The following is a 56,976-nucleotide window of genomic DNA, read 5'->3' as shown; positions in this document are numbered from 1 at the left end:
ACGATCTATCCCGTCAACTGTTAAGAAACAGCGAAGTCGCCAGCAAGTCTTACACCTCGAATATTGCAGAGGTTTCAGCCCATGGTTCAGACGCGGAGTTCTTCGAACTTGCCATGAAAAAAACCACGACGCAGATGGCCTACCTGGAACACAACCGGGTCAATCACCTGCTGCTAAAAAGTGCCTTTGAGAGTTTCCAATAGCCATGAGAGCGCTCGTCAGTGACTGGTTGAACAGCCGTGAAGAGCAACTCAACGTGTTTGAGGGCGACGACGAAATCATCTTGAAGCGCCAGGCCGGGACCTTGCTGCTGGGGGCTCAGCTGACTTCAACAGTCACCGACAACGCCGCCTTATACAGCTGGATGCGCCTGGGCGCCGCCAGCCTGAATCACTTCCAGGGCGCACTGGCTCAGAAACCTGACACCGGTGCGCTCTGGCTGATTCAAAACCTGCAGGGGGCATGGGACGAGGCAGGCCTTTGCGGCTGCCTGCAGACCCTGCTCAACCAGCGCGATACCTGGCGCTCCACCGCCGCGCGCCTTGTTCGGCCGGCGCTGGATCGAAAACCCATCCCGCTACGCTCGCAACCTTACCTATAAGAGAACACCGTATGTTCAACAAGCCCCACAAGCACACCCGCTTGCGCTTTGATTCGCCCGGCGCATCATCAAAACGCGCGGGATGGCGCTACCTGATCGCACTGCCTTGGTTGCTGGCTCCCGTGGCAAGTGCCTTCGCCGCCATCCCTGCCGAATGGAAAAATACCGCCTACGCCTATGAGGCCCAGCACAAACCGCTGCGCGAAGTGCTCGAAGACTTCGCCCAGACCTTTGGCACGCAACTGCAGGTCGAGGGGCTGCTGGAGGGCAACGTCAATGGAAAGATTCGCGCCAACACCCCGCAGTCATTGCTCGACCGGTTAGGCGTCGAACACCGTTTCCAGTGGTATCTGTACAACAACACGCTGTATATCAGCACCCTGGACCAGCAGGAATCTGCGCGCCTGGAAGTCTCCTCCGAGACCATCTCCGACCTCAAAAAGGCATTGACCGACATTGGCCTGCTCGACAGCCGCTTCGGCTGGGGCGAGCTGCCGGAAGATGGCGTCGTCCTGGTCTCCGGCCCCCGGCGTTATATCGAACAGATCAAGCACTTCAGCAGCCAGCGTCGCTCGTCGGATGAAAAACAGAGTGTGCTGAGCTATCCGCTGAAGTTCGCCAACGCTGCGGATCGCCAAGTGGATTATCGCGGTGAGAAGCTTGACGTTCCTGGTGTCGCGAGCATTTTGCGCGGCTTGCTGGAACCGCGCACCACCTCGACCCTCTCGGGACTTGGCCAGCGCTCCCCATCGCCGCCCTCTCCCCTCACGCCAAGCATTCCCCGGCTGAGCAATCCACTGCTGGGACAGATGCTCGGTGCGGACAACAACAGTCGGCAACCGCAGACCGGTGCCACGCTCACCCCGCGTGCACCAGCGCCCGCCAGCCGGATTCGCGTCGAAGCCGACGTGCGCAACAACACGGTGCTGATCTACGATTTGCCGGAGCGCCAGGCCATGTACCGCGAGTTGATCACGCAACTCGACGTCGCACGCAAGCTGGTGGAGATCGATGCAATCATCCTCGACATCGAGCGCACACAGTTGCGCGAATTCGGCGTGAACTGGGGGTTTCAAAACAGCCGTTTTCGTGGGGTCGGCACCAACCTGGCACCGGGCACGGCCTCGCAGTTGTCGATCGATAATCGCGACCGCTTCTACGCGGATATACGCGCACTGGAAGCCAAGGGACTGGCAACCATGGTCTCCAATCCTTCGGTGCTGACCCTGGAAAACCAACCGGCGGTCATCGACTTCAACCGCACCCAGTACCTGACGCCGGGCCGGGAGAACGCAACCATTCTGCCGGTCACCGTGGGCACCAGCTTCCAGGTAGTACCGCGGGTAATCACCAGTCGCGGTGGCCACCAGATCCACTTGGTGGTGGATATCGAAGACGGCAATTTCGACGAGTCAAATCCCGTTCCTGGCCAACTGGACGTGCGTCGGGGCAAAGTCAGCACGCAAGCCGTGATGGCCGAAAAACGTTCGCTGGTGGTGGGTGGTTTCCACGTCACCGAAAGCACTGACAGGCAGAACAAGGTACCGTTGCTGGGGGATATTCCACTGCTGGGCAAGGCACTGTTTTCCTCGACTGAACGGCAGAACAACCGGCGTGAACGCCTGTTCATCCTCACCCCGCGCGTCATCGGCGACCAGTCCGACCCGTCACGCTACCTGCCGCAGGCCGATCAGGCCGAGCTGCAAGCCGCCCTCACCCCCCTGGCCAGGCGCTACGCCCCCCACCAGCCGGTGATCAAACGCAGTGACATCATCAGCACCCTCGCCCACCTGGTCAGCGGCGAAGTGCCCAAGGCCTTCAAGCTGGCACCGATGCCCCTGGGGCTGGCCACCCTCTGCAGCACCCGCGATTTTCTGGCGCTGAACACCGACCGCAGCCAATGGTATGCCGGCCCTGAATACAACGTGGCGGTCGTGGTGCTGCGCAACCAGTTCAACCGCAATGTGCGTATTGATGAAAAAGAATGCAGTAACTCGCAGACCCTGGCCGTCAGCGTCTGGCCGCAAGCCTGGCTCAAACCGGGCGAAGAGGCCGAGGTGTTTATCGCCATGCGCCCCGTGGTGAAGGATGAACACCTCGGTGTGCCCCGCCCCTCCCTGATCCAATCGACTAAAAAGGCCACGCCATGAAATATCCATTAATGGGCGTCACCCTGATCTGCCTGGCACTGCTCGCCACCGGCTGCACCCCCACCTGCAAGGGCGACTCCTGCTCGCGCCCGCAATCGACCAGCAAAAACCTGGTGGTCTGGTGGCCATCCCACATGCGTGTCGAACCCGGCCCGGCCGGAGAGCGCGCGGACTATCAGACGGTGTCGCTGGAACGATGAGTGCATACGGGTTGCCCGACGATGACCGGCATCGCCAGGTATTCCTGGACAACCTGGTGAGCGGCAGTGCCGCTCACCTGCAACTCGCCCCCGGCATCAAGGTGTGCACACTGCACGCCGGCAACCGTCCGGGGCTGGCCTTGGAGGTTGCCCGCGAAGCATTGCAGGCCGGGCAATTGCAGCAGGTGCTGGAACGTCGGTTTGAGCAAGCAGCGGCATTCGAGGGTTGCTTTGCCTACCTCGACGCCCAAGGTAGCCTGGTGATCTGGCAGGCGTTACCCGCCCAGCGTGACACCGTCGAAAAAGCCCTCAGCCGGATGCTCTTACTGGCCAATATCGATACCCTGAACAGACGTTCGACGCGCTGATCAACGCAACTCAATCTCCGGCAGTTGCAAGGTCTCGCGCTTGGCTTCGTCATCGAGCTCACGCAAGGTCCGGTAGATCACCGCCACGGCCTGCAGGGTTTCACGGGGAATATTCTCTCCCAGCTTTTTCGTGTAGATCGTGCGCGCCAGCCATACACACTGGATCACCGGGATATCCGCCGCCTTGGCCCTGGCGATCAACCGACGGGCGTCGGCGTCCGTCCCTTTTTCGACCAGTAGCGGCAGCGGTGTCTTGCCAGGACGATAATACAAGGCGACGGCAAAGTGCGTAGGGTTGACCACCAGCATGTCGGACTCTTCCAGCTTGGGCAGCTTGACCTTGGGTTCCTCCTGGGCCAACTGCTGGGCCAGCGCACGGCGTTGGCCCTTCACATGGGGGTCGCCTTCCATGTCCTTATACTCTTTGACGACTTCGACCTGCGTCATGCGCAAGCGCTTGGCAAAAAAGTACCGCACCATCGTCACATCGATGAGTGCCAGCACCAGCAACAACCCAAGGCAGGTATGCAGCAAGTGGCGAAACAGGCTGATCAACGCGAGGATGTAGGTAGGCAGATCGCTGTTGGCCAGGTTGATCAGCGCATCCAGTGACGGCCAGATCACCACGTACAAGATCAGGCATAGCAACGCCGCCTTGGCGATGCTCATCAACAAATTCAAGATTTGCTGGGCGGAGAACATCTGCTTGAGCTGACTGATGGGGTTGAGGCGACTGAAATCTAGCTTCAGCGCTTCCGGGGCAAACAACAAGCCGAACTGCATCCAACTGCTGATCAGCTTCGATGCAATTGCGACGGCAGCCATCAGCAAGGAAAACGAGAAGAACATCACCAGGCTTTCAACCAGCACTTCCTCCAGCGAGTGTGCAAAGGGCTGAGTCATGCGTGACATGGGCAGCATCAGCAATTGCTGAAAACGCTGCATGCTGGTCTCGGCGGTGAACAAAGCAATCTCGCTCATGGCCGTCAACGCCAACAACTTGCCGACATCCTGGCTTTGCGCGACCTGGCCTTTCTTGCGTTGGTCGCGCAGCTTCTTGGCACTGGCCGGGTGTTTTTTCTCCCCCGAGTCACTCATGTTGACGGCCCCGAGAACATCAGGCCCAGTGTATGTTTGAGGTCACCCAGCAGGCTCATGCGCCCGACGATCAGGTCCTGCAACAACGCAAAATACAGCAGCAAAATGCCAATCCCGGCCAGGCTCTTGAGGGGCGGCGCCAGCGTGCTCACCTGCAACTGCTGGCTGTAGACCCCCAGCAACGCAATGCCGAACTCCAGCAACAGCAGTACGGCGATAAAGGGCGCGGCATACAGCATCATGTGGGTGAACGTGTCGGCCAGCAGGCCGGTGAACAGGCTGAACCCATTGGCCGCCGGCAACGGAAACCACACCGTCGCCGGCCAGATCAGGTAACTGTCCCAGATCACCTGTGTCATCGCCCCCAACCCCAGGCTGATCATCAGCAAGAAAACCGCCAGCTGCTTGAACAGGTGCCCGATCGGCGTCGCATCCGGCCCCAATGAAGGGTTGAGCTGGCCACCGGCCAAGGCGCCGCGCTGGTTATCCAGCAGCGCCCCCACCGACTCGAACATCCAGAACGGCATCGACAGCAGCACCCCTAGCAACAAACCCAAGGCGACTTCCTTGAGCACCAGCGCGCCGAGCATCAGCGCCGAGTAGTCCTGACCCTCCAGCGCGACGTGAATACCCGGTGCGGGCAACAGCGCCAGGACCATCACGATGGTGTGCCGGGGCATGCCACGCACATGCTGAAAACAGAACGCCGCCACCAACATGGCACAGGGGTATATCCGCGCCATGGCGATAACCAGGCTGGACAGGTAATCAAGGTACAACAGCACAGGCGTAGCCTCAGTTCAGGGCCGAACGGGCGATCATGTCGAACATGAGGTTGATCAATTGGATCAACTCCACACCGATCCAGCGCCCGGTCAGGATCAGCGTGATACCTACCGCCACCAGCTTGATGCCAAAGGGCAGCGTCTGGTCCTGCACCTGCATCAGCGCCTGCACCAGGGAGGTCAACACGCCCACCACGACCGCCACAATCAGTGGCGGTGCGGACAACACCACCACCAGCAGCATGCCCTGCTTGAACAGCACAATCGGTTCCATAGGCCACTCAAAGATAGGAAAGAAACAGGCTGTCGAGCAGCCGCGACCAACCGGATACCAGCACGAACAAGAGCAGTTTGAGCGGCAGGGAAATAGTCATCGGCGAGACCATTTGCATGCCCAGCGCCAACAGCAGGTTGGAGACGATCAGGTCGATCACGATAAAGGGGATGTAGATCAGGAAACCGATCTCGAAACCGGCCTGCAATTGCGACAGCACAAAGGCCGGAACCAGCAGGATCAGGTCATCGCGCTGAACCTCCTGGGCCATTTGCGCAGGCCATAGCCGGGCAGTGTTTTCCAGCAAATGCGTGAGCACATCCGCGTCCACATTGCGCAGCATGAATGCACGCAACGGCTTGATCGCCTCCGAGCCTGTCTGGAGAAGGGCGTGCACATTGCTTGTGTCCAGGGGCGCGGTTTTCAAACCCTCGGCGATCTCGTAACCCACCGGGGCCATGATAAATAGCGTGGCCGCCAGGGCGACGCCGTTGATGGCCATGCTCGGTGGCACCTGCTGCACACCGATGGCGTTGCGGGTGATCATCAGCACAATGACGATCTTCAGGAACGCGGTGCACACAATCAGCAGCATGGGCAACAACGAGAGCGCGCCGAGAAAGACCGCCAGAACAATCGGGTCAAGCCCCTGGATGTTCATCGACTGAAATTCACACGGGAGACCTGCAAGCCCAGGCGCCCATCGACCTCGACCAGTTGCCCCTGGCCAATGAGCCGGTCACCGTAGTAGAGCCCTGCCATACCCGGTGCATAGCCGCCGATACCCAGTACCGAACCGGGAGCGAGATTGCGCAGCTCGCCCAGGGTGAGGTTCAAGGTCCCACACCGGACATTGAGCAACATGCTCAATTCGTCAAACGGCTCGCTGCCGAATACATCCACCACGGGGGTATCGTCTTCCTGATCGGGGTAGTGGGGAACTGCAAAATCCTCGTCCACGGAGGTGTCCTCTAGAGAAGTAACGGTCAGGCACAACGGCCCGGTTTCATCGCCAATGCGCCCCAGCAATCGCTGCCTGCCCGCCGACACGTGGCCGGTGCCGTCGGCGCGAAAAAACGGCTGTTCAAGCACCAGCACATCGCCTGCGCGCAGGCCGCGTACCTGCCTCATCGGCAGCTGCACACTGCCCAGGGTCACGGGCAGCGCGAGCGGAAAGGTCACCGGCAGCGGCGCGGCGACGGCACGCCACGCTGCGGCTTCGCATAAGGCCAGGAAGCTGTTGGGCGTCAGCCACACGTAACCTGTGACTCGGGAAGCGCCCAGGGTGACGCTGAGCCGGCAGCCGAATCCGGCGGGACGTTCGGTTTTCAGCAAGCGCACATGACCCAACAACGCTCGCACCTGGGGGCTCAGGTGGTGCTGGAACAGTGCCCAGAACCACGAATCAGGATCATTTCCCGCCTTGGCCAATGTCACTGGGCACTCGCCCAGCAAACTCAGCAGTGGGCCTGCCTCAGTGAACGCCAGTACGCCCCGTGCCGTCTCGAAACACGTGGCCTCGCCTTGGCCGGCAAATTGTCCGGGGTCGAGGCGCAGCTCTCCGCGATTGGCTGCAACCTGAAACGGCAGGCATAGACCACGCCCCAGGCGACGGCGCGCGGCAACCGTATCGCCCTTGATCAAAGGCAACGTCAAAGACGGCATCATCATGCCGAACCAGAGTTGGACACATGCAGGCTGACCGCCAGCCCCAGCGCGCCCGTCAACCGCTCCTGGCACTCTTGCCGCACGCCACTGAGCCAGCGCGCGGTGCCGTCGAGTTCGGCGTCCAGCTCAATATTCCAAGCGCCCTGCTCACGGCGCACACTGGCGTTGATCCGGCCCAGGCGCGGCAGGTACAACGTCGCCTGGAGCGGCCATTGCGCAGCGCCCAGCACACGGGGCACCAGTTGCTCGGTGAGTGCCTGCAGCAGAGTGGCCGCGGACGCCGCCTTCAGACTGCCCAGGGAAGCACCGTAGCCTCCCCCACCCTCCTCATTGGCAAGCAGTTGGGCAAAGAGTCGCCCCTGCTCCCACAGCACCACACTCGCCGCTTCCGGCTCACGTTCAGCCCGTGGTGCGCGTGGCGCGCGTGGGCGTTCAGTGGGTTTGGTTGAAATCTTGGTCATGTCTGCTCCTCTACCAGCAATAGGGCCAACTCCTTTAGTTTTTCCACCTGGCGCAAGCACTCGGTGACATGTTTCTGCGCAGTGCCAACCTGGGTTTTCTTCTCATCCTGCTGGCCCCGCAATGCCTCTAGCTGGCCTTCTTCACGCTGGGTGCTGGCGCTCAGCGAGCGCTCCTTCACGCCCCAGGATTTCAGGGCCTTGAGGCTCAGCACCTGGCCCTGATGCTCGCTGAGCAACTGCGCACTCTGGCGCGCCTCTTCCTGGCGAGTTTGCTCAAGCGCATCGGCGGCCTGGCGGATATTCGCGAGCAGGGTTTGCTCGGCGCGCTTGGCCTCACGCAGGGCGCGCTCGGCACGGTCGGCCCGATGCCGGCGCAACCGCCGCAGGGTTTCGATTTCACTCAGCGCGGTATCAGAATGGGACATGGCGTGTCAGCTCCCGCAGTTGCGCCAGCGTCATCGCCATCGGCGTGGGCTCACGCAAGTCCTGACGCAAGAAACCATCGACCGCCTCACGACTGTCCACGGCCAGGTCGGTCAGGGCATCGCTGCCCGGCATGTACTCGCCGAGCTTGAGCATCAGTTCAATTTGCTGGTACGCCGACAGCAGGCGACGCAATGCCGTACCGGCGCGGATGTCGTCAGGCTCGGCGACGTTGCTCAAGATCCGCGACAGGCTGGCCAACACGTCCACGGCGGGATAGTGACCACGCTCGGCCAGCTTGCGCGACAGCACGATATGACCGTCGAGCAACGAGCGCACCTCATCGGCCACCGGATCGCTCATGGAGTCCTGCTCGATCAGCACCGTGTAGATCGCGGTGATTACACCCTCGCGCGTCAGCCCGGCACGCTCCACCAGCCGCGGCAACAGGCTGTACACCGACGGCGGCAGGCCGCCACGCCCCAGGGGTTCGCCGGCGGCCAAGCCGATTTCACGCTGGGCCCTGGCAAAACGCGTCAGGGAATCGATCAGCAGCAACACCCGCTTCCCCTTGCGCCGGAAACCTTCGGCCAGGGCCGTGGCGGTAAACGCGGCGCGGGCTCGCTCCATGCTGGAACGATCAGAGGTGGCGCACACCAGTACGGCCTTGGCACGCAGCTGTTCGTCCAGCTCATGATCAAGAAACTCGCGCAGCTCTCGGCCCCGCTCGCCGATCAGGCCGAACACAATCACATCGCACTCCACGTTACGGGCGATCTCGGCGAGCAAGGTGGTCTTGCCGCAACCGGCCCCCGCGAACAGGCCCACACGCTGGCCTTCACCCAATGTCAGCAAGCCGTCGATCGAACGCACCCCAGTGGCCAGCGCACGATTGATCCTCGGCCGCTCGGTGGGCAGCGGTGCCTCACATAGCACCGCACTGGCATCCTGCGTGTCGGCCTCGACAAACGCGCTAGCGCCCTCACCGGTGATTGGCCGTCCAAAACCGTCCAGCACCTGGCCCAGCAACGCATCACTGACTTGCACCCGATGCGGCACGCCAAGGCGCTCCACGCTGGCTCCCACCCGCACGCCTTCGAGGTTGCCCAGGGCACTGAGTACGGCATCTTGCTGATCGAAGCCGATGATCTCGGCGAGCATGAAGTCGCCCGGATTTTTCTCCACCTGGCACAGGTCACCAATACGCGCCAGGGGTAGCCGGCATTGCAGCAACATGCCGTTGACACGCTGGATGCGGCCGCGCATCGTCACCGGCGCGAAGCTCACCAGCACCTGTGACTGGCGCTGGTGCCAGGCGTCGAGACGCCGTTGCAGATCAGCACTCACCAGTGCACCTCGTACCGCTGCTGGCCATTGAAGACCACCTTGCTGTTATCGATCAGCACCAGGCGCAGGCCGTCCAACTCGTCGCCCACAAACAACCGGCCACCGTCTTCCAGAACCACATGACCATTCGGCCCGCCAATGATCTGCACAATCTTGAACGGCAATGCTCCATCACTGACGCGTACACGACTGATCACCGGCACGGCGCTTTCAAACAGTTCGCCAAATCGGCCGAGCATGCGCGCGACCAACTCCACATCGTCCTGGGGCACCTCCCCACTGAGGGTGACCTGGCCATTGATCACCTGCAGGCTGACTCGCTGGCCCAACTCGCGTTCGCTGAGCATCTTCAGTAACTGCTGGCGCACTTCAAACGGCGACGCCAATTCTTTTTTCTGGAACACCGCAGGTGCCGAGGTCTCCTGGGCTTCACGGTCGTCGGTAGCGGCGATGCCCACCGCCACAATGATCACGGCCGCTACCAACACCAGACTGAGCAGGCGTTTTTGCTGCGTCGGCGCAATAGACGACAGCTGCAATGCCGGTGGAACCTCCGCGGCCATCGGTGGCGGCACAGTGCCCACTGCAGGTGCCGCCTGAGGCCAGGGCTGATCAGCCAAGGTGACGCACAGCCGAATGGCGCCTATCGAAAACGGCACATTCAGGGTCAGGTTCACAATCTGTGCCAGCACCTGTCCGTCGGCGTCCTGCAACAACCCCGCCTCGGCCTGCACCGACCAAATAGAGTCATTCAACCGCAACCGGGCGTGCTGCTCGGCAACTCCGGGATCCTTCAACAACAGGTCGGCCCCCTCATGGGCGCCGATGCTCCACTGCTCGCCAAACAGCGGCAACGCAGCGCCCTGATGCAACCCATCAAGCACACGCAGCTCATACATCAACCGACCCTCCGCGGTACTGAACAGGATGAAGTCCTCATGCCACCGCCCCGCGCATCAGCTCATCCTGGCCAACGTCAAAGCGACCCAGCACTTTCACCTTGGAGGCACTCCCCAACTCCGCAAAAGACAGCACCGGGACATGGTTGAACTCCTCCAGCAGCAAGGTACGCAAGGGGCTGCGCAAGTCTTGCGCCACCAGCATCACGCTTTTGCTTTTGGCGCGGACCTTAAAGGCCTGGTTGAGCAGGCTGATCAGCGACGCACTGTTGTCGTTATCGAGGGCGAAGAACACACCGGTCTGGGTCTGGCGCAACGCATCGCGCAGGATATTTTCGGTCTGCGGCGACAGCAGCCAGGCATGCAGGCCATCGGCCTCGCTGTACTGGTGAAAGATCTGGGCCTTGAGGGCGATGCGCGCATAGTCGGCCAGCGCATCCGGCTCACGTTCATGCTGACCGTACTCGATCAACGACTCGACGATCAGCCGTACCGCCCGTAACGGCACGCCTTCGCTGGCCAGGCGCTGCAACACGGCTGAAAAACGCGAGAGCGGCATAATGCGCTGGAGTTCCTGCACCAACTCCGGCTGGTTGTGCTCCAGCCAACTGAGGATCGACTTGCTTTCCTGGATCCCCAGAAACTGCGGGCCGCTGAACATCATCGCCTTCTTCATACGCTCGATGATCAACTCCGTGGCACTGAAACGCTCCAACTGCTCGTCCGCCAGCAGCGGATCGTCGGGGGCCAGCCAAACCCACTCCTGCTCATCGCGCTCCGCCAGCCCTGGCAATGCGTGCTCAGGCTCGACCGTCAGCGCCGAGCGCTCAACAGCCAGATGGCTGACCACCGACGCCCTGACCATCGGCACTTCATGCACGCAGAAACGCATTTCGTCGTCGGCCAGCGAATCATCAAGCTCCACTTCAAACGGCGGCAATGTCAGGCCAATATTGGCAACCAGCGCGTTCCGGGCCTGGCGTATGCCGTGAATCAGGTCGGTCACCTGCGGAGTGCCGCGCAGTACCGGGGAGAATTGCAACAGGTAGGGCCGCGACGGGTCGAACCCACGCAAGTCTTCCCTGCCGTTTTCTTCCGGGCGAACGGCTTCGACAGCCTCGGTGGCAGGCTGGGCCAGTCGTTGACGCTTACGCACGAGGTAATAGCCGAGGCTGCCGGTGATCAGCGAGATCAGGATAAATACCCCGGTAGGCATACCGGGCACTATCGCAAACGCAAGCATGCCCACCGACGCGATCACCCAACTCTTGGGTTCGCTGGTCATTTGCCGGGCAATTTCCGCGCCCATGTTGCTGACACCCTTGCTACCGTCCGGGGCCACACGGGTGATGATCATGCCGGCCGTCAGGGAAATCAGCAGCGCCGGAATCTGGGCGATCAAGCCGTCGCCGATGGTCAGCACCGAATACAGCGCCATCGAGTCGGCAGCACTCAACCCGTGCTGGAACATCCCCGTGGAGAAGCCCCCCAGCAGGTTGACCACGACGATGATCAAGCCGGCAATGGCATCGCCCTTGACGAACTTCATGGCGCCGTCCATGGCGCCGAACAATTGGCTCTCGCGGGACAACTGCTCGCGCTTGTCCCGGGCTTGCACACCGTCAATCAGGCCGGCACGCAGGTCGCTGTCAATGGACATCTGCTTGCCCGGCATTGCATCCAGGCTGAAACGTGCCGCCACTTCAGCGACCCGTTCCGAGCCCTTGGTAATCACCAGGAAGTTGACCAGGGTCAGGATCAGGAAGATCACCATCCCCACCGCAAGATTACCGCCCACCACAAAGTTGCCGAAGGCCTCGACGATGTCACCCGCGTCCTGCTCCAGCAGGATAAGGCGCGTCGTGGCAATCGACAGCGCCAGTCGGAACATGGTGGTCAGCAGCAGGATCGACGGGAACGACGAAAACGCCAACGGTCCCGGCAGGTAGAGCGCCAGCACAATCAACAGGCACGAAATACAGATATTGAGTGCGATCAGGATGTCCACCAGCCAGGTGGGCAGCGGCACGATAAAGATGAACACGATGGCCATGACCACCACGGCGCCCAGTACTTCGGCACGTTGTGCCACCTTGAGCAGCACGGCATTGATGGTCTTCAGTACGCTCACGTCTACGCCCCCCCATCCACGAAACGTGAGGGCCCGCGTTCAATCCTGGCCAGTTCATCCATCACCGCGACAAAGCAGATCAAGGTCTCCTGGCGTACGCGGCTGTCTGGCCAAAGCGCCAGGGGCAACTGTTGGACGACGGGGTAAAGGGCGTTGAGCGACACCAGCTGCTGGAGGGACGGCCCCCCCCCAAGATCATCCCCCAGCCGCAGGATTTCCCCCGCCGCGACACCAGAGCCGGCGTAACCCAGCAAGCGCTGCAACAGCTCCACGGCGTCATGCTCGATGCTCAGGCGCTGGATCAACGTCTGGCAACCACTCAACACCCCGGTCAACTGCCCGCAACTCTGCAGGCCCATCAGCAGTGTGCGCAGCATGGCGGTGGGAACGGACGACACATGGGCCGCGATATCATCCGCCAAGGCACCGCGCATCACTTTGAGTCCGGCCGCAAAGCGCTCGCCACCGTACACGCCCAACAGGGCCTGCATCATGGTCGCCAGAGATTGACGCCTGACCACACTGGCGTAGTACAGCGCACGTAACGCTTGGCGTTCTTGCGGGTCACCGCCGCTGGCCTGCAACGCAATCGCGATATTCAGGCCGGCCTGGATTTCCCGCTTGAAGCGAACCTCCAATTTGGCAATGGCATCCCGGGCCAGCGCGGCTTCAGTCTTGCGCGCTTCGGCTTGCGCCTGGGCCGCCACCTGCTTGAGCACTACGAACGTGCGTGCCGGGTCGTTACCGGTCAGGTCAAGCAAGGTGTCGACGCTGGGTTGCTGCAATAGCTGGAGCCGCACCCGTCGGGCAATGGACGCCAACGTCGCCTGAGCCGGGTGGCCCAACTGGTCATAAAGCTGCGCAAGCCGCTCGGTAGGAGGCACACGCACCCCAAGGGAGCGCTGTTGCAGCAGCCGATTGTTGAGGCTCACCTCCTGGCTGAAGAGTTGGACAAGCTCGTCCGTCGCTCTCATGGATGACGGCGCGACCGGCTGGCCAACACTGGGTTGATCCAGGCGCTGGAGTGTTTGCACATCGTGGGAGGATTCGACTTTCATCGGCGGGCCAGAACAGAAAGAGTGTGTCCCTGTGTGGCAAGAACAACCCATCCGGTTCCATCAAAACCCGCCCCATTGCAACCTGCGAAAAAAACGGCACAAACCCTGGGAGCAGTTTGCAAAAAACCGCACAAAAACGCTTTAATTCAAGATATATATTTATGTAAATCAATACGTTAAAGGATTTTTTCCGTTGGCATAGCCGGTGCAAAAGGGGTTCCCGTCGAAATCATTTCGACTGCGTCTACCCTGAGGAAAAAATCATGAGTATCCCTATCGAAGCTTTGGTTCACCTTGTTGGCAGCTCGCCTCAATTCATGCTTCAGCTGACGGACGAACAGCAAAAAAAGCTGCGCCGCTTCATTCATAAACGCGTGCTCAACCCCGAGGATGCAGATGACCTTCTGCAACTGACTTACCTGGAAGCCTGGCGCAACAGGGAGCGCTTCAGCGGCCAGGCAACCCTCAGCACCTGGATGTGCGGCATCGCGCAGAACCTGATCCGCAACCACTTCCGGCGCATGTATGCCAAGCCGGTCCATTGCGAGTTCGATGAAGCGCTGTGGCATGGCCAGGAAGACAACCGCAACCTGGACTGGGAATTCGAGATCAACCGCCGCCTGGAGAAAACCCTGAGCGCCATCGACCTGCTACCGCAGGAAATGCGTAAAACGCTGTATGCATCGCTGGAAACCGACGGCAGCTACCAGGACACCGCCGACGTGCTGGACATTCCGATCGGCACCGTTCGCTCACGCCTGTCGCGCGCGCGCGAACAACTCAAGCGTGTCACCCAGAACTCACGGCACCCGTAAGCCGGACCACGCGTTGGGCGACAGGGATATCTGCCCAACCGGATCACGCCGCAACCGCTCTCGACTAATTCGCCCCGCCTCGAAACCCCCACGCGCACCGTACCGCTCGTCGCGGTTTCGCCCTATTTCGCTTAAACAGTTGAAAGCGTAGATAAAAATTTAAAATAAACGCTTGACGCATTCCCGTTCTCCGCGAATAATGCGCGCCACTTGGCTACATAGCTCAGTTGGTTAGAGCATAGCATTCATAATGCTGGGGTCCGGGGTTCAAGTCCCTGTGTAGCCACCAAGTACTAAAAACGGCTTACCGAAAGGTAGGCCGTTTTTTTATGCCCGCCGAAAAGTCCCAGGCCAATAACGCCTCCAGCCCACTCGGCGAAGGACTGCGCTTGCGACCAAAACCAGCAGATGCGCTCGAAAAAACCCGCGATCTGTATTTTGACGCTCCCCTGACCCACTGTTAGTGTCCTGCCTCCCCCACGCGGAGTGCCCCCGATGAAACTGGACATCTACCAAGTCGACGCTTTCAGCCAACACACCTTCGGTGGCAACCCGGCGGCCGTCTGCCCGCTGACCGAATGGCTGCCCACCGAACAACTGCACAACATCGCCGCCGAGAACAACCTCTCGGAAACCGCTTTTTTTGTGCCGCGTGGCGATATCTACGAACTGCGCTGGTTTACCCCGGAAGTCGAAGTGGACCTGTGCGGCCATGCCACGCTGGCAGCCGCCTGGGTGTTGATCAACACGTTCGCAGACGCCCCCGAAGTCCTGCGTTTTGCCACCCGCAGCGGTGAGTTGCGTGTGACGCGCGACGGCGACGAACTGGCGATGGATTTCCCGGCCAAGCACCCCGAGCGTTGCGAGCCACCAGCGGGGATGTTAAGCGCGCTGGGCATCGAGCACGCCGAAGTCTTCGGCACCGATGACTACATCGTGCTGGTGGACGACGAAGCCCAGATCGCCGCGCTGGCCCCGGACTTCGCCCGCCTCAAGGGCCTGCCCAAACGCGGTATCGCCGTGACCGCCAAAAGCGCGCGGTTCGATTTTGTCTCGCGCTGGTTCGGGCCGAACGTGGGCGTCAATGAAGACCCGGTCACCGGTTCGGCCCACACCTCGCTGGCACCGTTCTGGGCCGAGCGCCTGGGCAAGCAGCAATTGAGCGCCGAACAAGGCGGCAAGCGCCGTGGCCAGTTGCGCTGCGAGCTTCAGGGCGAGCGCGTGATCATCTCCGGCAACGCCGTACTCTACCTGCAAGGCACGATTTACCTGTAAAACACAAAGTTCCAAGGACAACAGATCATTCTCAAAATGAACGGAGTTCAGCGCGTGTTTTCGATTTATCGCCGGCAGTTGTCGGTCTTGGCTGCGGCCCTCACCCTGGCCGCCTGCCATAGCCCAGTCACCGAACAACCACCGGCACCGGAGTTGGGCTCGGGCTATCGCAGCGACCTCAAGCCGCGGCATGCCGAACGCCACATGGCCGCCGCTGCCAACCCGTTGGCCGCCGCAGCCGGGCGCGAGATGCTACGCCAAGGCGGTTCGGCGATTGACGCGGCGATTGCGATGCAGGCCGTGTTGACCCTGGTGGAACCACAGTCGTCGGGCATCGGCGGCGGAGCGTTCATCATGCTGTGGGACGGCCAGAACGTGCACGCCTATGACGGCCGCGAAACCGCACCGGCCGGGGCGACCGAGCGTTTGTTCCTGAGGGCCGACGGCACGCCGATGGGGTTTGCCGAGGCGCAGATCGGCGGGCGCTCCGTCGGCACGCCAGGGGTGTTGCGTGCCCTGGAAATGGCCCACGCCAAGACTGGGCGCCTGCCATGGGCCACGTTGTTCGAGCCGGCGATTCGCCTGTCGCAGCAGGGCTTTGCGATTTCCCCGCGCCTGCACGCGCTGATTGCCGCTGACCGCTACATCCCGCAGTCGCCGGACATGGCGGCGTATTTTTTGAATGCCGATGGCACGCCTAAGGCCACCGGTACGCTACTGAAAAACCCGGCGCTGGCCGCCGTGTTCCAACGCATCGCCAAGGAAGGGCCAAACGCGCTGTACCACGGGCCGATTGCCGCTGAAATCGCGCGCAAGGTACAGGGCCACGGCAACGCGGGGAGCCTGTCCCAGGCGGACCTCCAAGGCTACAGCGCCAAAGAGCGTGCGCCGTTGTGCACCGACTACAAGCAATGGAAAGTGTGCGGCATGCCGCCACCGTCGTCGGGCGGGATCGCCATCGCGCAGATCCTCGGCACCTTGCAGGCCCTGGAAGCGCGCAACCCGCAACTGGCCATCGCGCCCATGAAACCATTGAAGAGCACCTCGCCTGCCGGCCTGGAACCGACGCCCGAGGCCGTGCACCTGCTCGCCGAATCCGGCCGCCTGGCCTTCGCCGACCGCGCGCTGTACGTGGCCGATGCCGACTTCGTCCCCGTGCCGCTCGCCGGTCTCGTCGCACCGGACTACCTGGCCAAGCGCGCCGCCTTGATCGGCGAACGCAGCATGGGCGTTGCCAGGCCCGGCACACCAATGGGCATCCAGGTGGCCTACGCGCCGGACCGCTCGCCGTTGCGCATCTCCACCTCGCAAGTGGTCGCGGTGGACGACCAGGGCGGCGCTGTGTCGATGACCACCACGGTCGAAGCGGCGTTCGGCGCCCATGTAATGGTCCAGGGCTTTTTGCTCAACAACCAGATGACCGACTTCTCGTTCATTCCCGAGGAACACGGCCAACCGGTGGCCAACCGCGTCGAGCCCGGCAAACGCCCGCGCTCGGCCATGGCACCGACGCTGGTGTTCGACCGCCACAGCGGCGAGTTGCTGGCCACCGTCGGCTCGCCGGGCGGCTCGCAGATCATCGAGTACGTGAGCAAGTCGTTGGTGGCAATGCTCGACTGGCAACTCGACCCGCAAGCGGCCATCAGCCTGCCCAACTTTGGCAGCCGCAATGGCGCTACCGAACTGGAAGCGGGCTTGTTCAGCCCAGGGTTGGAACAGGCACTGAAAGACAAGGGCCATGCCCTCAGCGAAATCGATATGACCAGTGGCGTGCAGGCCATCGTGCGCACCCGCGATGCCCAGGGCAAAGTGTCCCTGAGCGGCGGCGCGGACCCTCGGCGTGAAGGCGAAGCCCTCGGCGACTGAAACTTTTAGCAACGGAGACACAGCCGTGCAACAGGCAGACAACCTCGGCGCCCTCGTTGGCGTCGATCATGGTTTTTGTACGATCAATGACCCGCAGTGCCCGGAGGAGGTGAGGACGTTGTTGTATTCATGGATTGCTCGTACAACCGTCTAGCGAACGCTTTACCTGTCGCGAGGGAGCAAGCTCCCTCGCCACAGAGCCAAGCGCCATCAAAATCACCGACTGATCTTCAACCCCTTGCGCCCCGCATGCCGCTCCAACGCCAGCTCGATCAACCGGCTCACCAGTTCGCTGTAGCTCATCCCCGCCGCCTGCCACAACTTGGGGTACATGCTGATGCGGGTGAAGCCGGGCAGTGAGTTGATTTCATTGATCAGCACTTCGCCGTCGTCGGTCAAAAACACATCGACCCGTGCCAGCCCTGCGCAACCCAACACCTCAAACGCCTCGATGGCCAAGCGGCGGATACGTTCGCTGGCTTCGACGCTGATATCCGCGGGTACCACCACCTGAGCGGCCTGGTCGTCGATGTATTTGCTGTCGTAGGAATAGAAACCGCTGCTCACCACAATCTCGCCACAACCGCTGGCGATGGGGTTGTCGTTGCCCAACACGGCGCATTCGATTTCACGGCCGCTGACGGCGGATTCCACCAGCACTTTTTCATCGAAACCCAGGGCCAGTTCGACTGCCGCGTGGTACTCGGCTTCGCTGCCGACTTTGCTCACGCCCACCGACGACCCCTGGTTGGCCGGTTTGACGAACAGCGGCAGGCCGAGCTTGTTCACGGCATCGTCAAAGCTTGTTTGTGGCGCATTACGACGGGTCAGGGTAATGAACGGCGTGACCGCAATCCCCGCGTCGCGCAGCAAGCGCTTGCTGATGTCCTTGTCCATGCACACCGCTGAGCCGAGCACGTCGGAGCCGACAAACGGCAGATCGGCCATGCGCAGCAGGCCTTGCAGGCAACCGTCTTCGCCCAGGGAGCCGTGGACGATGGGAATGATCACATCGACATGGGCCAGCAGGCCGCCGCCGGAGGTTTCCACCAGTTGCTGGCTGGCCTTGCCCGGCACCACCGCCAGTTCACGGTTGGATTGGTTGAGGGCGATCAAGGCCGGGTTTTCCTGGTTGATCAGGAAGTTCGAGGTGTCATTGAGGTGCCAGTGGCCGGCCTTGTCGATGCCGATCAGCACCGGCTCGAAGCGCGTGCGGTCGAGGGCATCGACGATATTGCGCGCCGATTGCAGCGAGACTTCGTGTTCAGCCGAACGGCCACCAAAAATAATGCCTACGCGCACCTTGCTCATGACCCTGCCTCACCGTTGAAAGTAAGGCTTCTTACCACGGGCCGTCAGCGATTCGCTACCAGATGTGCACCGAACAGCACATAGCAACCGCCGGCAAAACGGTCGAGCCACTTGCGCGAACGGCTGTAGAGGTTGGCCATGCGCTCGCTGGAGAACACCAGGGCCACGCTGGAATACCAGCTGAAGGACAAGGTGGCCATGGTCAGCACCGCCAGGGTCAACAGCATCGGCGACGGCGAAGGCGGCATGGTGGACGCAAAGATGGTGGCGACAAACAACGCAGCCTTGGGGTTGGACAGATTGCCCAGCAACCCCAGGCGCCATGCGGAGAACAGCGAGCGTCGAGGCTCGTCCGGCAGCAGGTTCTGGCCCATGGCCGGCGCCGAGCGCTTGAACAGTTTCAAGCCAAGGTAGATGAGGTAGCAGCCACCGATAATCTTGAACGCCAGGTACAGCATCGGTGCGGCGGTAAACAGCGATTTGATGCCCAGGCCACCCGCCAGCCCCCACAGGATCGTACCGGTGGCCACGCCCGCCGATGCCACCACGCCATGGCGGCGCGAGCAACTGGCGGCCAACTGCGCGGTATTGAAAAAATTCGGCCCTGGCGTCACCACTGCCACGGTCCACAGCAGCGCCAGCGAGACCAGGGGCGCCACATAGGCGGGGTTGAGAAAATCCATAGGGGCGACTCCATCAGCGCAAGGCACGAACGGCGATCATAGGCCTCGCCCCTGTCTTGCACAATCGTACAAGACCCCGGCAGACTGGGAGCGCAGACTCGGTTAACGTGTTTCCACCTCACTGTGTGACAAGCCACCATGGGCAATCCCATCTCCCCCCTCGACTGGATGCACCGCGCCCCGCATGCCAGCGGCATGGACCGCATCGAGGCGTACTTTGCCGGCTTCGCGTTCGACCCGCATCGCCATGACACCTACGCCATCGGCCGTACGTTGTTCGGCGTGCAGAGTTTTCATTATCGCGGCTGCATGACCCACAGCCTGCCCGGCACGACCATGGTGATACACCCCGACGAAACCCACGACGGCCGCGCCAGCAGCGAGGAAGGCTTCCGCTACCGCATGATCTATGTGGAGCCGGCGCTGATCCAACAGATCCTCGGCGGCAAGCCATTGCCGTTCATTCCCTGCGGCCATACCACCGACCCGCGCCTGTTCCGCGCCAGCGAAGTGCTGCTGCAAAGCCTGGACTGCCCGATCGACCCGCTGCAGGAACAGGACGCGATGTATGACGTGGCGCAAGCCCTGAGTGATGCGTCCGGGGTGATCACCAGCCGCAAGAGCTTCGACTACATCGCCGCCGAACGCGCGCGGGAATTTATCCACAGCGCCCTGGGCCGCAGCATCACCCTGGACGAAATGGCCGACCACGCCGGCCGCGACCGCTGGGCGTTGTCGCGGGATTTCCGCTTGTTGTTCGGCACCAGCCCCTACCGATACCTCACCATGCGTCGGCTGGACCTGGTGCGCAGCCTGCTGGCCCAGGGCCAATCGCTGGTGAATGCGGCGATGACGGCCGGGTTTACTGACCAGAGCCACATGACCCGGCAGTTTCGCAGCACCTATGGCATGCCGCCGTCGCGTTGGGTGAAGATGCTGGGGCGCTGAAGCTTCAATTTGCAAATGCGATCAAAAATGTGGGAGCGGGCTTGCTCGCGAAAGCGGAGTGTCAGTCACCATTGATTTATCTGAACCACCGCCTTCGCGAGCAAGCCCGCTCCCACATTGGATTTAGGTTGTCTCTGGAATTGAGTTCGACTCAGCACCGCGTTCTTTGAACCCAACCGCCACCACCGCCCCCACCAGCGCAATCCCCGCACTCCACCACAACGCCAGCTCAATCCCACCGGCATTGGCCACCGACACCAACACCGCCAACCCCAGCGCCCCACCGATCTGTTGGCTGGTGGACGCCATTCCCGCCGCCACGCCCTGCTCGCCCGGTCGAATACCCAAGCCGGCCGCCACCCACATCGCCGTCCACGTCATGCCCTGGCCAATGCTCAAGATAAAAATCCCCGGCAGCAGCGACCAGAATCCCACGCCCGTCGGTAATGCCCAGCACACCAGCGCAATGCCCACGGCCCCCGCCAATTGCCCGCTGACCAAGGTATTGCGCAGTCCGATCCTGGCCAGCGAACGCTCCGCCAGCCAGATGCCGAACGTACACACCAGGGTCGCCGGCAAAAACGCCAGGCCCGCCTGCAACACGCTGTAGCCGTAGACCTGCTGGTAATACAGCGCCAGAAAGTAGTACTGCACGCCAAAGCTGCTCATGAACACCGCCGTCAGCACCATGGCCATGCGCAGTTCGCGGTAGGCCAACAGCCGCAGCGGCATCAGCGGGTCACGGCCGCGGTGTTCGATCCAGGCGAACAGCCCCAGCAGCGCCACCGCCAGGGTGATGCAGCCGAGGGTAGACGGCGCCGTCCAGCCCCATTCCGGGCCTTGCACCAGAGCAAACACCAGCAAGGTGCCGCCAACGGTCACGGTCAGCGCGCCACTGATATCAAAGTTGCGCCCGACGGCCCGCTCGCCGTCGGCAGGAATCCAGTAACGCGCCGCCCAGGCGCAGCCACCGGCCAACGGCACGTTCACCAGGAACACCGCCTCCCAGCCCCACACCTGGGTCAACACGCCGCCCAGCAAGGCGCCGAGCGCCAGGCCCGCCGCCGACGCCGCACTCCACACCGCAAACGCACGGTTACGCTCAGGCCCTTCGGCGTAGTGGGTGTTGATCAACGCCAAGGTCGCCGGAAACAACAACGCCCCACCCACGCCCTGCACCGCCCGCGCCAGCACCAACAACACCGCGCTGCCACCCAGTACGGCGGCCAGGGACGCCAACGCATACAGCGCCTGCCCGGTCCGGTACAAGCGGCGCTTGCCGAGCAAATCCGTGGCCCGCCCGCCCAGCAACAGGAAGCCGCCGAACGCCACGCTGTAGGCGCTGACCACCCACTGCAATTGCTGGGCGGAAAAGTCCAGGTGCGTGCCAATCTGCGGCAATGCCACAAACACGATGGTGGCATCGAGGGCGATGATCAGTTGGGCGGTGGCCAACAGCATCAGCATCCAGCCAGAGGGTCGAGAGGAAGACATCACAGCGTCCTGTCCAGAAATGAAGTGTCGCCAGTGTGTTTTATGCGCAATAGATGATAAATAGCGCTATCACTCTTTCAGTAATGACTTTAATCATGGATCTGAACGCTGTTCGCCTGCTGGTCCGCGTGGCCGAAACCCGCAGTTTCACCCGCGCCGCCGGCGACCTGGGGCTGACTCAATCCGGGCTCTCACGGGCCATCTCACGCCTGGAGAACGAGCTGGGCGTGCGCCTGCTTCAACGCAACACCCGCAGCGTCAGCCTCACGCCCGACGGGCAGTTGTTGTACGAGCGCAGCGCGCCGTTGCTGGCGGAATTGGCCGAGGCCGAGAAGCTGATGCTCGACCGCCGTGGCAGCCCGTCGGGCCTGTTGAAGATCAGCACGCCGTCGCTGTTCGGGCGCAAGGTGGTGATGCCGGTGATCGGCGAGCTGACCCTGCGTTATCCCGAACTGCGCATCGAAGCCGTGATGACCGACCGCCTGGTGGACATCGTCGATGAAGGTTTCGATGCCTTGCTGCGTACCGGCGAGATCCAGGACCAACGCCTGATCGCCCGCGCCCTGGCGCCGTTGCGCTGGGTCACCGTCGCCGCCCCCGCCTACCTCGCCCGTTTCGGCACACCGCAAAGCGTCGATGAGCTCAAGGACCACCACTGCCTCACCGTGCGCAACCTGCGCAGCGGACGCATGGTGGACTGGCAGTTCATGCTCAATGGCAAGGTGCAGGACGTGAGCGTCGAAGGGCGACTGATCTTTGATATCGGCGACGCGCTGGTGGATGGCGCGGTGGGCGGTTTTGGCATTGCCCAGGTGATGGATTTTGCCGTGCGCGACGACCTGGCTGCCGGGCGTCTGGTACCGGTGCTGGAGGACTTCGCCGGGCGCAGTCGGGCGATCTCGTTGGTGTACCCGCCGTCCCGCCAGTATTCGCCGAAGCTGGTGGCGTTTGCCGAGGCGTTGGCAAACGCGCGCTGGTAGGGCTTAGAGCTGGCGCCCGGTGATCGGCTCGCCAATGGTCAGGAAGTTTCCGCCCGCGATGTGATGCAAGGTGCGCAGTGCATCATGCCCTTCGAAATGCCAGTGGCCTTCGCTGAACACACGCTCGTCGGCATACGCCGCGACCACTTCGCCAAGGAACAAATCGTAGGTCTGTTGATTGTGCGGTTCGGGCAGCAGGCGGCATTCCAGCCAGGCCACACAGCCTTCCAGCAACGGCGCGTCGGTGTGTTCGCCGTTGAACACCTGTAGGCCATACGTGGCGAATTTGTCTGTCTCGCTGCCGCTGGTGTTGCCGACGGTCTGTACGAGATCGGCCTGGGCGACGCAAGGCACTTGCAGCACGAAGGTGCCACTGCCTTCCAGCAACTGGCGGGTCCAGGTGGCTTTATCCAACACCACGGCGACCTTCGGCGGTTCGAAGTCCAGCGGCATCGCCCAGGCAGCCGCCATGATATTGCGCTGGCCGTTATGCGCCGCGCTGACCAGCACGGTCGGCCCGTGATTGAGCAAGCGGTAGGCCTTGGACAATGGAACGGGGCGACGGTGGGTAGGGCTCATGGACGGTCGGCTCTTCAAGCAGGAAAGCGCCTACGATACCTGAGCCCTACGCTCAGCTCGACAGTTGGTTGGCGAACTGTCCTACAGCGCTGACCACCTTCTGCGCGCCGTCCTGGATCTCGACGATCACCGAGCCCGCTTCCGCCGCCAGGGCCAGGCCTTGCTCGGCTTGCAGGCGACCATCGGTCATCAGCGCCACCGCCTCACGGGCCATGTCCTGGTTCTGACGCACCACGCCGACAATTTCCTCGGTGGCCTTGCTGGTGCGCGAGGCCAATTGGCGCACTTCATCGGCCACCACCGCAAAACCACGGCCTTGCTCGCCGGCACGTGCCGCTTCGATGGCCGCGTTGAGCGCCAGCAAGTTGGTTTGCTCGGCAATGCCGCTGATGGTCTTGACGATGCTGCCAATCACCTGGGATTGGGCATTCAACGCCTCGATGCCTTCGCCGGCCTGCTGCATGTGCTGGGCCAGGTCGCGCATCACGTCCACCGCCTGGGTCACCACCGTGGTGCCGCGCTGGGCGCTGTTGTCGGTTTGCAGCGAGGTGCTATAGGCGATGTTGGCGGCGTCGGAAACCGCTTGTTCCTGATTGACCTGATCGGTGATCACCGTGGCGAACTTGACCACTTTGTACAGGCGGTCAGTGGCGTCCAGCACCGGGTTGTAGGTCGCTTCCAGCCACACCGTACGGCCATGGCTGTCGACGCGCTTGAAACGCGCCGCGACAAACTCGCCGTTGTTCAGGCGTTTCCAGAAGTTCTGGTACTCGGCGCTGTTGTACTCCTCCGGCTCGCAGAACATGCGGTGATGCTTGCCCTTGATCTGCGCCAGGCTGTAACCCATGCCGCCAAGGAAGCGATCGTTCGCGGTGAGCACGTGCCCACTTAGGTCGAACTCGATCACTGCGGTGGAGCGCACCAGCGCGGTAATCAGGTTTTCATGCTCGCGCGACGCCTCGATGGTGCGGGTCAGGTCGCTGGAGAAGATGGAGAAATGCTTGATCCGCCCATCGGAGCTGCGCACCGGCTGCACGATCGAGCGCAGCCACGCTTCCTCGCCATTGCCACGCAGCAGGCGTACGGTGCCGGCGAAGTGCTCACCCCGCGTCAGCGCATTGTTGAAGCGCTGTTGGAATTCATCATGCTTCACATGCGCCGGCGCCAGATCGCCAATGGCGCGGCCTTCAAGCTGGCCGCTCTGGTAGGCCATTTCCTTGAGGAAGTTGCCGTTGGCCCAGTCGATATGGCCCTGGGGGTCCAGCGTCAGGCACAACATCTCGCTTTCCAGGCTCTCCTTGACCTGCTGCAAGCTGGACAGTTCTTCGCGAAGAGCGGACAGCTCCTGCTTCAAGCGGGTGTTGAACATGGGGCACCGATGGTCAAATGGAGAGAAAGATCTGACCTGCATCGGCGCTGGCGAAATTTTCTGAAGAGTCCTTTAGGCCAAGGCCCAACTATATTTTTGGATCCATCAGCCGCCATTGTTTCGGCACAGCCCCATCACTTGATACTCAATGGTATTGAGCTTGCCGGTGGAGTCTTCATAGGTCATGCGCGAAGGCACGGCATTGCAGCTGCGAATCGGTGGCGTCACGCTGACCACCTTGGTGATATCCAGCGGCATGCCATAGCGATACGCCTGCACCTCGGGCGCGGGCTTGCCGTTGCGGGCGGCATAATCGGCCATGACCTTTTCATTGCGCTCCATCATCAAGGCAAAGGTACGGTCGCCGCCGCCTTCGGCCAAAGCACCGAACGACAAGACTGCCGCCAATACGCCCAGGCCAAGTTTATAAATGTTCATCACAAGTTCCTCGCTTCAAAGTTGAGTACCCAGAGTAACGAGCAGACCCTGACGCGATGTTCACCAGAACATTACTTATTTGTTAGGTAAACGTGAGATTCCAAAATTGTAATGTGCATGCCACTTCGCTGTTATCTGGCATTTGCAACTATCAGCCCGGGCCACATCAATAAGAACGCCCACCTCATATAAGAAGCTGATCACTGCCAATACCGAGGAGCGCAACATGCACAGTGCTTACTACACCCTTCCCTTTTCATTGATTGCCGCGCTACCCCTGGCCGCCGTGGCCGTGGAAGACCAGCCCGAAGGTTTTATCGAAGGCAGCAGCGTGAACGTGCTGGCGCGCAATTTCTACTTCAACCGCGATGACCGCAAGGGCCAGTCCAGCCCAACCGGCAACGGCTACTCCGAAGCCTGGGCGCAGGGGTTCATTGGCAAATTCGAATCCGGCTTTACCCAGGGCACGCTCGGTTTTGGCCTGGACGCGTTTGCCATGTACGGCCTCAAGCTCGACTCGGGCACCGGCCGCAGCGGCGGCAAGGGCTCGTTCGGCGTGCTGCCGGTGGACAGCGCCAACCATCCAGAATCCAGCTACAGCAAATTCGGCGGCGCCGCAAAATTGCGCGTGCTGGACACCGTGATCAAGGCCGGCGACGTGTTCCCGCTCACACCGGTGGTGGCGTACGGCGACTCGCGACTGTTGCCGGAAAGCTTTCGTGGCGTCACCGCGCAAAACACCAGCCTGGAGGGCCTGAGCCTGCAAGGCGGACGCTTGAGCGGCATGAGCCAGCCCACCGAGAGCGGCATGGACAAAGGCTTTGCGACGTTCTATGCGGGCAAGGTCGACTCGCCGTGGATCGGCTATTTCGGCGGTGATTACCAACTCAATAAACACCTGAGCGTAAGCCTGTACAGCAGCCGCTTGAAGGACGCGTGGGACCAATACTACTTCGGCAGTGCCGCCAGCTACCCGCTGAACGATGAGGTTTCGCTGTTCGGCGACTTCAACTATTACAAGGCGGTGGATGAGGGCAAGAAACGCCTGGGCGAGTTCGACAACAACATCTGGAGCGCCAGGCTCGGGGTGAAGATCGGCGCCCACAGCCTGGCCGTATCGCACCAGCGCAACAACGGGGACGACGACTTCGATTATCTGCGCCAGTCGGACTCGATTTTCCTCAACAACTCGATCCAGTACAGCGACTTCAACTCCCCCAAGGAGCGTTCGTGGATGGTGCGCTACGACCTGGACATGCAGCCATTCGGCATTCCCGGCCTGTCGTTCATGACCCGCTACGGCAAAGGCAGCGGCGCCGACTACAGCAACGCCAACGCGGTGTACATGCGCCGCGATGCAGCAGGCGACCCGCTCACCGATCAACGCCGCTGGGAGCGCGACATCGAGGCCAAGTACGTGGTGCAAAGCGGCAACTTGAAAGACCTGTCGCTGCGCTTGCGCCAAGCCACGGTGCGTTCCAGTGCATTCGAGTCGGACCTGGAAGAAGTGCGCCTGATCGCCGAATACCCACTGGCGATTCTCTGAGTCATTACATTCGTTCGCGCTTGACTAACATCTGTTCACAACTAGCCAGTTATCAAAACTGTAATATTGGCCTCACCTTCTCGTTAAGTTGAACTTTATAGACTGGCTTCAACTTGCAACACCGAGCACATTCATCTCTGAAGCTTTTGTGTAGCTCCTTTGGAAAGAGATGGATTTTTTAACGCCCCATTGGGGCGTTTTTTTTGCGTGCTCGCTTAGTTGCGACAGAACGTCGCAGTTGACCCTGAAGTCACTTCACGCTTCAGAATTTTCCTACTCCCCCAGCAACACCCTCCATAAGGAAATGGACTCCCTTCTCTTGTCGAAAAAGGTAAATCCCCATGCGTATCCTTGTGGTTGAGGACGAGCAAAAAACCGCCGCCTATTTGCAGCAAGGCCTGACTGAAAGTGGCTACGTGGTCGATTGCGCCGCCAACGGTATCGACGGCTTGCACCTGGCCGCGCAACACGCCTATGAATTGGTGATTCTCGACGTCAACCTGCCGGGCAAGGACGGCTGGGAAGTGCTCGAACAACTGCGCCGCAACGGCAGCCAGCGGGTGATGATGCTCACCGCCCGTGGGCGCCTGGACGACAAGATCAAGGGCCTGGACATGGGCGCCGATGATTACCTGGTCAAGCCCTTCGAGTTTCCCGAATTGCTCGCGCGGGTACGTACGTTATTGCGGCGCAGTGAACATATCCCACAGCCGGAAGTGTTCTGCGTGTCAGACCTGGAACTCGACCCGCGCCGCCATCGGGCCTATCGCGGCACCCGCCGTATCGACCTGACCACCAAGGAGTTTGCCCTGCTCCAAGTGCTAATGCGCCAGACCGGCGAAGTGATGACCCGCACGCAGATCATTTCCCTGGTGTGGGACATGAATTTCGACTGCGACACCAACGTGGTGGAAGTCTCCATCAGCCGCCTGCGGGCCAAGGTGGATGACCAGAGCGAGGTCAAGTTGATCCATACCATTCGCGGCGTCGGCTACGTGCTGGAAGCGCGGCCATGAAGACCGGCAGCCTGTCGATGCGCCTCGGCCTGACGGTCAGCCTGATGGGCGCCGGCCTGGTGCTGCTGCTGGCCAGCCTGGCTTACCTGGCCCTGACCCATGAGCTGGAAAAACTCGCGCGCAAGGGCCTGGAAAGCAAGATGGAGCAGATTCAGCACAGCCTCGCCCAGGGCCTGGACGCTCGCGACATCCGCGCGCGCCCGCACTCGCTGTTGGACCTGGTGATCGGCCACGACAACTTCTACCTGACCATCGTCGGCACCGCGCCCGACGAGCGTGTGCTGCTCAGCGTCGGCGCCAAGGCCCAGGTGCCGTTGCTCACCGACTATCCGCACCGGGAAACCCTCGGCTACCTCAACTGGGAGGACCGCGACGGCAACCAGGTGCTCAGCGCGTCCAGCCTGATGCGCCTGGCCAGTGGCGAACGCGTGCGCGTGCTGCTGTCCCTGGACCGCATGGACGACCAGGCCCTGCTCAGCGCCTACCTGCGCGCCACGGTGGTGGCGTTGCCGTTGCTGCTGCTATTGATCGGCATGGGCGCCTGGTGGCTGGTGCAGCGTGGGTTGGCACCGTTGCAACAGTTCAGCCACGTCGCCGCCCAAGTCACCACCCAGGACCTGACCCATCGCTTGGCCCTGGACAACCTGCCCCAGGAACTGCGGGAATTGGCCCAAGGCTTCAATGTGATGCTCAACCGGCTGGACGCGGGGGTGCAGCAGTTGTCGCAGTTTTCCGACGACTTGGCCCACGAAATGCGCGCGCCGCTGACCAACCTGATGGGCAAGGCCCAGGTCACGCTGTCGCGCCAGCGGCCGTCGGAGGAATACAAGGCCGTGCTGGAATCCAGCACCGAAGAGCTGGAGCGCTTGTCACGCATCGTTTCCGACATGCTGTTTTTGGCCCAGGTCAGCCACCCGGCAGCGCGCGCGTCGTTTGCAGAGGTGTCGTTGACTGATGAGGCCAATCGGGTGATGGAATTGTTTGCCTTGAGTGCCGAAGACAAGCAACTGAACATGACGTTGATCGGCCATGCACAGGTCCATGGTGATCGCCTGATGATCCAGCGCGCCCTTTCCAACCTGCTGTCCAACGCGATCCGCCACAGCCCACAAGGCGGGCATATTTCGCTGCTGGTGGAGACGTATGCGCAGCAGGTGTCGATCTCCGTCAGCAACCCCGGCGCGGGCATTGACGCCCGACACCTGCCGCATCTGTTCGAACGCTTCTACCGCGCCGACAACAGCCGCGCCCGCACCGAAGGCGGCACCGGCCTGGGCCTGGCCATCGTGAAGTCGATCATGACCCTGCACCAGGGACAGGCCGAAGTGCGCAGCCCGCCAGGAGGCATTACCTCGTTTCGGTTGGTGTTTCCCCTGGTGGCGATTGGTTAAGTTTCCTGTGGGAGTTGTCGACCTTTAGCGAGGCTGCGAAGGCGGCGGGTCTGCTAGCAGAGATGTTGTCTGTACCGCCGCTTTCGCAGGCAAGCCAGCTCCCACATTTTTAACGGTGTACACCTGATACAGCCTGCAAACCCGATCCCCTGTGGGAGCTGTCGAGCTTTAGCGAGGCTGCGATGGCGGTGGGTCAGGCAACAGGGATGTTGTCTGTGCCGCCGTATTCGCAGCGATGCGGCGACCCGACAAGCCAGCTCCCACATTTTTAACGGTGTACGCCTGACACAGCCTGCAAACCCGATCCCCTGTGGGAGCTGTCGAGCTTTAGCGAGGCTGCGATGGCGGTGGGTCAGGCAATAGAGGTGTCGCCTGTGCCGCCGTCTTCGCAGCGATGCGGCGACCCGACAAGCCAGCTCCCACATTTGATCGCATTCCAAAGAGGCTGCGCGGTGTTCACTCAGCCTCCTCCTTGCGATGCGCCCACTGATACAGCGCCGGCAGCACCAGCAAGGTCAGCAACGTCGACGAAATAATCCCGCCGATCACCACCGTTGCCAGTGGCCGCTGGACCTCGGCGCCGGTGCCGGTGGCGAGCGCCATGGGGATAAATCCGAGGGATGCCACCAGCGCGGTCATCAACACCGGGCGCAAGCGGGTCAGCGCGCCTTCGTTGATCGCCACCGATAACGAGCGCCCTTCTTCGCGCAGGTTGCGGATGAACGCAATCATCACCAGCCCGTTGAGTACCGCCACGCCGGACAGTGCGATAAATCCCACACCCGCCGAGATCGACAGCGGAATATCCCGCAGCCACAGCGCCATGATCCCACCGGTCAACGCGAACGGAATCCCGGTAAACACCAGCAGCCCATCCTTGAGGTTGTTGAACATCATGAACAACAGCCCGAACACCAACAGCAGCGCCACCGGCACCACAATGCGCAGGCGCTCGGAGGCTTCCTTAAGCTGTTCGAACTGGCCGCCCCAGGTGGTCCAATAGCCAGCAGGCACCTTCACCTTCTCGATGATTGCCGTCTCGGCTTCGTCCACAAACGAACCAATATCCCGCCCGCGTACGTTGGCACTGACGATCACCAAACGCTTGCCGTTCTCACGACTGATCTGGTTGGGGCCCAGCACCAGGTCCAGGCTGGCCACCTGGGACAACGCGATAAAACCCAACTGCCCCGCTGCGTTGCTGGGCACCGGGATCAATAGCCGTGACAACCCGTCGATATCGGTGCGCAGTGCGTCGGACAAACGCACAACCATGTCAAAACGTCGGTCACCTTCGTACAACGTACCGGCCTGGCGCCCACCGACGGCGACGGCGATGGTGTCTTGCACATCGCCCACATTCAGGCCAAAACGCGCGGCCTTGTCGCGGTCGATATTGATGGTCAGCACCGGCAGGCCGGAGGTCTGTTCCACTTTCACTTCCGAGGCGCCATCGAGGGCCTTGAGGGTTTCGGCGATTTCTTCAGCGGTCTTGTTGAGCACCGCCATGTCATCCCCGAACACCTTCACCGCCACATCACTGCGCACCCCGGAAATCAGCTCGTTGAAGCGCAGCTGGATCGGTTGCGACAGTTCGTACGCACTACCCGGCACAATCGCACTGGCCCGCTGGATATCGGCAATCAGGCTTTCCCGGGACTTGTTCGGATCCGGCCATTGATCCTTCGGTTTAAGCATCACATAGCTGTCGGAAATATTCGGCGGCATCGGGTCGGAAGCAATCTCCGCGGTGCCGGTACGGGCAAACACCCGCAGGATTTCCGGGACCTGGGCCATCAAGGTGGTTTCCAACTGCTGCTGCATCTGCACCGATTGGGTCAGGCTGGTGCCGGGCACCCGCAGGGCCTGTTGGGCGAAATCACCTTCGCTGAGGCTGGGGATAAATTCGCTGCCCATGCGGCTGGCAACCACGCCCGAGGTGATGACGGCCAGCAGCGCCAGGCCGAACACCAGCGGCCGGCGCGCCATGACTCCATCCAGCACCGGCGAATAGATGCGGCGCGCGGTGCGCATCACCAGGTTTTCTTCCTCCTTGACCTTGCCGGTGACAAACAGCGCAATCGCCGCCGGCACAAAGGTGACCGACAGAATCATCGCGCCCAACAAGGCGATCACCACCGTAAAGGCCATGGGATGGAACATCTTCCCGGCCACGCCGGTGAGGGCGAAGATCGGCAGGTACACCACCATGATGATCAGTTGTCCGAAGATCAGCGCACGCCGCGCTTCCTTGGCGGCGGCAAACACTTCGTGCAGGCGCTCGCTGCGGGTCAGCAGGCGCCCGTGGCGTTGCTGTGCATGGGCCAGGCGGCGGATGGCGTTCTCGACAATCACCACCGCGCCATCGACGATAATGCCGAAGTCCAATGCGCCGAGGCTCATCAGGTTGGCGCTGACTTTGTTGGTAAACATGCCGGTAAAGGTGAACAACATCGCCAGGGGAATCACCATCGCGGTGATCAACGCCGCGCGGATATTGCCGAGGAACAGGAACAGCACCGCCACCACCAGCAGCGCACCCTCGAAGAGGTTTTTCTTCACGGTGGCGATGGCTTTTTCGACGAGGTTGGTGCGGTCATAAACTGTAATCGCGACCACGCCTGAGGGCAGCGAACGGTTGATCTCTTCAAGCTTTTTCGCCACCGCCTGGGACACGCTGCGGCTGTTTTCACCGATCAACATGAACACCGTGCCCAACACCACCTCACGGCCGTTTTCGGTGGCCGCGCCGGTACGCATCTCACGACCGATGTCGACTTGAGCGACGTTGCGCACGCGGATCGGTGTGCCATCCGCCGTGGTGATGACGATATTGGCGATGTCGTCGATGGACGCCACCTGCCCCGGTGCGCGGATCAACAATTGTTCGCCGCTGCGTTCGATGTAACCGGCGCCGACATTGGCGTTGTTGCGCTCCAGCGCAATGACCAGGTCGTTCAACGTCAGGTTGTAGGCCGCCAACCGCTTGGGGTCCGGGGCGATCTGGTATTCCTTGGCGAAGCCGCCGATGGTATTGATCTCGGCCACGCCGGGGACGTTGCGCAGTTGCGGCTTGATGATCCAGTCCTGGATCACCCGCAGGTCAGTCGGCGTGTAGGGGGTGCCGTCGTCCTTGAGTGCGCCGTCCTCGGCCTCGACGGTCCATAGGAATATTTCCCCAAGCCCGGTAGAAATCGGCCCCATCGCCGTTTCAATGCCGGTGGGCAATTGTTCCCGCGCCACTTGCAGGCGCTCGTTGACCAGTTGGCGGGCGAAGAACAGGTCGGTGCCGTCCTTGAAGATCACCGTCACTTGGGACAACCCCGAGCGCGACAACGAACGGGTCTGCTGCAAGCCCGGCAAACCGGCCATGGCGGTTTCGATGGGAAAGGTCACGCGTTGCTCGGTTTCCAGCGGCGAAAAACCCGCCGCCGCCGAGTTGATCTGCACCTGCACATTGGTGATGTCGGGCACCGCGTCGATCGGCAGTTTCTGATAGCTGGCGAGGCCGACACCGGCCATCAACAGCACTGCCAGCAGCACGATGATGCGCTGCTCGATGGCGAATTGGATAAGGCGCTCAAACATGGGGAATCACTCGCAGGATCAATGGGCGTGCTCGGCCGAGCCTTTGCCCAGTTCGGACTTGAGGATGAAGCTGCCAGCCGTCGCCACTTGCGCGCCGGCGTCCAGGCCTTTTCGCACTTCGACGTAGCCGTCTTCGCTCACGCCCAGTTCCAAGTGGCGGGTGACAAAGCCGTGCTCGGTGCGTTCGAACACCGAGGGTTTGTCCTCGACGGTCTGGATCGCGGCCTGGGGCACGGTGACTTTGGCTTGGAAGGTCTCGGTGGCCAGTTGCACACTGACAAACAAGCCAGGGCGCCAGGCATCATCAGGGTTGGGCACGCTGACGCGAACGGTGGCGGTGCGCGTCTGTTCGCCGAGCAGGTTGCCGACGTAAGCCACGGTGCCACTGACTTCGGTACCCATTTCGGTGGAGCTGACTTTCACCGGTTTGCCGACGCGCACCTTGTTCAAGTCCTTGGGAAACACGCCAAAGGTCACCCACACCTGGGACAGGTCCGAGAGGGTAAAGGCGTTGCTGGTTTCGCTGACCACTTCGCCGACGCCGAGGTGCTTTTCCACCACCACTCCGGCAAACGGCGCACGCAGTTCGTAGCGATTTCCACCGACCAGCACGGCACTGCCGCTCAAGGCTTTCATCTTTTGCCGGGCATTGTTCAGGGCGATTTCGGCTTCTTGCAGGGTTTGCCGCGCCAGCAGGTAATCCTGCTCGGCGGAGATTTTGTCCTGCCACAATTGGCGCTCGCGCTGGAAGGTGGTGCGGGCCAGCTCGACCCGGCGCTCGCTGGCGGCAAGCTCGCTGCGCTGGTCGGAGATCTGCTGGCTGGCGATCACCGCCAGCAGCTCACCTTTTTTCACCGCCTGGCCGAGGTTGACCTGCACCGCCTCCACCACACCCGCTGCACGCGGGACGATGTGCGAGGTGCGGTCTTCGTCGAAACGCACCTCGGCCGGCAACGTCAGCAGCGTGCTGAGGGAACGCGGTTGCGCCGGGGCCAATTGAATTCCAGCGGCCTGGATCTGCTGCTCGCTGAGTTCAAGTTCGCCTTCTTCTTCATCGGCGCTGGCAAAACCCGACAGCATCAGGCTCAAGGCGACGGCGAGCGCCACGCCATATGTGTTGTGCATAAAGGACTCCAGGGAAAATCAAAACCGGGCGAGGTCGCCGTAAATCCGTTCGATACGCACCCAGGCGTCGGTGGCTTGGGCGGTGGCAACGAGGTATTGGGTGCGAGCGGCGATCAGGGTGCGCTGGGCGTCGAGCACGTCGAGGAAGTTGAACTTGCCCATCTCGAAACCACGGGTGGCGCTGTCCACCGCACTTTGGGCGGCCGGCAGGATCTGTTGGTTGAAGGCGCGCACCTCGGTGTTCGCCGTTTGCCACAGGTCCAGGGCCTGGCGGGTTTCGGTGCGCAGGCGCAGTTCGGTGGCGTTGCGCAGGTCGCGGGCCTGATCGGCGCGGCGGCTGGCGGCAAGCACGTTGCCCTGGTTGCGGTTGAACAGCGGGAGCGGCATCGACACGCCCACCAGGTTCACCCGCTCACGCGCACCGGCGTCGTATTGGCTGCCGATGGACACGTCGAGGTCGGGAATGCGTTGGGCTTTTTCCAGGCCGACGCTGGCTTCGCCTTGCAGAATTTGCAGTTCCGCCAGGCGCAATTCGGCGGTTTGTTCGAGGCGCGCCAGCAACTGGGTGGCGGGAGGCACAGGCAGGCTTTGCGTCGCGACGGTCTGAAACTCGACGGTGGCGCTGCCGGTGCTGGCGGCCAAGCGGCGATAGGCATCACTGAGCCCCATTTGTGCGCGGTTGAATTCCAGGCGGATTTCCGACAATTGCACCTGGGCGCGGGTGGCTTCCACGGGAGAGGTTTTGCCTGCCGTCACGCGACCGTTGGCAACCACCAGTCCGCGTTCGGCCAAAGTCAGAGAGCGTTGGGCCAGGTCGAGGCGTTCCTGCGCGCGCAAAGCGCCGTAGTAGCTGTCGATCACATCCGCGCGCAGGGTGTTGCGGCGCTGCTCCAGAGCCAGCGCGGCGGCATCCTGGGCGCGACTGGCCACATCAATGCGCGCGCCGCGTTTGCCGCCCAGCTCCAGGGTCTGGCTCAGTTTGATGCTGGTGGTGCGCGTGTCGCGGCGGGTGTCTTCGGCATCCACGGACAGCACCGGGTTGGGGATCAGCCCGGCTTGCTGGCGACCGCCCTGGGCGATGTCGATTTCCCACTGCGCAGCGGCCAGGTCGGGGTTATTGGCGAAGGCCGTCTGCAGCGCTGAATCAAGCGTAAGGGGTTGTGCCTGGGCAGCGCTGCTGGCTACCCACAACAGCGCCGCCCCCAGAAGGTTTCTAACGGAAATTGGCATATCAAGAGTTCCACGCCCATGAAGTACAAGCGGGTGGAATGTAGCGTTCGCGACTTATCAGGGCCGTGGAGGAAAGATTACAAATCCGACAGCAATGGCTCTGGGCCGGGCGCTGAGGGCGAGCGCCGCTGATCGCACCAAAACGGCACATCAGCACTGGGCCAGCGCGGTATCAGGTATGCTTTTCGAGCAGGAAACAAAAAGAAACAATTTTCCCAACCTGTTCGATAAGGAGTCCCGTCTTGGAGTTATCGACTGCCGCGTGGATGGTTCACGACACCCGCCTCATGCTCTGCGTACTGCTGGCCATCGCCAGCATCATCGTGCTGATCAGCGCGACCAAGTTGCCGCCGTTTCTGTCGATCCTGATCGGCACTTTTATTGCCGGCGTCGGCGCCGGGCTGCCGCCGGAAGAAGTGGCCAAGGCGTTCAGCAAGGGCGCCGGGGCGATCCTCGGTGAAGCCGGGATCATCATTGCCCTGGGCTCGATGCTCGGCGCACTGATGGCCGAATCCGGCGCGGCCGACCGTATCGCCACCACCCTGCTCGGGCTGGGCAAGGGCAAGTCGTTGCCGTGGGTGATGGCGCTGGTGGCCATGGTGATCGGCTTGCCGCTGTTCTTCGAAGTGGGCCTGGTGATGATGGTGCCGATCATCTTTGTGATGGCCAAACGTTCGAACCAGCCGCTGTTGAAAATCGCCATTCCGGCACTGGCGGGCATGACCACCCTGCACGCCCTGATGCCGCCGCATCCGGGGCCGCTGATTGCGGTGGGTGCGCTGCACGCCGACTTGGGCCTGACCATGTTGCTGGGCTTTTGCCTGGCGGTGCCGGCGGTCATTCTGGCCGGGCCGATCTATGGCAACTGGCTGTCCAAACGCCTGCACGTCGATGAACCGGCCGACATTGGCGCACTGTTCAGCGCTCCGCCCAAGGCACCACGCCAGCCGAGCTTTGGGGTGTCATTGCTGATCATTCTGTTGCCGGTGATTCTGATGCTCGGCAGCACCTTGGCCAAAGTCGCCATGGCACCGGAAAATCCAGTGGCGCTGACGTTGAAGTTCCTCGGCGAACCGCTGATCGCCCTCGGCCTGGCCGTGATCGCCGCCGTCATCTGCCTGGGCTGGGCCGCCGGCATGCCGCGTGCGGACGTCGGCAACACCCTGCGCAAAGCCCTCGCCCCCATCGCCGTACTGCTGCTGACCATCGGCGCCGGCGGCGGCCTCAAGCAAACCCTGTTGGACGCCGGCGTAAGCCAGACCATCAGCAAGGTCGCCGAAGGCGCGCACATGCCGTACCTGCTGCTGGCCTGGTTGATCGCCGTGGCCTTGCGCCAGGCCACCGGCTCGGCGACGGTTGCCACCACCACAACGGCGGGCATCCTCGCGCCGATGATGGCGGGGTTGGCGGCGACACAAAGCTCACTGGTAGCGCTGGCGATTGGCGCGGGCTCGGTGTTCTTTTGCCATGTGAACGATGCGGGGTTCTGGATGGTGCGGGAGTATTTTGGGTTGCAGTTGAAGCAGACGATTTGGGTGTGGTCGGTGTTGCAGACGATTGTTTCAGTGGTCGGGCTGATCGGTACATTGTTGCTCTGGCACTTCTTGACCTGACAACGTCGTATTGAGGGGGAGTTCGCTTCCCCTCATGTCGTCACGCGTGCAAGACGAAGCGAGCATCGAGCTTGCCGAGCAGCTCAAACGTGTTCATGTAGGGCACGCCAAACAGCGAGCACACGTTAGGGATCGTGAATTTGCGTTTGATGTCGAGGTTATAGACTTCATGGCTGACAACAACAGCGCCCGTTGTCATCGCCTTGGCGATCAACCAGGGATCTGCGCCCTCAAGAAACTCCTCAAAGGCTCCCGCCTTCATCACTGACGCCTGCTCTGCAATCTTTTCGACGATATGCCCAAATGCAGCCTGGGTAGGCTCATCGCTCGCATCTTCGAAGAGCTGCGTGTTGCCTTTAACCCACTCGGTCAGATCGTCATTGCCCCTGGCCAGCTCATCTCTGACCTGTACGATACTGGCAATCTCCAGCGCCTGATGCTGTTGAAGAATCCATGCCCAGTAGCCAGGGCAAATTGTCATCCCGTAATACCGGTTCTTGGCCTCGATCAGCGTATTCGAATCCAGTAGATGCTTCATGCCGATAGCTTCATCCCGTAGGCCTTCAATTTGGCAGGTTGTACACCCAGCAGCTTTCCGGCGTCTCGTAGCAAAATCCGGCCGCTTTGCGCTTCTGCCAGAACGGCCTTGCTCAACCGGGTGCTATTTCTCACTGCCGCCGTGCGGTAGTAGTCCCCTCCGCCACCGCCTTTATCTCGATACGCCTGCAGGATCCGACGGTAATAGGAGCCGTATTGATCACTGCTGATATAGCCAAGATCACGGGCACGACGAGCAATCACTAACGCACTGACGTGAAAGAGAGCGGCCAGGGGCACCAGGTTTTCTTCCCAGTACACATCCGAAACCCAGCTCGCGCGAAAGACGAGTTCCGGCGCCAGGAATTCTCCCGCCACCGCATTGCAAAAAGCTTCTTCCTGCCGGGCACTTTGCCTGCTGCCATCGGATACACCCGTGCTACCAATCCAGATATGCGCCAGTTCGTGCATCAATGTAAAAAGCCGGGCCGCAGGAGCGTCCGCGCTGTTTATGAAAACCACGGGGGCCATGGCGTTGCTGATGGCAAAGCCTCGAAACTCGCTCACATCAAGCTTGCGATGAGTATTTCCCAACGCTACGCCGCTGCGCATCACGAGAATACCGGCATCCTCCGCGCCGCTCACCAACGCCCTCACGTACTCCTCATAACCCATACGAGCAAAAGCATCCGTTACGCCGAGTACACGACGAATATCTGCAACTACATCTTCGACGGGGGAGCGGCTATTGAAACTTCCTACGAAGGACAGCGGGGAACGCTCGTGATCCTGCAAGTATTCCAAGTACCAGTCTTGCTTGCGGAGCACGTCCCTGACGGTATCCAGCAAGTTCAAGCTAGGTGTGCCGGAAAAAACACCGCCCACTGTGCGCAGGTCGGGAATCGGAAGATGCTCTTGCGGTAGGGCCTTGAGGAAGAGAAAACCAAATGGGATGTGTGCAATCACGGCCCATTTTTGTGCCTGAGTAAACGTCGGAAGGCTTTGACCACCTTCCCACGCTTTGATCCGCTCCGTTTTGACGGTGAGGCCTTTGGCAACCTCCGCTTCAGACAACCCCGCCCGCTGGCGAGACCAGGACAGGATTGCAGGGTTGATGAAGGCAGGCTGAGTCATAAGGGATACGTGCCAGTCAGAGGTGGGCCTGACTATAGGAGTGGCCGCAAATACCCGTCAATTGATGGCCCTAGGCGTCTTTTGTAACCGCATCCAACGGGTGGCGCTTGCCAAACAACGCCACACACCCCACCCCCACCGCCCCCATCACCACGCAATACCCCACGCAAATCCACGGGCTCGTCGGCATCAACGCAATCAACAACAGTGGCGTGGTGCTCGCCCACAGCGCGTAGGCAATGTTGTAGGTAAAGGAAATCCCCGACACCCGCACCGGCGCCGGGAACAGACCGACCATCACCGACGGCACCGCGCCCACCACGCCACAGCTCAAGCCCGCCACGGCGTACGCCGCGCCCAGCCAGAGGCCGCCGTTGATCAGGCTGGCGTAGAGCAGCGCAATCCCCACCGGCAGCAACAGGCTGTAGACCCGCACCGCGCGCCAGGCGCCGATGCGGTCCACCAGCAGGCCGGCAAGGACGCAGCCGATATTGAGGAAGACGATGCCCAGGGCGCTCAAGGCGAAGGTGTGGCTGGGGCTCATGCCGAAGGTTTTTTGCATCATGGTCGGGGTGATGACCACGAGGACGACCACGGCGGAGGTGAGCACGCAGGTGAGGATCATCGCCGGCAGCAGCACGGCGCGGTGGTCGCGCAGCACGGTGCGCAGCGGCAGTTCGGCGGCGGCTTGGCGGCGGGCCTGCATTTCGAGGAACACTGGGGTTTCGCTGAGCCAGCGGCGCAGCCATACGCCGATCACACCGAACACGCCGCCGAGTAGGAAGGGGAAACGCCAGGCGTAGTCGAGGATCTCGGCGGCCGTGAAGATTTGCGCCAGCAGCGTGGCGGTGAGTGCGCCCAGCAGGTAGCCGAAGGTCAGGCCGGCTTGTAGGAAACCCAACGCGTAACCACGGTGATGAACCGGTGCGTGTTCGGCAACGAAGGTCCAGGCACTGGGCACTTCGCCGCCGACGGCGGCTCCTTGCAGCACGCGTAGAAACAGCAGGATCAGCGGTGCGAAATAACCGATTTGCGCGTAGGTCGGCATGATGCCGATCAGCAGGCATGGCAGCGCCATCATCAGGATGCTCAGGCTGAATACGCGTTTGCGTCCCAGGTGGTCGGCGAAGTGCGCCATCAGGATGCCGCCCAATGGGCGCGCCAGGTAGCCGGTGACGAAGATGCCGAAGCTTTGCAGCAGGCGCAGCCACTCGGGCATTTCCGGGGGGAAAAACAATTGGCTCAAGGTCAGCGCAAAAAACACGAAGATGATGAAATCGTAGATTTCCAAGGCCCCGCCCAAGGCGGCCAGGCCCAGGGTTTTGTAGTCGGAGCGGGAAAAGCGCTGCGCCTGGGGGGCAAGGGTGGCAGTCATGTGAAGGCTCGGCAGACAAACAAAATGGCGTGCAGGTTATGAGCTGGGCCGGATGATGGCAATCGCCGCAGATATATTTGTTTTCCTCATGGATCGATGAAGATAACTGCATTCCCATATCAATGGCCGTAGCGGAACATGCCGGAAAATTGCCTGCCCCATAATAAATACAAGAGGAATGACTCGTGGCCGATGCTATCGAAGAAAGCCGCTATGCCCGCTTTGCCCTGCGCTGCTCCAACTTCGCCGAACGCTGGTTCCCGGATTCGTGGGTGTTTGCCGCCCTCGCCGTGATCATTGTCGCGGTGGCGACCCTGGGCATGGGCGCCGCGCCGACCGAAGCCGCCAAGGCCTTTGGCGATGGGTTCTGGAGCCTGATCCCGTTCACCATGCAGATGGCCTTTGTGGTGATCGGTGGGTATGTGGTGGCCAGTTCGCCGCCGGCGGTGAAGCTGATTGACCGGCTGGCGCGCATCCCGAAGAACGGCCGCTCGGCCGTGGCCTGGGTGGCGTTGATCTCCATGGTTGCGTCCCTGCTCAACTGGGGCTTGTCCCTGGTGTTCGGCGGCTTGCTGGTGCGCGCGTTGGCCCGGCGTACGGACTTGCGCATGGATTACCGCGCGGCCGGCGCCGCGGCTTACTTGGGCCTGGGGGCCGTGTGGGCGCTGGGGCTGTCGTCATCGGCCGCGCAGTTGCAAGCCAACCCGGCGAGTTTGCCGCCGTCGATCCTGTCGATCACCGGGGTGATCCCATTCACCGACACGATCTTCCTGTGGCAATCCGGCGTGCTGTTGCTGGCGCTGATCGTGGTGTCGCTGATCATCGCCTACGCCACCGCGCCCGGCCCGAACAGCGCCCGTGATGCCAAGGCCTGCGGCGTCGACCCGGCATTCAACCTGCCCAAGCTGCAAGCGCCAACGCGCCCCGGCGAATGGCTGGAACACAGCCCGTTGCTGACCATCCTGCTGGCGCTGCTGGCGGCGGGTTGGCTGTTCCATGAGTTCTCGACCAAGCCGGCGATCAGCGCGATCTCGGGGCTGAACACCTATAACTTCCTGTTCATCATGGTCGGCGCACTGCTGCACTGGCGCCCACGCAGCTTCCTCGATGCGGTGGCGCGGGCGGTGCCGACCACCACCGGTGTGCTGATCCAGTTTCCACTGTACGGCTCGATTGCGGCGCTGATGACCGTGGTCAAGGGTGGCGACGGCCAGACCCTGGCGCACCACATCTCGACGTTCTTTACGTCGATCGCCTCCCATGACACCTATGCGCTGCTGATGGGCGTTTATTCGGCGGTGCTGGGCTTCTTTATTCCGTCGGGTGGTGGCAAGTGGATCATCGAAGCGCCGTACGTGATGCAGGTGGCCAATGACCTGCAATATCACCGGGGCTGGGCGGTGCAGATCTACAACGCGGCCGAAGCGCTGCCGAACCTGATCAACCCGTTCTATATGCTGCCGCTATTGGGTGTGCTGGGGTTGAAGGCCCGGGATTTGATCGGATTTTCGTTTGTGCAGTTGCTGGTGCATACGCCGTTGGTGTTGTTTTTGCTGTGGGCGTTGGGGACGACGTTGAAGTATTTGCCGCCGGTGATGCCTTGAAAGCATCGTCTGATTAGACGCGTGGGGTTGTCCTACTCCAGACAAGGGCAACTCCTGACTCCGGCCACCAGTGCCTTTGATTAACCTGACTCGGATTGCTCCCCACAACACACTGAGGAAACCCGATGACGCCCCTATCCAAATCACTGGAAGATCTGATCACCGATATTTACAAGGACGACAACGTTTCGGTTACCGAGTACAGGACCTTGCGAGACGACGCCGATCGCCGCATGGCGACCGTTATCAAAGAGTTTGGTCTGCATAACAACGTGACAGCCTTCCAAAAAGCAATGGACGTGGCGATGCAACTCTTGCAGACCTGCGTCATCGACGCAAAGAAGGCCAAGCTCACCGACACCGGCGAGGCGATCCTCAAGGACGCGATGACGGCTCAGGTGGAGTACTTGCGCGCAGGCAGCCAACTGGTACTGCGTATGTTGTAATCCCCTGACCCAAACCACTGTCTTCGTTCCGTCACATTGCATTGCTACCGTCCTGCGAAATATCTTGCAACATCTCGCCAGGGACTCCCGCAATGACCGATGAGCACGAAGACCGCCCCTCCTCTGATTCCGCAGATCAAGCGCCGGTAGACAGCAGTCGCCGGCGTTTCCTGGGAGGCGCGGCGGTGCTGGGGGTCGGGGCGACCTTGAGTGCCTGCGGTAACGCCAACGAAGCACCAGGCAAACCGGTGACTCGCCCACTCACCGCCCAGGAGCTGGACAAGGCCCTGCGCGACCAGGTGAAAACCGTGGTGGTGATCTATGCCGAGAACCGCAGTTTCAACAACCTGTTTGCGGACTTCCCCGGCGTGGAGAAACCGCTGTCGGCACTCAGCGCAGCCGACGCTCAGCAACGCGACCGCGACGGCAGCCTGCTGACCACCCTGCCCCCGGCCTGGGGCGGTGTGTTGCAAGTCGGGCCGCAAAGCGTGGACGGGGTGACGTACCCCAGCGAAGTGCAATACCAGCAAAACCTGCCCAACGCACCGTTCGCCCTCAAGGGCCCGAACGCCGAAGACCTGCCCTTGAGCCTGGTCACCCGCGACTTGTGGCACGTGTTCTATCAGAACCAGATGCAGATCAACGGCGGCAAGAACGATAGCTTTGTCGCGTGGGGCGATTCCGGTGGGCTGGTGATGGGTTATTACGCCCAGAGTCGTTATTCCCTGCGCCTATGGGATGTGGCCAAGGAGTTTGTGCTCTGCGATAACTTTTTCCAGGGCGCCTTTGGTGGCTCGTTCCTCAACCACCAGTACCTGATCAGCGCCACCGCGCCGTTTTATCCGAACGCCACGCAGTCCGTGGCCAAGGCGCAGATTGCCACGCTGCAAAGCGATGACCCGACCGACACGCGCCTGAAACCCTTGGACAAATCCCCGGCCAGCGCCATGACCGGCGCGCCGCAGTTCGGCCCCAGCGCGCTGACCCCGGACGGTTACGGTGTGAACACCCTGGCCCCGCCCTATTGGCCGACCTGGATCCGTGACCCGGAAAACCCGGATTACTCCAAGCCCGACCTGCCCAACGTGCTGGTACCGCAAACCCACGAGCATATCGGCGACAAACTATCGAAAAAGAATGTGGACTGGGCCTGGTACGCCGGCGCCTGGCAAGCGACGCTGGACCAGTTCAAGGACTCGGGCGGTATCCCGAAGATTCCGAACTTCCAGTATCACCATCAGCCGTTCAACTATTTCAAAAAGCAGGGGCCGGAGAACCGTGCCGAACGGGACAAGCGCCTGCGCGATGGCGGCTTGGGTGATGAGTCGAGCACCAACAGGTTTTTTGCCGATGCCCAGGCCGGCAAGTTGCCTGCGGTGACCTTCTACAAACCTCAGGGCAACCTGAACATGCACGCCGGTTACGCCGACGTGGCCTCGGGTGACCGCCATATCGCCCGCGCCTTGAAGGTGCTGCAAGAAAGCCCGCAGTGGAAAAACATGGTGGTGGTGGTCACCGTGGATGAAAACGGCGGCTGGTGGGACCACGTTGCACCGCCCAAGGGCGACCGCTGGGGCCCTGGCACGCGGATTCCGGCGCTGGTGGTGTCGCCGTTTGCACGCAAGGGCACGGTGGACCATACGGTGTACGACACGGCGTCGATCCTGCGTTTGATCACCCGCGTGTTCCAACTGGAAACCCTCGACGGCCTCAAGCAGCGCGATGACGCGATGATCGCCCGTGGCCAGAAGCCCATGGGTGACCTGAGCAATGCCTTGCAGTTCGAGGTGTAGGTTTTCTTATCCAATAGCGACACGCCCGGCGATTTCGCACGCGTGATGCCTGGTCAGCCGCTACTGTGTGGAGGTGGGTTTTCGCTGACTAGGAATCAACTATGTATAAACCGACCAGGTTGTCCTTCACCCTGGCCGCACTGATGGCCAGTGCGGTCGTGCAGGCTGACGTCGAAGTACCACTGGGCAGCACGCAACGTGTCACCCAGTTGTTCGCCTTCCCCAATAACTGCAACGTGATCTGCTTTCGGCCCTGGTCGCTGGAGCAGACGGCCGAGCATTATCTGACCCAGAGCCTGCAACGGGATGGCTACAGCCGCGCCAAAGTCAGCGTGAAGACCCACGACGGCCAGGTTGCCGCGACCTTCAGCGGCGTGCCCGACAGTTATGGGCAGCCCCTGACGGCCTTGCTCGCCACCGCCGACCTGGCTTACCAAGGCGCCAGCCGGCTCAACAGTGACGGCAAGTGGGCCTACAACTGGTACTTGTTCCTGCCGCTGGGGATGGCCCTGGAAAACCGCAAGAGCATCGAGCTGCTGCACTTCCCGCCGGACTATTCACTGACCCAGGCCCAGGACTACCTGGAATCGAAAACCACCGACCGCTGGGCCACGCTGCTCACCGACAACGGCATCCCGGCCACCGAAACCCCGGCCTACCAGACCATCATCGATATCGCGCCCATCGCTGCGCCGGCCAGTGCGGGCGCAGACCTGCAAAATGTCTACAGCTACTTCACCGACTACCAGACGCGCATGGTCGCGGAGCTGAGCCTTCACTCCAAAGGCTCGTTGCCGATGGTGGCGTTCGGCGCGCCAGTGCGCAATTGGGTGAAACAGCAATACGGGCAAACCGTGGGCGTACTGGGCCTGGCGCAAATCAGCCCGGTGACCGACAAAAGCGTTTCAGTACTGGGCGCCAACCACCCGAGTTACATCTGGTATGCGGCCGACCCGGCGACCTATGACGGCAATGAACAGAAGGCCGACGAGGTTGGCTTGAAGGTCATGGGCCAGGATTTGAGCGCCGCCTGCTGGCAGGCCGGGATGGGACAGAAGCCGGCGAGCGACCCGAATGTGCTGCTCAAGGCCTGCATGAACACCTGGCAGGTCACGCGCAAGGAGCAGACATGTGAATTGTTCTACTCCTCGGTGCGCGAATTCTCGCCAGAAAAAGCCAACGCCCTGTGCGCCACGCCGGCGATCAAGGCTCAACTCAAGCAGCTCAAGATCCCGGCTCCAGCGCTGTAGTCCGCACAAAAAAACGATTTCTACTGTCAGAATTGACAGTAGAAATCGGATTCAACTTCAGTGAGTCTTGAGCCGCGCCCATCCGCTGCAAGACTGGTAGTCAGCCACCACCCGCAGGTCGATGCAGCCAAAACCAAGGAGAGTTATGAAAACTCAAGCCATGGAAAAGGCTAAAACCGTCACGCCTGCCTGCCTCTACCCGTTCAAGTCGCTGTCCGTTGAAGAGGGCTACCCCTCGAACCGGCAGTTCCAGGTCGATCAACACGGCATCAAGGCACGCGTTCACTTCGACAGCCGCGTGCGTCTTGCCAGAGTCTCCGGCTGGGCCGTGGGCGAACGGCGCCGACATACCTTGCAGCTGTCTTCACGCATTCATCTGTACGACTGCTGGTTCTGCGGCCTGATGCTGCATTCGTGCAACCCAAACGTGTTTTTCGATTCAACCTACCTGGAGCTTTGGACCCTGCGCCCCATCGTGCCCGGCGAGCTGCTGACGATAGATTGCGCCTGCACCGAGGAGGTGCTGTGCGAACAGTTCGCCTGCACATGCAACGAATCGCGCTGCCGGCGCTGGATCACCGGCAGCCAGGAGCCGTTGAACGCCGCTGGCCAGGCGTTCATGGCCAAATTGCGCGACCGCAAACAGCCTTAAGCTTCACCCAGCGGGCGCAGGCGGTATTGCGGCGGCAATTGCTCGAAGCCACTGATGGTGGTGTTCAAGCTCTTCCAGCGGCCATCCTTGATGCCGTAGATGCAGCCATGGATCGACAGGCTCTGCCCACGGTGCCAGGCGTTTTGCACAATGCTGGTGTGACCGACGTTCGCCACCTGTTGAATCACGTTCAACTCGCACATACGGTCCACGCGCTCTTCTTCGGTCGGCAACTGCGCCAGCACGTCACGGTTTTCGTAATAGAGGTCACGGATGGTACGCAGCCAGCCGTCGATCAGGCCGAACTGGCGGTCCTGCATCGAGGCGCGTACGCCGCCACAGCCATAGTGGCCGGTGACGAGGATGTGTTTGACCTTGAGCACGTCCACCGCGTACTGGATCACCGACAGGCAATTCAGGTCGGTGTGCAGCACCACGTTGGCCACGTTGCGGTGTACGAACAGATCACCCGGCAGCATGCCGACAATCTCGTTCGCCGGAACGCGGGCGTCGGAACAACCGATCCACAGGTATTCCGGGGTTTGCTGGCGGGCCAGCTTGGCGAAGAATTCGGGATCTTCCTGTTTGATCGCATCCGCCCAGCGTTCGTTGTTATCAAGCAGGTCTTGTAGTTCGTTCATCAGGGAAAGCCTCAGGAATGATGCGCAGTTTTGTGACTGACAACCGCCGGTCCGGGTCACGCCTGGCGCAAATAAGCTTGAATCTTTGGGGCGTTGTGCCTGTCCACACACTGTAAGCCCAACAGTATGAGGATAGGCCATGACTGAATCACGACGCCCGCCGGAGCCTGTTGAGGACGATGAGCACAACCTGGCGGATTATGACTTGAGCATTGTCGACGAGGATGAGGTTGGCGCGGGGAATCGGTTGGATGAGGCCGAACAGGAAGATCGCAAACCTGTCGACGGCAATCGCTGATACACCAACCACCCCCCGGTAAAACTGGCCCCCTGTGGGAGCTGGCTTGCCTGCGATGCAGGCAACTCGGTACATCGGGCACACCGAGTCGATGCCATCGCAGGCAAGCCAGCTCCCACAGGGGGTCGGTGTTTACAGGGATTGTGGGTTTAGTCGACCAGGGTGCAAGCCATGACGACTGCGTCTTCACGGCCACCCACGGCGGGGTAGTAGTCACGGCGACGGCCAATCTCGTTGAAACCGTAGCGCTCATACAGGCGAAACGCGCCCGTGTTGCTGTCGCGCACTTCCAAAAAGCACTCCCGCGCACTGGCCGCATACGCCCGGGACATCAGATGTTCCAACAACGCCAACCCCAGCCCGCGGCCCTGGTTTTCCGGTTTGACGGTAATGTTCAGCAAATGCGCCTCATCGAGGATGATCTGCACCACACCATGCCCCACCTGCTGCTCGCCTTCGAACATCAACCAGATCTGGTATTTACCCAGCCCGTCGAGAAAAATCCCACGGGTCCAAGGGTGGCTGAACGCCGCGTATTCGATTTTCAGCACGGCGTCGAGGTCGGCCTCGGTCATCGGGCGGAAGGTTAAAGCCTCACTCATCGGTTGTTTTCCAGCGCGCCATCAGCCGGCGCATGGCTTGCCAGACATCAGCCTTACGCTGTGGCTCTTCCATTAATAATTCCAGGCCCGGCAGGGCCCATACCGAGCCCAGGCCTTCGACCTGCAGCTCGCGGTACCAGGCTTCGGCATTGGCTTCGCCGGCAAAACGCACGGCGGGCAGGCCGATCAGCCACAGGCACACGCAGGGTTCGTCTTCCAAACGCGCAGACACAAAACCTTGCACAAAATCCCGCGCAGCGTCCGGGCCCTGGTCCATGTTGCCGCGCACCAGCAACGGCCAGCGTACGGGGTCGCCGACGATCTGTGGGCTGTCGGGCAGGCCGGCGGCGCGCAGCATGTCCTTGAGCAGCATGTAGGCCGGGTCGCGGGTCTGGAAACGTTCGCCGGTGGGCAACTCCACCAGCAGCAGGCAGCGCCCGGCCCGCAGCAATTGCAGGGCGAAACGCGGTGGCGGCACCACCGGCGCCTTGGCCACCGGGGCAGCCTCTTCGGCCACCTTGGCGGTCTTGGTCACCGGCGACGGGCGCGGCACTTCGACCTTGGCCCGTTCTACAACGGGGCGTACCGGTGCGTCAGGCTTGATCACGGCCACCGGCGCGGCCGCTTCCTCGCCCGACGACTCGAACGCCTCATAGGGCTCAAGCGCCTGCAACAGCTCGGGCCGCGAGGGAGCGGCAAACGGCAGTTCGGTGCGGGGCAGCCAGTTGACCACCTGCATGGCGGTCAAGTAAGCGCGACGTCGGGACTCGATAAGCACAGCTCGGCCACTTGTGGATAAGTAAAGAGCGGGGATTCTACCGTTGTTCGGCAACAATCGCCCACTGCGTACTGACCGGCTGTGGATAAATCCCGTGCCTGATGCAGTACAATCGCGACTTTTCATCGCCAACCAGCCGGCCATTCCCATGATCGAACCCAAGCGCGTACTACGCGCCCTCGCCGAACACTGGGCATTACTTGAGCCACTGTGCGAACACTTCGACCAAGGCACCCTGAGCCTTGCCGAGCTGCGCGCGCAACTGGCCGCCCAACAACTGGACAGCACGCCACAGGACATCACCAGCCTGTTGGACGTGTGGATTCGCCTGGACATCCTGGTGCCTGTCGCCAAGAGCCCGAACCGTTTCGAGCTCAATGCACAGATCCATGACTTCCTGGCTTATCTTCGCAAGGAGCACCGGCTTGGCCTGTGCCTGGAAATCGAAGCCTACCTGCGCCACCTTGAGCGCCTGGCAGGTTATATCCAGGACGCTTTCGACATCCGTGATGGCCACGACCTGGCCCGCCAACTGCGCTTGCTGGACATGCGCGTGCGGGACGTGCTGAAAAAACTCGCCAACGACGAACAAGCCCTCGCTGCCGTGGCCGACCGCGCCAAGACCAGCGACCGGCAGATTCCGTTGCGCCAGCGGTATGCCGAGGTCCTGGCGACCTGGGACGAATATGTCGAACCGATGATCCAGCTGGTGAACGCCGACGGCGCCTTCGAGCAAGGCGTGCGCAAGGTGGAAAACGTGCTGCTGCGCCTGCTCACCGAGCAACAGCGCCTCGGCCACCTGGTGGACGACGACATGCTGCTGCGCACCCACGCGCGCATCCTCGAAATGCAGACCAGCGCCCAGCTAACCTTGCGCCATGCGCGGGAGCTGCTGTTGCCGCTGCGCGAAGAAGCGCGCCGGCACAACGCCGTGACCCGTGGCGCGGCACTGGCCCTGTCGGCGATCCGCCGCAAAGGCCTGGACGCGGTACCACAGGCCGCGATGCCGATGTTTACCCGTCCGCAAAGCACCTTCCTCGGCAGTGCCAGCCAAGTAGAAGCCTATGTGTATGCCCTGGCGAATTTCGAGCCGAAACCGGCAAAATTCCCCAAGGCGCACAAATCCCACAAAGGCGAAGCCCAGCGCGCACCGCGTACGGTCAAGGAAATGCTCGAACGCTGCGAAGACGCGCTGCCGATGCCAGACCTGATGACCTGGCTGCTGGAGCAGGAACCGGACGGCGCCACCGACGAATTGCTGTACTGGTTCTCACGGCTGTCCCGCGAAAAACGCTTCAAGCGCGAACGCCTGGAACGCCGCGACTACCACACCACCGAGCACCAGGTCAGCCTGCGCTCCTTCGCCCTGCTCCCGGCCACTGCTGATGCGGCCGAGCAATCTGCGAGTACACCTCATGCATCTTGATCTATCCGAACTGTCCCAGCTGGCGCCGATCTTTCGCGAGCTGTTCAAGGGTTACCACGTCAGCCGCCGCGACCCGGAGCTGTACGCGCAATTGTCGAACTTCCAGGACCAGTACCGCACGCTGTTCAAGGCCCTGGGCTTTGAACTGGTGTGCGACACACGCGGTTTCTACTACTTCGTGCCGGACACCGCCGTGGCCGCCGCGCAGGTGAACAAGACCGCGCAGCGCCTGGCACTGTTCACGTTCATCATTGTTGAGCACTTGGCGGATCAAGGCCGCGACCCGATCGCGGTGCTCGACGGTGGCAGCCTCGGCCGCGACGAGTTGCCGTCGCTGCTGGAGAAGTACCGCGACCTGTTTATCCAGGCCGAAGTGCAGACCCAGGAAGAACTCGAAGAAAAAATCATGCGCCGCATGACCCAACTGGGTTTTGCCAGCGAAGACAACGGTATCTATCGCTTCCTGCCGCCGATGCATCGCTTCCTTGATGTATGCCTGTCGGTGCAGCAGGACCGCGACCTCGCGGCCAGCGTGCACAGCGTGTTGCCACTGCCGGCGCCGGTGATCATCGATGAAGACAGCGATGAAAAACTGCTGAAAACCGATGACCCGCTGGACCTTAGCGACTTCGCCGAAGAAAGCGAAGAAGACGCCCTGGCCCGCGCCATTGCCGAAGAACAGGAGACCGACGCATGAGTAAGGAACGCTACGGCATCCGCCGCTTCGCCCTATTGAATACCGCAGGTTACAGCCTGGGTTTGTTCCCGCTGGAAGAACCGCTGTCGGTGTATGGCGCAAACAACCTGGGTAAATCCGCGTCGATCAACGCCTTGCAGTTCCCGATCCTGGCGCGCATGTCGGACATGAGCTTCGGCAAGTACACCCTGGAACAATCCCGACGCTTCTACTTTGCCAGCGACACCAGCTACATCCTCGTGGAAGTGTCCCTGCCCCACGGCCCGCACGTGATCGGCGTGGTCGGGCGCGGCCCGGGCGGTGGTTTCGGCCACCAGTTCTTTGCCTATGCCGGCAAGCTGGACCTGGCGCACTACCAGAAGAACGACACCTGCCTACGGCAGAAAGAGCTGTTCACCAACCTTGAGCGCGAAGGCCTGAAAGCCTACGAACTCAAGCCCGATGAACTGCGCCGTTTGCTGGTGGGCGGCCACACGTCGATCCCGCTGGACCTGACGCTGATCCCGCTGCGCTCTACCAGCGAGCAGAGCCTGAAGACCTTCCGCGCACTGTTTATCAACCTGCTGCACATGCGCGAAATCACCGCGGCCAAGCTCAAGCAGCTGTTCCTCGATGCGTTCGAACACAGCCTGCGCTCCGGCAGCGTGGATTACATCGCGGCGTGCGAAGAAGCCTTCCGCGACGTGCGACGCATGGAGCAGGACTACAACTCCCTGGTCGCCGCCGGCCCGCTGGTTGAAGCGCTGGCCAATGGCGTGCGTTTGCGCGACGTATTGCGCGGCAAGCTGCATCGCCTGTCGCCGCTGTTGGATTCGTTGCTGGGCACCTGGTCGGACTACGCCAGTGCGCGCAAGGAAGAACTGACCATCCAGGCCGAGCATTACCGCAACGAGCAGGACGCGCTGCAGAACGACCAGCGCGGCGGCACCCAGGAGCTGATGCGCCTGGAGCGGGAAATCAGTGGCATCCAGCGTTGGCTGGGCGAGCTGTCGGTGCTCAAGCATCGCTTTGCGCTGGTCGATGATGTGAAGGTGCTGGAGCAGCAATTGCTAGCGGCCAAGGACGCTCACGATGAACTCGCCGGCGCCTTGGCGCAGTCGCGGCAGTTCAGTGCCGAGGATTTGGACGAGCGCTTGCGCGAGCTGGAAAAACGCTTGAAGTCGGTCAAGCAGCAGCTCGACCACGCGGACAACAACAGCTACGCCAAACTGCGCGAAGAATTCTCGCAGCAGGATGTCGAGCGTCTGATGCGCCTGTTCAACAGTTCGCTGTTTAGTCTGCCGTTGGGCGAGCATGGCATCACGCTGGATGAGGACGGCCAGTGGGTCAAATCCCTGGAGCAGATCCTCGATGGCTTCAAGGGCGAGCGTTTTGAAGTGCCGGGGCTGTCCATCGACATCTCCCACATCGAACCGCCAGCCTTGCAGGCCCTGGCGGATCGTGCCGCGTTGCGCGACCAGAAAGAGCGTCTGGAAAAAGAACTCAAGCAACTCAAGACCCAGCAGGCTGTAGCGTCTGACCGTGCGGCGAGCAAGACCCAGACCGAAGCGCTGTACCAGCAGGTACTGGACGCGCAAAAGGCCCTGGAAGATTTCCGCCGGGCGCAAACCCTCAGCGCCGAAGAAGGCGAGAAGCTGGAAAACCTCGCGCAGATGGAAGCAGCGCAGGACGAATTGAAGCGTTCCAGCGATGCATTTACCGAGCGCGTCCAGCAGCTGTCGGCCAAGCTGCAACTGGTGGGCCGCCAGATCGGCGATATGGAAGCCAAGCAACGCACGCTGGATGACGCGTTGCGCCGTCGCCAGTTGCTGCCGGCAGACTTGCCGTTCGGCACGCCGTTCATGGACCCGGTCGACGACTCCATGGACAACCTGTTGCCGCTGCTCAATGACTATCAGGACAGCTGGCAAGGCTTGCTGCGCGCTGATGGGCAGATCGAGGCGCTGTATGCCCAGGTGCGCCTCAAGGGCGTGGCCAAGTTCGACAGCGAGGATGACGTTGAGCGTCGCCTGCAACTGCTGATCAACGCGTATGCGCACCGCACCGATGAAGCGCTGACCCTGGGCAAGGCACGCCGCGCGGCGGTCACCGATATCGCGCGGACCTTGCGCAATATCCGCAGCGACTACGACAGCCTTGAGCATCAACTGGCGCTGTTCAACCGCGAGATCAACAAGCGCCAGGTCTCCAACCTGCAAAGCTTCCGCATCGTGCTGGCGCCGAACAAGGAAGCCCTCAAGCATATCGACCAGATCATCCACAGCGCCGGTCAGTATGAAGAAGGCGAAACCCTGTCGGTGTTCGACCTGAGCCAGAGCGCCGAGCAGGACAACAAGAACGAAGAGGCCAAGGAGTACCTGGCCCGCCTGGTGGCTGCCAACCATAACCAGTTGGGCCTCAAGGATTTGTTCGAATTGGCGTTCGAGATCACCAAGGTGCATGGCCAGCCGGTGATTCACACCGACATCGACGGCGCCGCGTCCAACGGCACCACCATGACCATCAAGGCGCTGACCAACATGTACTTGTTGCTGCACTTGATGGACCGCGATCAGGCCGGACGTGTGCGTTTGCCGTACTACCTCGATGAGGCAGCGGACATCGACGAGAAGAACCAGGCGGCGTTGCTGGAAACCAGCTTGCAACTGGGCTTTGTGCCGATTCTGGCCAGCGTGAAGCCGCAGGTTTCCGCCCAGGTGGCGATTGACCTGGAAGGTGGCAGCGGGCCGAATGGGATCTATATCGATGAGGCGGATTGGAAGTACATCCGTCGTCACGATGTGGTGAAGGCGACGGTGAATGTGCAGGCGGATGAGCCGGAGTTGGATGAGGTCTGATTGGTTGGACTGAAATGAAAAAGGCCCCTGGGTGTGAATCCAGGGGCCTTTTTTGTTGCCTGTTCGGGCCTCATCGCGGGCAAGCCCGCTCCCACATTTGACCGAGTACATCCTTTGGAATGCAATCGAATGTGGGAGCGGGCTTGCTCGCGAAAGGCGCGCCTCGGTCTACTTGCCGAGCGGAATCTTAGGCGCCCAGGTCAGCCACTCATCCTCAAACTTGTCGAACAGCGGGAAGGTTTGCTTCGCAAGTGCGGCATTGCCCATACGATCGCCATCTGGCGTAGCGAAGGCAATGCCACCCGCGACCAGCGTCTCCAAGGACTCAGTACGCACCGTCGCCCCTTTGAACAGGCCGAAGTCGAGACCAAAGCCACTGGTGTTCCAGAAGCGGCTGCCGCTGCGTACCAGCGGAGCGTATTTAGGTTCGATCAGAATGTGAATCAGCACGCGGTCAGCGGTCTGGCCCAGCTCGTAACCGGTGACTTTGCCCACGGTGACTTCGCGGTAAGTCACGGGTACGCCTTCCTTCAACGAGCCACGGCGTGCGGCGCTGAGGGTGAGGCTCAGGCCTTCCTCCTGGTGAACGGCTTTCGGCGGTTCATCCAGCGCTACGAAGCTCTTTTGCGGGCCGGCGTTTTTCACCGCGGGCTGCACTTCGATGTACTGGCCGGTGACCAGGGTTTCCAGGTTCGAGGTTTTCATCAGGCCCAGCTCAGGCTTGACCACCCAGAACTGGCTGCCCACGCGAGCAATGCGGTCCGCCACTTGGGTAATGCGCGCGCTGAGCAACACCGACTGCATGTCTGCGCTGAGATCGACGCTTTCGATCTTGCCCACATCCAGGCCTTTGAAGCGTACCGGTGTGCCCGGGCGCATGCCGTCGGCGCGATCGACCTTGATGGTCACCAAGGTGCCGTGCTGGTTGGCCGCCTCGCGGTCGGTGAACAGGCGGAAGCGCGGGATGCGTTTTTTCAACGGCACGTTCGGCTCAGGGGTTTCGAAGGCGATACCGCCGGCCATCAGGCTGGCCAGGGATTCACTCTTGACCTGGATGCCGCCGGTGAGGCCGCCGGTCAGGGTGACGCCGCTGGCATTCCAGAAACGCGTGGAGCCGTTGACCAGGTTCTCGTATTCCTTCTCGATGTGGACGCCGATCACCAGTTGCTTGTTCTTGCGCGAGAACTGGTAGCTCTGCACCGAACCGACCTTGACCTGTTTGTAGAGAATCGGGCTGCCGACATCCAGCGAGCCGAGATTGTCGGTGAACAACACCATGTGCAGGCCCGGTGAGCGCAGGTCCAGCGGTGGTGCCTTGGCGCGGGCGACGAATTCGCGCTGGGGGGCGCTGCCTTTGTCGCCGGGACGGATAGCGATGTAGTTGCCTTTGACCAAGGCCTCAAGCCCGGTGATACCGGCGAGGGAGATCGATGGCTTGACCACCCAGAACTGGGTGTCCTGCACCAGGTAGTCTTCGGCCAGCGGGTCGAGGGTCAGCTCGGCGTTGGCGCTGGACAGGGAGGGGTCGATCTTCAGGGTTTTCAGGCTGCCGACCTGGATGCCTTTGTACATCACCGGCGTGCGGCCAGCCTGTAGGCCTTCGAAGTCGGTGAGCTTGACCTTGACCTTGATGCCGGCTGCGGCCGCGTCGAAATCTTCGTACAGGCGGAAGGGCAGGCTTGGGTCCGTCGGTGGGCTGTCTTTGCGGTTCTCTGGCGTGGCGAAGGCGATGCCGCCGGCGACAATGCTGGAGAGGGATTCGCTGCGCACCTTCACGCCGGAGAGGTTCGCGTCGATGCTGATGCCGCTGGCGTTCCAGAAACGTGTGTGTTTGCGCACCAGGTTGGCGTAGGTCGGTTCGATGTAGACCTTGATCTCAACGGTACTCTGGTCTTCGGAGAGCAGGTAGCTTTTGACCTGGCCGACCTGGATCTGCTTGTAGAACACCGGGCTGCCGCGGTTGAGCGAGCCGAGGCGGTCAGCCTTGACGGTCAGGTGCAGGCCGGGCTTGGCGTCGGACAAGGGCGGCTCTTCGGAGAGCGCCTTGAACTTGCGCGTGGGTTCGCCATCACCGGGGCTGGCGGCGATGTAGTTACCCGAGACCAGGGTTTCCAGGCCGGTGATGCCGGCCAGGCTGACGCTGGGCTTGACCAGCCAGAAGCGCGTGTTGGTCTTGAGGTACTGGTCGACGTCCTTGTTCATCTCGATGGTGGCGATCACCCCGCGATTACTGCCTTCGTCGTCCAGGGCCAAGGCCTTGACCTTGCCCACCGTCATGCCTTTGTAGACCACTTCGGTCTTGTTGACCTGGATACCTTCGCCGCTTTCGAAGCGCACTTGGATATCGATACCCTGCTGGGTATAGGCGCGCCATCCCAACCAGCCGCCGATGATCAGGGCAATCAGGGGTAACACCCAGATGGCCGACCAGTTAGAGGCCGGGCGGGTTTTAGCTTTTGGCAAATCACTCATGGTCGTCGTCCGACTCCGTGTTATCCCAAATCAGTCGGGGATCAAAAGTTACTGCGGCAAGCATCGTCAAGATCACCACACTGGCGAACGCCGCAGCGCCGAGATTGGCCTCGACACTGGCAAGTCGCCCGAAGTTTACAACCGCCACCAGGATGGCGATCACGAAAATATCCAACATGGACCAGCGGCCAATGAATTCGATAAAGCGGTACATGACGATACGCTGTTGTGCGGACAACGGCTGATGGCGCTGCACGGAGAACAGTAGCAGACCAATGCCAACAAGCTTGAAGGTTGGCACCAGAATACTGGCAATAAACACCACGGCGGCGATGGGGAACATGCCGTGCTGCACCAATTCAATCACGCCGGCCATGATAGTGCTGGGGGCACCCTGCCCGAGGGAGTTGATCGTCATGATGGGCAAAAGGTTGGCCGGGATATACAGAATGGCTGCCGTGATCAGCAATGCCCAGGTCCGGGTGAGGCTGTTGGGACGTCGGGCATGGACCAGCGCGCCGCAACGGGTGCAGGTTTGCTCGTCGGTATCCGGCTCTTGCTTGTTCAACTCATGGCATTCGGTACAAATCAGAATGCCAGCATCAATCGCCCGCATGTTCATCCTCTCCTGACAGTGCTTGCCAGATCTGGTGCGGCGACATCACCACCTCAAGCAGGACCTGAACCATTAATAGGCTGACAAAACAGACCAGGCCCAGGCCGATGGTGATAGAGGCCATGTCGGCGAGTTTTACGATCGCCACCAGGACGCCCATCAGGTAGACCTCCAACATGCCCCAGTCTTTCATGTGGTGGTAGATACGGTAGAGCAGCAGCCCGTAGCTGCGCCCGATGTTCCAGCGAATGCTGAGCAGGACCGCCAATTGGCAGAGCAGCTTGAGCAGGGGAATGCCCATGCTGCACAGGAACACCACCACCGCAACGCCCTGCATACCCGTATTGAACAGGGCGACGACGCCACTCCACACGGTGTCCTCCGAGGACTGCCCAAGTAGATTGAGCTGCATGATGGGCAAAAAGTTCGCGGGGATATACAGCAGTAACGCAGCGATAACCAAGGCGAGGCTGCGCTCAACGACATTGTGGCGGTGAGCGTACAGCTCGTAACCGCAACGTGGGCATTGGGCTTTTTCGCCAAGGGCGAGCGCTGGTTTGCGCATCAGCAAGTCGCACTCATGGCATGCCACCAGGTCGTCCAGTGGTAAATCCGATACCTCGGGGGTATCAACCGGATCGGGCATAAATAGGGCTCGGACTCTAAAAAGGTTAGGTGCCTATTCTAGTGGTCTGGTTCAGAAATAACTGTGCAAATTTGTCGGTGCTTGTTTTGCTTTTCTCGCGCCCAAAACAAAACCCCATCTGCTTTCGCAAATGGGGTTTCGGAATTTAATCTTGACGATGACCTACTCTCACATGGGGAAACCCCACACTACCATCGGCGATGCATCGTTTCACTGCTGAGTTCGGGATGGGATCAGGTGGTTCCAATGCTCTATGGTCGTCAAGAAATTCGGGTACTGAGTCGTGACCAGTTGGTCTCGCTTCAGCAAATTGGGTATGTGACAGCTTTCGGTGTTTTGTGAGATCGAACTTTCGGTTCTATCGTCTTCACACACCGCAATCTGGTGCTCTTTCGCTTTTCAGCTCGAAGCATGCAAATTGCTTGGGTGTTATATGGTCAAG

Annotated in this window: 50 protein-coding genes, 1 tRNA gene, 1 rRNA gene and 4 pseudogenes (1 of these 56 only partly in view); 25 read left to right on the top strand and 31 right to left on the bottom strand. The window is 61.4% G+C overall.

The genetic code is table 11. The annotated features are described in order from the left end of the window. The 5 genes in view from ACZRMO_RS00280 to ACZRMO_RS00260 are tightly spaced (at most 11 nt apart) and all read left to right on the top strand, a layout consistent with a single transcriptional unit that may run on beyond the window. Positions 1-203: the 3' portion of a hypothetical protein gene (locus ACZRMO_RS00280; protein ID WP_463971526.1), read on the top strand. Its footprint begins 13 nt before the window's first position; the window shows 203 of its 216 coding nt (coding positions 14-216); its start codon lies beyond the left edge, outside the window; the stop codon is at positions 201-203. Positions 204-205: 2 nt separating this feature from the next. Further along, positions 206-601: a type III secretion system chaperone gene (locus tag ACZRMO_RS00275; protein ID WP_463971525.1), complete on the top strand. Its 396-nt coding sequence runs from the start codon at positions 206-208 to the stop codon at positions 599-601. A gap of 11 nt (positions 602-612) precedes the next feature. Further along, positions 613-2,751: a type III secretion system outer membrane ring subunit SctC gene (gene sctC / locus ACZRMO_RS00270; RefSeq protein ID WP_463971524.1), complete on the top strand. Its 2,139-nt coding sequence runs from the start codon at positions 613-615 to the stop codon at positions 2,749-2,751. Further along, complete coding sequence (gene hrpT, locus ACZRMO_RS00265; protein ID WP_463971523.1) at positions 2,748-2,951, top strand: HrpT family type III secretion system protein; 204 nt, start codon at positions 2,748-2,750, stop codon at positions 2,949-2,951. Before sctC ends, hrpT begins: the two co-directional genes overlap by 4 nt. Beyond that, positions 2,948-3,319 carry a transcriptional regulator gene (locus ACZRMO_RS00260; protein WP_463971522.1) on the top strand — a complete coding sequence of 124 codons (372 nt, stop codon included), beginning with the start codon at positions 2,948-2,950 and terminating at the stop codon, positions 3,317-3,319. The genes hrpT and ACZRMO_RS00260 overlap by 4 nt, the downstream gene beginning before the upstream one ends. Here the strand turns inward: ACZRMO_RS00260 and sctU are convergent, their stop codons facing one another. Genes sctU through sctW form a run of 11 tightly spaced genes read right to left on the bottom strand, consistent with a single transcriptional unit; the run spans position 3,320 to position 13,463 of the window. Continuing rightward, the gene (gene sctU / locus ACZRMO_RS00255; protein WP_463971521.1) at positions 3,320-4,417 is read right to left on the bottom strand and encodes a type III secretion system export apparatus subunit SctU; all 1,098 of its coding nucleotides are present in this window, start codon (positions 4,415-4,417) and stop codon (positions 3,320-3,322) included. Further along, the gene (gene sctT, locus ACZRMO_RS00250; RefSeq protein ID WP_463971520.1) at positions 4,414-5,202 is read right to left on the bottom strand and encodes a type III secretion system export apparatus subunit SctT; all 789 of its coding nucleotides are present in this window, start codon (positions 5,200-5,202) and stop codon (positions 4,414-4,416) included. The genes sctU and sctT overlap by 4 nt, the downstream gene beginning before the upstream one ends. Before the next feature lie 10 nt (positions 5,203-5,212). After that, positions 5,213-5,476: a type III secretion system export apparatus subunit SctS gene (sctS, locus tag ACZRMO_RS00245; RefSeq protein ID WP_207040161.1), complete on the bottom strand. Its 264-nt coding sequence runs from the start codon at positions 5,474-5,476 to the stop codon at positions 5,213-5,215. A gap of 7 nt (positions 5,477-5,483) precedes the next feature. After that, positions 5,484-6,137 carry a type III secretion system export apparatus subunit SctR gene (gene sctR, locus ACZRMO_RS00240; protein WP_463971519.1) on the bottom strand — a complete coding sequence of 218 codons (654 nt, stop codon included), beginning with the start codon at positions 6,135-6,137 and terminating at the stop codon, positions 5,484-5,486. Beyond that, positions 6,134-7,147 (bottom strand): FliM/FliN family flagellar motor switch protein, encoded by a 1,014-nt coding sequence (locus tag ACZRMO_RS00235; protein ID WP_463971518.1) that lies wholly within the window; start codon positions 7,145-7,147, stop codon positions 6,134-6,136. The genes sctR and ACZRMO_RS00235 overlap by 4 nt, the downstream gene beginning before the upstream one ends. Continuing rightward, entirely contained in the window at positions 7,144-7,605 is a 462-nt protein-coding gene (locus tag ACZRMO_RS00230; RefSeq protein WP_463971517.1) for a type III secretion system HrpP C-terminal domain-containing protein, read from the bottom strand. The genes ACZRMO_RS00235 and ACZRMO_RS00230 overlap by 4 nt, the downstream gene beginning before the upstream one ends. Next, positions 7,602-8,030, bottom strand: coding sequence for a type III secretion system stalk subunit SctO (gene sctO, locus ACZRMO_RS00225; RefSeq protein ID WP_463971516.1), 429 nt, complete (start codon positions 8,028-8,030; stop codon positions 7,602-7,604). Before sctO ends, ACZRMO_RS00230 begins: the two co-directional genes overlap by 4 nt. After that, complete coding sequence (locus ACZRMO_RS00220) at positions 8,017-9,375, bottom strand: FliI/YscN family ATPase (protein ID WP_463971515.1); 1,359 nt, start codon at positions 9,373-9,375, stop codon at positions 8,017-8,019. The genes sctO and ACZRMO_RS00220 overlap by 14 nt, the downstream gene beginning before the upstream one ends. After that, the gene (locus ACZRMO_RS00215) at positions 9,372-10,274 is read right to left on the bottom strand and encodes an FHA domain-containing protein (protein ID WP_463971514.1); all 903 of its coding nucleotides are present in this window, start codon (positions 10,272-10,274) and stop codon (positions 9,372-9,374) included. The genes ACZRMO_RS00220 and ACZRMO_RS00215 overlap by 4 nt, the downstream gene beginning before the upstream one ends. A 37-nt stretch (positions 10,275-10,311) precedes the next feature. Beyond that, complete coding sequence (gene sctV, locus ACZRMO_RS00210; protein ID WP_463971513.1) at positions 10,312-12,405, bottom strand: type III secretion system export apparatus subunit SctV; 2,094 nt, start codon at positions 12,403-12,405, stop codon at positions 10,312-10,314. Positions 12,406-12,407: 2 nt separating this feature from the next. Continuing rightward, positions 12,408-13,463 carry a type III secretion system gatekeeper subunit SctW gene (sctW, locus tag ACZRMO_RS00205; RefSeq protein WP_463971512.1) on the bottom strand — a complete coding sequence of 352 codons (1,056 nt, stop codon included), beginning with the start codon at positions 13,461-13,463 and terminating at the stop codon, positions 12,408-12,410. Positions 13,464-13,726: 263 nt separating this feature from the next. Between sctW and ACZRMO_RS00200 the strand changes: the two genes are divergently transcribed. The 5 genes and pseudogenes from ACZRMO_RS00200 to ACZRMO_RS00180 form a co-directional block, all read left to right on the top strand. After that, a complete protein-coding gene (locus ACZRMO_RS00200; protein ID WP_463971511.1) occupies positions 13,727-14,278 on the top strand; it encodes an RNA polymerase sigma factor in 552 nt (183 codons plus the stop codon). Positions 14,279-14,490: 212 nt separating this feature from the next. Further along, positions 14,491-14,567: transfer RNA gene (locus tag ACZRMO_RS00195), tRNA-Met, on the top strand. Between the two features lie 206 nt (positions 14,568-14,773). Then, the gene (locus ACZRMO_RS00190; protein WP_463971510.1) at positions 14,774-15,553 is read left to right on the top strand and encodes a PhzF family phenazine biosynthesis protein; all 780 of its coding nucleotides are present in this window, start codon (positions 14,774-14,776) and stop codon (positions 15,551-15,553) included. A 36-nt stretch (positions 15,554-15,589) separates the two neighbouring features. Next, positions 15,590-17,419, top strand: coding sequence for a gamma-glutamyltransferase (gene ggt / locus ACZRMO_RS00185; protein ID WP_463971509.1), 1,830 nt, complete (start codon positions 15,590-15,592; stop codon positions 17,417-17,419). Between the two features lie 25 nt (positions 17,420-17,444). After that, positions 17,445-17,531, top strand: a pseudogene (locus ACZRMO_RS00180) (D-alanyl-alanine synthetase); the annotation flags it as partial. A 104-nt stretch (positions 17,532-17,635) separates the two neighbouring features. Here ACZRMO_RS00180 and ddlA read toward each other — a convergent pair. Together ddlA and ACZRMO_RS00170 are read right to left on the bottom strand one after the other, a co-directional pair. Further along, a complete protein-coding gene (gene ddlA / locus ACZRMO_RS00175; protein ID WP_124529942.1) occupies positions 17,636-18,730 on the bottom strand; it encodes a D-alanine--D-alanine ligase in 1,095 nt (364 codons plus the stop codon). Between the two features lie 44 nt (positions 18,731-18,774). After that, complete coding sequence (locus tag ACZRMO_RS00170; protein ID WP_207040173.1) at positions 18,775-19,413, bottom strand: LysE family transporter; 639 nt, start codon at positions 19,411-19,413, stop codon at positions 18,775-18,777. A 138-nt stretch (positions 19,414-19,551) separates the two neighbouring features. Here ACZRMO_RS00170 and ACZRMO_RS00165 point away from each other — a divergent pair, with 138 nt between their 5' ends. Further along, positions 19,552-20,361 carry an AraC family transcriptional regulator gene (locus tag ACZRMO_RS00165; protein WP_124529946.1) on the top strand — a complete coding sequence of 270 codons (810 nt, stop codon included), beginning with the start codon at positions 19,552-19,554 and terminating at the stop codon, positions 20,359-20,361. Positions 20,362-20,484: 123 nt separating this feature from the next. Here ACZRMO_RS00165 and ACZRMO_RS00160 read toward each other — a convergent pair whose 3' ends face one another. Continuing rightward, positions 20,485-21,828 (bottom strand): MFS transporter, encoded by a 1,344-nt coding sequence (locus ACZRMO_RS00160; protein WP_463972108.1) that lies wholly within the window; start codon positions 21,826-21,828, stop codon positions 20,485-20,487. Between the two features lie 122 nt (positions 21,829-21,950). Between ACZRMO_RS00160 and ACZRMO_RS00155 the strand changes: the two genes are divergently transcribed. After that, on the top strand, positions 21,951-22,835 hold the full coding sequence (locus tag ACZRMO_RS00155) for a LysR family transcriptional regulator (RefSeq protein ID WP_124529948.1): 885 nt from the start codon (positions 21,951-21,953) through the stop codon (positions 22,833-22,835). Between the two features lie 3 nt (positions 22,836-22,838). Here the strand turns inward: ACZRMO_RS00155 and ACZRMO_RS00150 are convergent, their stop codons facing one another. The 4 genes and pseudogenes from ACZRMO_RS00150 to ACZRMO_RS00135 form a co-directional block, all read right to left on the bottom strand. Further along, positions 22,839-23,414 (bottom strand): flavin reductase family protein, encoded by a 576-nt coding sequence (locus tag ACZRMO_RS00150; protein ID WP_124529950.1) that lies wholly within the window; start codon positions 23,412-23,414, stop codon positions 22,839-22,841. A gap of 52 nt (positions 23,415-23,466) precedes the next feature. Then, a pseudogene (locus ACZRMO_RS00145) lies at positions 23,467-23,898 on the bottom strand (methyl-accepting chemotaxis protein); the annotation flags it as partial. Between the two features lie 108 nt (positions 23,899-24,006). Further along, positions 24,007-24,693: pseudogene (locus ACZRMO_RS00140) on the bottom strand (PAS domain-containing protein); the annotation flags it as partial. A gap of 195 nt (positions 24,694-24,888) precedes the next feature. Continuing rightward, positions 24,889-25,221 (bottom strand): DUF2790 domain-containing protein, encoded by a 333-nt coding sequence (locus tag ACZRMO_RS00135; RefSeq protein ID WP_463971508.1) that lies wholly within the window; start codon positions 25,219-25,221, stop codon positions 24,889-24,891. A 226-nt stretch (positions 25,222-25,447) separates the two neighbouring features. On the opposite strand from ACZRMO_RS00135, the gene ACZRMO_RS00130 reads away from it, so the two are divergent. From ACZRMO_RS00130 to ACZRMO_RS00120, 3 genes are all read left to right on the top strand, one after another. After that, positions 25,448-26,767, top strand: a complete 1,320-nt coding sequence (locus tag ACZRMO_RS00130) for an OprD family porin (RefSeq protein WP_463971507.1) — start codon at positions 25,448-25,450, stop codon at positions 26,765-26,767. Between the two features lie 341 nt (positions 26,768-27,108). Further along, positions 27,109-27,783 (top strand): heavy metal response regulator transcription factor, encoded by a 675-nt coding sequence (locus tag ACZRMO_RS00125; RefSeq protein WP_017738105.1) that lies wholly within the window; start codon positions 27,109-27,111, stop codon positions 27,781-27,783. Then, positions 27,780-29,174, top strand: coding sequence for a heavy metal sensor histidine kinase (locus ACZRMO_RS00120; protein WP_463971506.1), 1,395 nt, complete (start codon positions 27,780-27,782; stop codon positions 29,172-29,174). The genes ACZRMO_RS00125 and ACZRMO_RS00120 overlap by 4 nt, the downstream gene beginning before the upstream one ends. A gap of 456 nt (positions 29,175-29,630) precedes the next feature. On the opposite strand, the gene ACZRMO_RS00115 is transcribed toward ACZRMO_RS00120, so the two are convergent. Genes ACZRMO_RS00115 through ACZRMO_RS00105 form a run of 3 tightly spaced genes read right to left on the bottom strand, consistent with a single transcriptional unit; the run spans position 29,631 to position 35,117 of the window. After that, complete coding sequence (locus tag ACZRMO_RS00115) at positions 29,631-32,762, bottom strand: CusA/CzcA family heavy metal efflux RND transporter (RefSeq protein ID WP_463971505.1); 3,132 nt, start codon at positions 32,760-32,762, stop codon at positions 29,631-29,633. Between the two features lie 18 nt (positions 32,763-32,780). Continuing rightward, complete coding sequence (locus ACZRMO_RS00110; protein ID WP_463971504.1) at positions 32,781-33,887, bottom strand: efflux RND transporter periplasmic adaptor subunit; 1,107 nt, start codon at positions 33,885-33,887, stop codon at positions 32,781-32,783. Between the two features lie 18 nt (positions 33,888-33,905). Continuing rightward, positions 33,906-35,117: a TolC family protein gene (locus ACZRMO_RS00105; RefSeq protein WP_463971503.1), complete on the bottom strand. Its 1,212-nt coding sequence runs from the start codon at positions 35,115-35,117 to the stop codon at positions 33,906-33,908. Between the two features lie 242 nt (positions 35,118-35,359). Between ACZRMO_RS00105 and ACZRMO_RS00100 the strand changes: the two genes are divergently transcribed. Continuing rightward, positions 35,360-36,730 carry a GntT/GntP/DsdX family permease gene (locus ACZRMO_RS00100; protein ID WP_463971502.1) on the top strand — a complete coding sequence of 457 codons (1,371 nt, stop codon included), beginning with the start codon at positions 35,360-35,362 and terminating at the stop codon, positions 36,728-36,730. A gap of 40 nt (positions 36,731-36,770) precedes the next feature. On the opposite strand, the gene ACZRMO_RS00095 is transcribed toward ACZRMO_RS00100, so the two are convergent. The 3 genes from ACZRMO_RS00095 to ACZRMO_RS00085 form a co-directional block, all read right to left on the bottom strand. Then, positions 36,771-37,268: a DUF4411 family protein gene (locus ACZRMO_RS00095; protein ID WP_463971501.1), complete on the bottom strand. Its 498-nt coding sequence runs from the start codon at positions 37,266-37,268 to the stop codon at positions 36,771-36,773. Then, positions 37,265-38,401 carry an ImmA/IrrE family metallo-endopeptidase gene (locus ACZRMO_RS00090; RefSeq protein ID WP_463971500.1) on the bottom strand — a complete coding sequence of 379 codons (1,137 nt, stop codon included), beginning with the start codon at positions 38,399-38,401 and terminating at the stop codon, positions 37,265-37,267. The genes ACZRMO_RS00095 and ACZRMO_RS00090 overlap by 4 nt, the downstream gene beginning before the upstream one ends. 70 nt (positions 38,402-38,471) lie before the next feature. Next, positions 38,472-39,776, bottom strand: a complete 1,305-nt coding sequence (locus tag ACZRMO_RS00085) for an MFS transporter (RefSeq protein WP_463971499.1) — start codon at positions 39,774-39,776, stop codon at positions 38,472-38,474. A gap of 185 nt (positions 39,777-39,961) precedes the next feature. On the opposite strand from ACZRMO_RS00085, the gene ACZRMO_RS00080 reads away from it, so the two are divergent. From ACZRMO_RS00080 to ACZRMO_RS00060, 5 genes are all read left to right on the top strand, one after another. Beyond that, positions 39,962-41,380, top strand: a complete 1,419-nt coding sequence (locus ACZRMO_RS00080; protein ID WP_017737125.1) for a short-chain fatty acid transporter — start codon at positions 39,962-39,964, stop codon at positions 41,378-41,380. A 125-nt stretch (positions 41,381-41,505) separates the two neighbouring features. Next, on the top strand, positions 41,506-41,826 hold the full coding sequence (locus ACZRMO_RS00075) for a hypothetical protein (RefSeq protein WP_463971498.1): 321 nt from the start codon (positions 41,506-41,508) through the stop codon (positions 41,824-41,826). A 92-nt stretch (positions 41,827-41,918) separates the two neighbouring features. Next, positions 41,919-43,619 (top strand): acid phosphatase, encoded by a 1,701-nt coding sequence (acpA, locus tag ACZRMO_RS00070; protein WP_463971497.1) that lies wholly within the window; start codon positions 41,919-41,921, stop codon positions 43,617-43,619. Positions 43,620-43,720: 101 nt separating this feature from the next. Beyond that, a complete protein-coding gene (locus tag ACZRMO_RS00065; RefSeq protein WP_463971496.1) occupies positions 43,721-44,869 on the top strand; it encodes a hypothetical protein in 1,149 nt (382 codons plus the stop codon). Positions 44,870-45,014: 145 nt separating this feature from the next. Beyond that, on the top strand, positions 45,015-45,521 hold the full coding sequence (locus ACZRMO_RS00060) for an SET domain-containing protein (RefSeq protein WP_463971495.1): 507 nt from the start codon (positions 45,015-45,017) through the stop codon (positions 45,519-45,521). On the opposite strand, the gene can is transcribed toward ACZRMO_RS00060, so the two are convergent. Next, positions 45,518-46,162: a carbonate dehydratase gene (gene can, locus ACZRMO_RS00055; protein ID WP_003188288.1), complete on the bottom strand. Its 645-nt coding sequence runs from the start codon at positions 46,160-46,162 to the stop codon at positions 45,518-45,520. The genes ACZRMO_RS00060 and can overlap by 4 nt on opposite strands. 172 nt (positions 46,163-46,334) lie before the next feature. Here can and ACZRMO_RS00050 point away from each other — a divergent pair. Then, a pseudogene (locus ACZRMO_RS00050) lies at positions 46,335-46,460 on the top strand (serine kinase/phosphatase); the annotation flags it as partial. 149 nt (positions 46,461-46,609) lie between these two features. On the opposite strand, the gene rimI reads toward ACZRMO_RS00050, so the two are convergent. Then, positions 46,610-47,062, bottom strand: coding sequence for a ribosomal protein S18-alanine N-acetyltransferase (gene rimI, locus ACZRMO_RS00045; protein WP_017737118.1), 453 nt, complete (start codon positions 47,060-47,062; stop codon positions 46,610-46,612). Further along, entirely contained in the window at positions 47,055-47,801 is a 747-nt protein-coding gene (locus ACZRMO_RS00040) for an energy transducer TonB (protein WP_463972107.1), read from the bottom strand. Before ACZRMO_RS00040 ends, rimI begins: the two co-directional genes overlap by 8 nt. Positions 47,802-47,988: 187 nt before the next feature. Between ACZRMO_RS00040 and mksB the strand changes: the two genes are divergently transcribed. The 3 genes from mksB to mksF are packed head-to-tail and all read left to right on the top strand — an operon-like array spanning position 47,989 to position 52,800. Then, a complete protein-coding gene (gene mksB, locus ACZRMO_RS00035) occupies positions 47,989-49,266 on the top strand; it encodes an Mks condensin complex protein MksB (protein WP_124529477.1) in 1,278 nt (425 codons plus the stop codon). Beyond that, positions 49,256-49,963, top strand: coding sequence for an Mks condensin complex protein MksE (gene mksE / locus ACZRMO_RS00030; protein ID WP_017529960.1), 708 nt, complete (start codon positions 49,256-49,258; stop codon positions 49,961-49,963). Before mksB ends, mksE begins: the two co-directional genes overlap by 11 nt. Then, positions 49,960-52,800, top strand: coding sequence for an Mks condensin complex protein MksF (gene mksF, locus ACZRMO_RS00025; RefSeq protein ID WP_124529469.1), 2,841 nt, complete (start codon positions 49,960-49,962; stop codon positions 52,798-52,800). The genes mksE and mksF overlap by 4 nt, the downstream gene beginning before the upstream one ends. Positions 52,801-52,968: 168 nt before the next feature. Here mksF and ACZRMO_RS00020 read toward each other — a convergent pair whose 3' ends face one another. From ACZRMO_RS00020 to rrf, 4 genes are all read right to left on the bottom strand, one after another. Next, positions 52,969-55,272, bottom strand: a complete 2,304-nt coding sequence (locus ACZRMO_RS00020; protein ID WP_463971494.1) for a PqiB family protein — start codon at positions 55,270-55,272, stop codon at positions 52,969-52,971. After that, complete coding sequence (locus ACZRMO_RS00015; RefSeq protein WP_124529473.1) at positions 55,265-55,888, bottom strand: paraquat-inducible protein A; 624 nt, start codon at positions 55,886-55,888, stop codon at positions 55,265-55,267. Before ACZRMO_RS00015 ends, ACZRMO_RS00020 begins: the two co-directional genes overlap by 8 nt. Next, entirely contained in the window at positions 55,875-56,534 is a 660-nt protein-coding gene (locus tag ACZRMO_RS00010; protein WP_026136821.1) for a paraquat-inducible protein A, read from the bottom strand. Before ACZRMO_RS00010 ends, ACZRMO_RS00015 begins: the two co-directional genes overlap by 14 nt. A 149-nt stretch (positions 56,535-56,683) precedes the next feature. After that, positions 56,684-56,799 (bottom strand): 5S ribosomal RNA (gene rrf, locus ACZRMO_RS00005). Positions 56,800-56,976: the final 177 nt, after the last annotated feature.

The organism is Pseudomonas sp. B611 (assembly GCF_055407965.1).
The sequence above is the reverse complement of the archived record's forward strand: the minus strand, read 5'-3'. Positions and strand labels throughout refer to the sequence as shown.

Excerpts from the sequence above, each read along its gene's own strand:
- ACZRMO_RS00275 (WP_463971525.1), top strand. The coding sequence starts at position 206 with ATGAGAGCGCTCGTCAGTGACTGGTTGAACAGCCGTGAAGAGCAACTC.
- sctC (WP_463971524.1), top strand. The coding sequence starts at position 613 with ATGTTCAACAAGCCCCACAAGCACACCCGCTTGCGCTTTGATTCGCCC.
- hrpT (WP_463971523.1), top strand. The coding sequence starts at position 2,748 with ATGAAATATCCATTAATGGGCGTCACCCTGATCTGCCTGGCACTGCTC.
- ACZRMO_RS00260 (WP_463971522.1), top strand. The coding sequence starts at position 2,948 with ATGAGTGCATACGGGTTGCCCGACGATGACCGGCATCGCCAGGTATTC.
- sctU (WP_463971521.1), bottom strand. The coding sequence starts at position 4,417 with ATGAGTGACTCGGGGGAGAAAAAACACCCGGCCAGTGCCAAGAAGCTG.
- sctS (WP_207040161.1), bottom strand. The coding sequence starts at position 5,476 with ATGGAACCGATTGTGCTGTTCAAGCAGGGCATGCTGCTGGTGGTGGTG.
- sctR (WP_463971519.1), bottom strand. The coding sequence starts at position 6,137 with ATGAACATCCAGGGGCTTGACCCGATTGTTCTGGCGGTCTTTCTCGGC.
- ACZRMO_RS00235 (WP_463971518.1), bottom strand. The coding sequence starts at position 7,147 with ATGATGATGCCGTCTTTGACGTTGCCTTTGATCAAGGGCGATACGGTT.
- ACZRMO_RS00230 (WP_463971517.1), bottom strand. The coding sequence starts at position 7,605 with ATGACCAAGATTTCAACCAAACCCACTGAACGCCCACGCGCGCCACGC.
- sctO (WP_463971516.1), bottom strand. The coding sequence starts at position 8,030 with ATGTCCCATTCTGATACCGCGCTGAGTGAAATCGAAACCCTGCGGCGG.
- ACZRMO_RS00215 (WP_463971514.1), bottom strand. The coding sequence starts at position 10,274 with ATGTATGAGCTGCGTGTGCTTGATGGGTTGCATCAGGGCGCTGCGTTG.
- sctW (WP_463971512.1), bottom strand. The coding sequence starts at position 13,463 with ATGAAAGTCGAATCCTCCCACGATGTGCAAACACTCCAGCGCCTGGAT.
- ACZRMO_RS00200 (WP_463971511.1), top strand. The coding sequence starts at position 13,727 with ATGAGTATCCCTATCGAAGCTTTGGTTCACCTTGTTGGCAGCTCGCCT.
- ACZRMO_RS00190 (WP_463971510.1), top strand. The coding sequence starts at position 14,774 with ATGAAACTGGACATCTACCAAGTCGACGCTTTCAGCCAACACACCTTC.
- ggt (WP_463971509.1), top strand. The coding sequence starts at position 15,590 with ATGAACGGAGTTCAGCGCGTGTTTTCGATTTATCGCCGGCAGTTGTCG.
- ddlA (WP_124529942.1), bottom strand. The coding sequence starts at position 18,730 with ATGAGCAAGGTGCGCGTAGGCATTATTTTTGGTGGCCGTTCGGCTGAA.
- ACZRMO_RS00170 (WP_207040173.1), bottom strand. The coding sequence starts at position 19,413 with ATGGATTTTCTCAACCCCGCCTATGTGGCGCCCCTGGTCTCGCTGGCG.
- ACZRMO_RS00165 (WP_124529946.1), top strand. The coding sequence starts at position 19,552 with ATGGGCAATCCCATCTCCCCCCTCGACTGGATGCACCGCGCCCCGCAT.
- ACZRMO_RS00160 (WP_463972108.1), bottom strand. The coding sequence starts at position 21,828 with ATGCTGATGCTGTTGGCCACCGCCCAACTGATCATCGCCCTCGATGCC.
- ACZRMO_RS00155 (WP_124529948.1), top strand. The coding sequence starts at position 21,951 with ATGGATCTGAACGCTGTTCGCCTGCTGGTCCGCGTGGCCGAAACCCGC.
- ACZRMO_RS00150 (WP_124529950.1), bottom strand. The coding sequence starts at position 23,414 with ATGAGCCCTACCCACCGTCGCCCCGTTCCATTGTCCAAGGCCTACCGC.
- ACZRMO_RS00135 (WP_463971508.1), bottom strand. The coding sequence starts at position 25,221 with ATGAACATTTATAAACTTGGCCTGGGCGTATTGGCGGCAGTCTTGTCG.
- ACZRMO_RS00130 (WP_463971507.1), top strand. The coding sequence starts at position 25,448 with ATGCACAGTGCTTACTACACCCTTCCCTTTTCATTGATTGCCGCGCTA.
- ACZRMO_RS00125 (WP_017738105.1), top strand. The coding sequence starts at position 27,109 with ATGCGTATCCTTGTGGTTGAGGACGAGCAAAAAACCGCCGCCTATTTG.
- ACZRMO_RS00120 (WP_463971506.1), top strand. The coding sequence starts at position 27,780 with ATGAAGACCGGCAGCCTGTCGATGCGCCTCGGCCTGACGGTCAGCCTG.
- ACZRMO_RS00115 (WP_463971505.1), bottom strand. The coding sequence starts at position 32,762 with ATGTTTGAGCGCCTTATCCAATTCGCCATCGAGCAGCGCATCATCGTG.
- ACZRMO_RS00110 (WP_463971504.1), bottom strand. The coding sequence starts at position 33,887 with ATGCACAACACATATGGCGTGGCGCTCGCCGTCGCCTTGAGCCTGATG.
- ACZRMO_RS00105 (WP_463971503.1), bottom strand. The coding sequence starts at position 35,117 with ATGCCAATTTCCGTTAGAAACCTTCTGGGGGCGGCGCTGTTGTGGGTA.
- ACZRMO_RS00095 (WP_463971501.1), bottom strand. The coding sequence starts at position 37,268 with ATGAAGCATCTACTGGATTCGAATACGCTGATCGAGGCCAAGAACCGG.
- ACZRMO_RS00090 (WP_463971500.1), bottom strand. The coding sequence starts at position 38,401 with ATGACTCAGCCTGCCTTCATCAACCCTGCAATCCTGTCCTGGTCTCGC.
- ACZRMO_RS00085 (WP_463971499.1), bottom strand. The coding sequence starts at position 39,776 with ATGACTGCCACCCTTGCCCCCCAGGCGCAGCGCTTTTCCCGCTCCGAC.
- ACZRMO_RS00075 (WP_463971498.1), top strand. The coding sequence starts at position 41,506 with ATGACGCCCCTATCCAAATCACTGGAAGATCTGATCACCGATATTTAC.
- acpA (WP_463971497.1), top strand. The coding sequence starts at position 41,919 with ATGACCGATGAGCACGAAGACCGCCCCTCCTCTGATTCCGCAGATCAA.
- ACZRMO_RS00065 (WP_463971496.1), top strand. The coding sequence starts at position 43,721 with ATGTATAAACCGACCAGGTTGTCCTTCACCCTGGCCGCACTGATGGCC.
- ACZRMO_RS00060 (WP_463971495.1), top strand. The coding sequence starts at position 45,015 with ATGAAAACTCAAGCCATGGAAAAGGCTAAAACCGTCACGCCTGCCTGC.
- can (WP_003188288.1), bottom strand. The coding sequence starts at position 46,162 with ATGAACGAACTACAAGACCTGCTTGATAACAACGAACGCTGGGCGGAT.
- rimI (WP_017737118.1), bottom strand. The coding sequence starts at position 47,062 with ATGAGTGAGGCTTTAACCTTCCGCCCGATGACCGAGGCCGACCTCGAC.
- ACZRMO_RS00040 (WP_463972107.1), bottom strand. The coding sequence starts at position 47,801 with ATGCAGGTGGTCAACTGGCTGCCCCGCACCGAACTGCCGTTTGCCGCT.
- mksB (WP_124529477.1), top strand. The coding sequence starts at position 47,989 with ATGATCGAACCCAAGCGCGTACTACGCGCCCTCGCCGAACACTGGGCA.
- mksE (WP_017529960.1), top strand. The coding sequence starts at position 49,256 with ATGCATCTTGATCTATCCGAACTGTCCCAGCTGGCGCCGATCTTTCGC.
- mksF (WP_124529469.1), top strand. The coding sequence starts at position 49,960 with ATGAGTAAGGAACGCTACGGCATCCGCCGCTTCGCCCTATTGAATACC.
- ACZRMO_RS00020 (WP_463971494.1), bottom strand. The coding sequence starts at position 55,272 with ATGAGTGATTTGCCAAAAGCTAAAACCCGCCCGGCCTCTAACTGGTCG.
- ACZRMO_RS00015 (WP_124529473.1), bottom strand. The coding sequence starts at position 55,888 with ATGCGGGCGATTGATGCTGGCATTCTGATTTGTACCGAATGCCATGAG.
- ACZRMO_RS00010 (WP_026136821.1), bottom strand. The coding sequence starts at position 56,534 with ATGCCCGATCCGGTTGATACCCCCGAGGTATCGGATTTACCACTGGAC.